Here is a 57671-nt window from a genome sequence, read left to right as displayed (position 1 = left end):
GCTTCATTACCAAGGGAGTCAAAATATTACTTTCAGTTTGCTGAATAATTATATAAAGAACTATTACAGCTAAAGCTTTCCAAGGTGCAAGAGTTAAAGCCATTGCAGCAGGAGGAATTACACTTAAAGTTGGCCCCAAATTGGGAATAAATGTTAAAAAACCTGCAAATACAGCATTTACAAAAGGTAAGGGAACTCCTAATAAAAATAATCCGATTAAACTTAAGGTTGTAATAACCGTCATATTAAATACAATGCCAATAAACCAACCTACCAAAGATTGTTCGCATTGCGAAAGAATATTATCGGCACGGGAACGATAAAATCCCGGAAATAACAATAAAAAAATCTGCCTGTAAGCAGAAGGATTTGCTAAAATCATGATGGTGACAACAACCACCAACAGCGAATTTAAGACAAAATCAAGAGAGTTGGAAAATATTTTAAAAAAGCCACCAAACCAATTAGAATCTGTACTTAGTAATTTTTGCCCAAAATTTTGTAAACTACCAATATCGGTAAGTATTTGTCCCGGTATTACGTTTTGTAACCAACTATAACTATCTCTTAATTGCTCAAATCCCCTATTAACTAAATCTGTAGATTGCGGTATTTTATTGATAATAGAAGGTACAACAATCGCAGCAATTCCTATAAAACCTGCTAATATTAAAAGAATTGAAATAGCAACGGCAAACCCCCGCTTCATATGAAGACGAGACTGGATTATTTTTACCAACCTATTAATAACCGTTGCAAAAGCTACTGCTGTAAACCCCAACAATAATACTTGTCTAATCTGCCATAAGATATACAGAAAAACTGCAAATAACAGGAAGCTAATTAATTTACCGAAGCGCACATTTAACCTCTTTCACTGTTTTCTGTTGTATGTTTCCTTCTCAATTTAGTGTTCTAACCACTCAAGCAATCCTAAAGAATTAACGCTACCTAAAAAATGAGCGCCAATAATAGTCACATCTGCAAGTATCAAAAGTAAATCGATAGAGCGTACTACTGTTTCTGGATTGTAAACCGCTACTCCTTGAGGTTGAGCAAGGGTTTTTCCTAAAGCGGCGATCGCAGCTACTTCAGATGCAAAAAATCCTAACCCAATTCCTAGTAAACTAATAATCAAACCAACACGTAAAACCTGAATAATTTCTTCTTTTTTAGGATGTAAATTACTGTCGGGTAACTGCAAACGCTTGGCTAAACGAGTGTAACGATAAGCCCAAAAGATTCGGAAACCTATAGCAACAACACCAGATAATCCTAAAAATATTCCAAATCCAACAAAAGGATTGTTAATATCGCTAAAATTACGACTGAACATTACTAATAGCAACGTAATTCCAGCAACGACACCCAAAAGTAAATGTGCCCAAAAGCTGATTCTACCAAGTAAACGAAAAGTTCCAGCAAATTCTCGTTTACTCGGTGATGAAGATGTTTTAGTTTGCATTAATATTTTCTCCTTTATGATTTTTACAAAAATAAACGTAACAGCAAAATCTGTAGAATAAAAAATCAGATATATTATTAGTTTATCTTTTACTATTTATCAAATTCTTCTTTCAAAAGGTAGATCGCTTTCTGTATTTAGGATGAAATATTTACGCAAAATAGGGGTTCCCACATTACATGAAAACCCCTACTTTTAAAAAGCTATTTAGATTAGCAATATACAAACATCAACTTATTTTTCAAGAGAATTAGGTAATGCAGAAGGATAAATAGTGTTAACTACCAAAACGGGCTTGTCTTTATAGTCTGCTTCTAATTTACTCTTAACACCAGCATCCCAAGTAAAGTTATAATCTCTTTCTAAGTCAGCTACTACAAATTGTCTTAGTGTACCTGTAGCAACAACCGTCTCACCTGCTTTAACATTCTGTCTGTATGGAACCACATCCTTATTATCTGGTACCAAAACTAACAAATCATTAGCACCAATTATTGCATCTTCATCAAGGGTGAATACATCTGTCCCAGTTGTATTTTCAATTTCACCTGGCACTGCAATCACTTTATTGTAATATTCGTTAGGATCTGTTGTAATTTGACCTGGTTTTGGCGCTAGTGCGATCGACTGAGCAACCATTGCTGCCTTACCTTCAAACTTCTCGTACTCTTTCGAGTCCAGCTTCAACTTATAATCTTTGTTAAAATTATCAGTGCCATACTTTTTCACTTCACCCGTGATTTGCAATTCTACACCTTCAGGTAGTGGTTGAGTATCTCCGGTTGCATTCACAACTAGAATAGTATCTCCACCAAAAAAGTCATCATCGGTAACGGCAAATGTAGACTCGCTAATTTTATTTATAGCGTTGCTTCTAATAGTTACGCTTTGTCCGATCAGTTTATCAGTTTTATCAGCAACTTCCTCAGCCGTGACGTTTTCTTGTTCCTGTACTGTCGTATTATCTGCCGTCTCCGCACAAGCTGGAAGTATTACAGCAGCTAAAGCTAAAGCTAAAGCTTTTGAACGAAATCTATTAAGCATGAAAATTTCTCCTTTCAATGTTCTTATTTAATAATTGCAGTTAGCAGTTGGGGCTAAAATGCATTGCCTGAAATGGGGATTAGCGCTTATTATTATTTAATAAAACTTTTCCTATCCTCCTCACACTGCTTATCGTTAGTTATTTATAGATTTGCAGCTATATAAAAATTATACTCTTGTTTTAGGTAGGCAATGTTTCGCAACATTTCAGACATTTAACTCTGTCAACAATAAAACATAAAAGGTGAATTGGCTTCTATCTTAAGAAAGAGGCAATAGGCGGAGATAATATAGATATTTTTCAAATGAAATTATTTTTTAATCTTACAATTCACACTAATGCTGAAAATCTTAATTTAACAAAAATTTAACCAATATTTAGTAATGAAGATACTAACAACGCACATTTGTCAATAACTTAAAGAAAGGTTCTCAACTATATCTTTGGGTAGCTTTGGCGAAAATATATTTTATATAATTAATTATTATTAAAGAGACGAAAGTTAGTAGGGTGCATGGCTTGATTCCAACTCGTAACTCCTAACTCCCAACTCCTAACTCTTAACTCGTTCCAAAGTATTTAATAAGTCACCAGCACTAAAAGGTTTGGTAAGAAATCCTTGAATACCAGTACCGCTAGATTGTACTAAAGCTTCATTAGAAACTAATCCACTCATCGCAATAATTTTTACTTGTGGATTCATTTGTTGTAAGGTACGGATGGCTATTGCACCGTCCATTGATGGCATCATTATATCTATTAAAACAACATTAATTTCCTTTTTGTGCTGTACGTAAACTGCAAGTGCCTCGATGCCATCTCTGGCTGTCATTACGCGGAAATTATAGGTTTCAAGGGTGGTTTTGATAATTTCACAAATTGCCACTTCATCATCTACAACTAAAATTAATTCTTTATTTCCTATAGGTAGCTGCATCTGTTCCGATATCGGCGAAACCTCTCCTTCTATACTTGGTAAATAAACTTTGAATTGAGTACCTTTATCGATTTGGCTGGATACTTCAATAAAACCACCGTGGTTTTTGACAATTCCTAATACCGTAGATAAACCCAATCCCGTTCCTTCTCCTACTTGTTTTGTCGTAAAAAATGGGTCAAAAATTCGATCTATAACTTGTGGAGAAATCCCAATTCCTGTATCGGTAATCGTAACTACAATATAGGAACCAACTTTTGCCTCAATATTCATTTTGGCATAGCTTTCATCGATAAACTTATTCTCAGCTTCAATAGTTAAAATCCCTCCTTCGGGCATTGCATCGCGGGCATTAACTACTAAATTCATAAATACCTGATGCAGTTGAGTAGCGTCTGCGGAAACTGTCCATAAGTCTCGCGGAAAATCTCTTTCAATTATGATGCTTTTAGGAAATGTACCTTTAGCAAACTGCTCGATATCTTTTAATAAATGCTTGACTTGCAGCACCGTGCGCTTACCTTCATTGCCACGAGCAAATGAAACAACTTGTTTGACTAACTTAGCGCCTCGTTTAGCAGTAGCTTCGAGCATTACCAACATTTCACTCGAAGTCTTATCAATATTATTAAGTCTGAGCGGCAACAATTGAGATATTGCTAATACTGGAGTGAGCATATTATTCAAATCATGGGCGATTCCGCTTGCTAATGTACCGAGGCTTTCCAGACGTTGAGCGCGGAGAAACTGACTTTCAAGCAGTTTTTTCTCGGTGATGTCGGTATCTACTGTCAAAATTGATTTGGGGTTTCCCGCTTCGTCGCGTACCAAAGTCCAGCGACTGGCTACAGTAATATCTCTACCTTGCTTGGTAACTTTTTCTAATTCACCCTGCCACGCACCATTCTGCGTAACTTCTTGCAATGCTTCCGCCAATTCTTGAGTAAATTCCTTAAATAAAAGCTTGTTGGCACTCTTACCTAAAAATTCCTGTGCCGTCCAACCATACATCCTTTCTGCGCTTTGATTGCAGTATAAAATTATTCCTTCTAAATCCCTTAGCAAAATTGCATCTGTAGCGACATCGAGTAAAACAGCTTGCTCGGCAATTTTCTTTTCTGCTTGTTTGCGCTCGGTAATATCTATACAAGAGCCAATATAGCCTTCAAAATCTCCATCTGAATTAAATCTTGGTGTACCCTTATTCAAAATCCAGCGATATTCCTTATTCCTATTTTCCAAACGGTATTCCATCGAAAACCCTTGACGGGCATCGAAAGCGTTAACGTAGATTTCTACGCATCTATCTCGATCGTCTGGATGAACTCCATTAGCCCAACCATTACCAATTTCTTCCTCTAAACTTCTTCCAGTAAATTCCAACCACACGGCGTTAAAATAATTGCAAAACTTATCGCATCCAGCCATCCAAATTAATACGGGGGCTGTATCTGCCATATTGCGAAATCTTGCTTCACTTTCCCGTAACGCTGACTCTGCCTGCTTATACTTGCTGATATCTTTGGAAATACCGTAAAAACGGACAATTCTATTGTTGCGATCGCGTTCTATTTTTCCACAAGAAAATGCATAACCAATCGAACCATCGGAGCGTATAAATCTAAATTCCGTCTCGTAGGGAATACCTTTTTCAATCGCATTTCGAGTCAGCCGATTTACTCGCTCCCTATCTTCCGGATGAATCGACTGGCTTATAGTTTCAATATTAAGTGTAGAATTACCTTTATCGCGATTAGCAAACCGATCGAATTGTTTTGACCACCAAGCTTGATCTGTAGTCAAATCCCAAGACCAACTACCTATTTTAGCAATTCTCTGTGCTTCTTGCAGCAAAGCTTCAGTTTGACGTAATTTCTCTTCAGCTTGCTTGCGTTGAGTAATATCTCTAATCACAGTTAACAAACCAATTTTTTCGCCGCTATGATTATTTAAATAACTAACCGATAACTCAACATAAATTACCTCACCATTCTTCTTAGTATGAATATTTTCTCCCTGCCACCAACCATTTTTAGATAAACTTTCTTTCGCAAACTGTTTATCATCTGGATTATGCCAGCGATATTCATATACTTCTGCTAAACTGCGTCCAACAAACTCCGCAGCATTAATATTATATTGCTCCTCGGCTCGTTGATTTACATAAATAATCTTGTGTTCGTTATCGATCGCAATAACCGCGTCGCTAATGTGAGCTAAAATATTTGCATCAAATTTAATTTGATCTGACGCTGCTGAAATACTATTAATGTCTTGCTTAGACCCATTTGCATTTTTGAATCTATTTTTTAGATGAATAATACCATCATCTTCATTCGCAAAGACTTGTAATAAAGTTTTTTCTGCGACAATTCCTAATAAAATATTTTTATCGTCAACAACTGGTAAATGAGAAATTCCATACTGATGCATTACCTGTAACGCTGTAAAAATATCTTGATTGGGAGATTTCTTTAAGCTGATTACATCTCGTCTCATCACGTCAGCTATTTTCACAGACGATATTTTACCAGAAGCTGCAAATCTCAGAGCATCAACTTGAGTCAGTATTCCGACTAAACGACATTCTTCAGTTACTAAAACACAACTTGCTTTCTCATCGTTTGCATAACTTATATTCAGCATTAAAGTAATTGCATCCGAAACCAAAGTATCGGGTGTTACTGTCAAACAATAAGTTTCAATAACCCGATTTAAAGTAAATAAATTATGTGAATTGGTAACAGATGACATAATTAAAATGCCTTACTAAATAATATAGGCAATAATGATAAGCTAATTTCACTTAATCTCTGTGAAAAAATAACTTATCGGGGAAAAAGTATTTTATGAAAAAAATAAGTCACATTAATAATATTGTAGCGATTTTTAATAAATCAGCAATTAACTGTAGAGACGCTTTATATATCATGTCTCTACAGTTAACAAAACTCAACAAATTATTCAAATTTTACCTAAATTTTACCAACAAGTTCTATATTTTCTGTTGGAAATACCTCCTTAGCATGATGAATTATTCCTTGTACTGTAAACACCGAACAATGGGCTTTCAGGAAGCACATAATTGCTAACACTACCCGTTAAAAGTTCGCTTATTCCCCGACGACCTCGATAGCTTTTCCCAATCATTGGCATATTTACTATTATTTCCTTGCAATTGCGGATAAAGAATAGATGGCTGTAAAAACATTCGTATCGACGTATTGCTCATCAAGAGGAGATAAAACGTGTAAAAGCATTCTTCTTAGCATCTGTTGCTTTTGCCAAACATACAGCTTCATCAAACACCTGCTGGCTCGATGACGAATTATCGATGGCTACAAGAATTCTATTTAACATATAGATTATTCCCTATTTAACTGCTAACCATTAACTAATTACTTTATAGATAAACATTATGAGGATTCTGTGAGTATTAAGTTGTATGTAGTTCAAACCCTCACAAGTTTCTCACATTTATTTTTTATAATCAAAGCATCACCCCGTCCGAAAGTTTATTTAGCAAAAAAAATTTATCTAACTTTAGATAATTGCAAATAATTTAATTAGGTTGAAAAAACAATCATGAATAACTGCCCTTGTTGTCAAGACACCCTTTTATGTCACATCAGTCATAACCATGTTTACTGGTTTTGCCCTAGTTGTTGGCAAGAAATGCCCGTATGCGAACTAGCAAATTCTCGTTCATTGACAGAAGCAATATCGGGTAAACTATCTACAATGCATCAAAAAATTGAAAAATCAAGTTTAAACTCTCGTATTTATCGCATTAATTCCCCCGAACTTGCTGTCACCCATGTTTAATAGTTAAATTGAAGTTATATCAACAAATAATTTCGTTTTTCGATAAGCCACTCCTTGATTTTTCAGAGCGTGGCTTATATTTTGTATTTGAAGAAAAATCAATAATCGTTTACATTTGTTAAGTAAAGCAAAGCATAATTTATTTAATATTCTAAAATTTAAGTTAACTTATTCTATATTAATTCTTTCCCAGTTTGACGCGAAAAAAGCTATAGGGTTAATCAACAGTATTTAAAACGCTAACAAATACTAATTTTTAGCCTATCTTTGCTGACAGCTTGCGGATAAACTCCCGCAGCACGTCGCTTTTGGTTCTTGATGTTTGCTTACAGTATGCCTCTAAAATATCAAGCTCTGTTTGCGGGATTCTTGATGAAAATATTAGTTGTAGAAGATGACCAATATGTTGCAAAAGCGCTGAATCTGATTCTCGCCGATCGAAATTATGTGGTTGAAATTGCCTCGGATGGAGAAGAGGCTTGGGGATTTATAAAACTTTTTGATTATGACTTAATTATCCTTGATATCACCTTACCTAAAATAGATGGTATTAGCCTGTGCCGACAAATGCGTTCTGACGGTTTACAAACACCAATTATGCTATTGACAGGATTAAGCTGTCCTCATGAAAAAGCTATAGGTTTGGATGCTGGAGCAGATGATTACATGGTTAAACCTTTTGACGAAGAAGAATTAACCGCTCGTATCAGGGCGCTATTGCGTAGGGGAAAGATAAAATCCTTACCTATTTTAAAATGGGGTTCTCTACAACTTGACCCCAGATGTTATGAAGTTACTTATAATAAACAACTTTTAGCCTTAACTCCCAAAGAATACGCTTTATTAGAGCTTTTCTTACGAAACACCCATCATGTATTTAGTTGCAGCACAATTTTAGATCATCTTTGGTCTTACGATGATGCTCCCACAGAAGAAGCCGTTCGCACTCATATCAAAGGATTGCGAATGAAGTTAAAAGAGAAAGGTGTCCCTAGCAATATGATTGAAACTGTTTATGGTATTGGTTATCGTCTGAATCCGCAGGTTGAAGAGGAAGCGGGGGAGATACCTGTAGAGAAATAACTATGAATACTTTTCTCTCTCCTCTCCCAAACAATAAAAGGCGACTAGTTAATAAAAGGCTTCTATACCATACTTATATTTAATTTGTCCTGTTTCATCACAATTTTTATTAAATTACGCTATAATACGTACATATACATAATATAGCTCAGTTGTCAACTAAAGTTAAGCAGCTTTGATGTTAAAGATATTTAAGTAACAGAATCATTATTAGTCGAATGTAGTTTTCTTGGCGCACTAATTGAAACTACCCTAGAATCACTTTCTAAATTTTCCATATCTTCTGAAGTAACAGTTGCTGTAAGCAAATTTTCTGAAATATGACCTCTTAATTTCACACCTGCGGGTATGTAACCGGGTTCTGCTACTTTTATGGTTACGCCAAAAACATCGTCGCTTTCTTGTTGCGACTGAGCTATTTCAGAGCCGTGTTCTTTTTTGTGACAGCCGTGCAGCATACTTTTTCTAACGCGCACTGGTTTACCTGCTATATAAAGCATAGGTAACAACTCCTTGTTCAAACCTTATTTTTGTGGTCGAATAATATTATATTCTATGACTTAATGCTATCACATCGCTCTAATGAGTGAAAGAGCAACATTAACATCTATCGGGCCATAACCATAACGCGCTTTCTCTAACGGATCTTTTGGGAAGTTCTTTTCAGCGCTTTGGAATAGAATATCGCGAATTTGGTTGATATCTAATTCAATGTTGCGATCGCGAGCTTCACTTAACATTAAGGCGATTATTCCGGTGACAACGGGTGCGGACATACTGGTGCCGGATTTTCGATAAGATTGAATTTGAGTAAGTGAAGCAGCAGCCCATATATTTTGTCCGGGAGCAATAAAATCGGGCTTTTTTCGTTCGTCGCGAGTTGGGCCAGAACTAGAAAAATATGATAAAGGTTGGCTGGGTTTTGTTGGATCGTAAGAACCAACCATAATAATATTGCGTCCGCAGCCGATGGAATTAACGGTATGAGTATTATCGTGAGGTGGGATAAAGCTGGTTTGAGAACCATCTTCACGTTCTATCCAAGCGTGAAAATTACCGTTTTCTACTTCTACTCCGTGCAATCGTAAAGTCCAAATTCCACCCGGAAGTCGGGATTCCATAAAAACACCAATCATATTATCGCCGTTGTTGGGGTCGCAAAAACGGTGAGATAAGTAAATTACGGTGTTATCGTCTTCGTCTATAATTTCTCCATTTTCACCCAATTGCAGACTTACCAAAGGTTCGCCATCCGGAGGAATAATTTCTAAACGGAATTTATCCGCGCCATCGTACCAAAGTTCCAATGCTTTGTACTGCCAATGCCCTCTAGGAATATCCCAGTGCAAATCGGTAAAACCTTTTTGCGGTACCTTTCCCGAAGCATGAATTCCTTTGTAATAAGAATTTCCTGCCGCAATAACTACTGCCCGATTGGGTTTTGCTTCCACCAAAGCATCTATACTTTGTTCAACCAAAGCAGTACCATCATGAGGGCCACCATGCATCGCTAAACTAATATTGATTGTACAAGGGCGAACGTCCGCCATCCCAAAAATAAAATCTACCGCTTCTACAAGTTCGGTAGTATCCCCCAAAGACTTATCTACAGCAGAGCCTCCATTAATTGAAACTGCTTCCACAGCACCAGTGGAAAAATGTACAAATACAATATCAGCTTGGGGAGCCATACCCGGATTTTGGGTACCGTTTCCATTTCCCGCAGCGATATCCATAACGTGGGTGCCGTGAGCATATTTTCCGGGATAGTAACCCAACGCTTTATAAGGATCTTCAGCTTGTAAAGCTTGATTTATTTCTGCGCTGCGATAAACTTTTCCATAACCGAAAGGACTATCCGGGGCGGAGGAACCATCTTGATCCCATAAAGCAAGTATTCTAGTAGAACCATCTGGGTGACGAAAATTCTGGTGAGCAAAATCGCAACCCACATCAATAATTCCTACAATTGCATTCTTTCCCTGCTGTTTAGTTACGGAACCTCTCTCCTGCGAGGAGAGAGGCTTTAAATTCTCCCCATTCCCTTGTAGGGAAGGGGGCTGGGGGGTTAGGTTCAAATTCTCCCCATTCCCTTGTAGGGAAGGGGGCTGGGGGGTTAGGTCTTCCGTAGCTAGCTGCAAACTTTGCGACGCTTGCAAACTGACAACGCAAGGGCAAGTACGTACAGACTGCAATCGCGACACGGGAACTCTGGCAGTCACAATAATATTTCCATCGGTTGTACTTCCAAGCACTGCACCTTCTCGTACTTCACTCATCGAAAGCCATGCTTTTAAATCGTTCACAAGGGCGATCGCCGCGACTTCTCCCACCTCTGTTGAAGCTGTGGGTGGAGTAGATAGTCCTCTGCGACGACGCTGTATAAGTCTTTGCAATCTAGGGTCAATATCTGCAAAAATATTTGTCCATTCAAATCGCATCAATCACCTTTCCCATTACGAACCATGTCAAGCTTAATTGTTTATCATGTATATCTATTTTAAATTACGATTTTTTATCTAATTTTTTTATTTTATCGGATAAAAAGCTCCGTAATAAAACTGATGCTTATTAATTCAATAGTAGCTCAAAATACACTATTTTTTATACCGCTAGAGAATATTTGTAATAGAAAAAAAATAGGAAAAGTTCGTAGTGCTTACATCTTGCAACATTCGAGGGCACCGCCGGGGGTTGCAAACCCTCCGCAGTCGCTACGTACTGCGGGAACCTCCGTAACGCGCTGCTCTCCGTCTGATAGCAAAAGTCCTATAAATCTTACATCTTGCACCATTCTCAACATCGCCTTGGAATAAATTCCCAGGCTCAAACACAAAGTCTGATAAATCAGACTGGGTATGGCTTTTAGTGCGTTTTAACGTACTTTGTATATTAGCCTTGAAATTAATTTCTCTGCGAGAAAGCCTCCGGCTTACAAGGCGGAAGTGTGGACTTGACGACAATTAACTTTTCATTACTAATTGCTTTGAACTAATAGCATTCTATTTTCAATTTCTGACCACGTTTTAGAAGATACTCTAACTGCTGCTTGCTTGCAGCGTACTATCAACGAATTAATATAGATAAAATTATCTAGAGCGTCTAATTCTTCATTTGATAAATTGACTAAATCGGAATTTAAATTTAAGGAACTGAACCAGATATTAGAAACCCGATTGTTAAATCCTTTATGCGCTCTGTAAGGTTCGTAACTTCTGGGAGCTTGATTTTTAATTTTATTTAAACGTGTTACTACAGTTTTAAATTCCACATACTTAAATATTCTAAAATCATCTAACCGTTTGACTACAGTACGAGAGAAAGCATCAGACAAAGCGCGACTTGTACTATTTTTATTACGAGGATAATTAACCGCACGAGCAAAATTTAAAGCGCAGGTTATTTCCATTATGCTTGAAAGTTTCGGACTCAAAAGTGTCACGAAATCTAATACACTGTCTCTTGCAACTGCTAAAAACAATGCTGTTGCACGTTTTGCGCTTAAATTATAATCTTCCGAAGTATCTGTAGTAGCTTCCTCTGCCCATCTTAATAAACCTTGTAACTTTGAAGTATTAACATATTTTTGTGCTTTTGCTTCCATCATCAATAGAAAATTATCTACCCCACCGCGCATCAAACCCGCAACTAATTGAAATACTTCGTGCCAACGTCTATCAGCAAGATGATGATTTACTAATGTTTCAATTTGAAAATTGTCTACAATATATTGCGCTGTTAAATATTCCTGGAGCGTCAAATGGGAAAACGAAAATACATCTTCAGCCCGTTCTACTAAAATTCCTTGATGAGTTGCGATCGCAGTTAAAACTTTTTCTCCATCGAGATGCTTTGGTGCATTGAGATTATCTTGCAAAAAAAATCTAATTTTATCAACAACATCTCGCTTCCCAAAAAATAATTGGTCAATTTCAAACCCAGAATGAGCAATTTGAGAAAGTAGTATTTCTTGATATTCTGTATTTAAACCTTCGTAAATAGCCTCTCGCATAATTCTTCTTTCAGCAGCCCACTCTTCTAAAAATAGTCTTAATGACTTGCTATATAAAACACTACGATTATTAGGAAAATTTTGCGAACGGTGATAAACCAAACAGAGTAAAGTTAATAATAGAGGAGTATTTGCTAATTCTTTTGCGCCGGCATTTTCTGGTTTTTGTAATAATTCCCAACATTTAGCTGCCGTATCTATTTTCTTATCGGATTCTGACTGAAACCAATTATAAATAAACTGCTTAATTTGAGCATTGCTAAACTCTGCCATTGCCACATCAGTAAAGCGAAGAAAATTATGATTATAGGCAGCAGTTCGACAAGAAATAATGAAGCGATTCCGATCGTATTTATCGCAAAAATTGTGAATGTGGTCAATTACATCATTAGTGACTTTTCCTGGAACTTCATCCAAGCCATCCAATATAATTAATAATTTTCCCGAGTTAAGCAATTTTTCTGTAGCTGCTTCTGCATCGGGAAAACCACAAATGCTAAACTCTTCAATAATCGCTTGTTTAGTATCAATTTCTTGTTTTGACTCAAACCTTTTTAAATCAATAAAAACTGGAATACACTTATGTAGATATTCTCCTTCGTTTCCCTTGAGTGCTTCGAGTCCCATCTTACGTAAAAACGTAGACTTCCCAACCCCTGGACCACCTAAAACCATTAAATACTGTTTTTCATTAGCAACTTGAAGTCCATTTGAATCTAAAGTATTTTGTGGTTGAAAACTGCGATTTTGTCGGTAAATTTTTTCTAAATTTTCAATAGATTCAAACTGACGAATATTCAATCTTTCTAGAAAACGTACACTAGTATAAACCTTTTCAAGTTCTACAGGCTCCTGCATACCCAAGACTTTCAGGCAACCGTGACGCTCTGTATAGTTTTGTATGTACTTGTGCGATGCATTAAATAATATCTGCTGAGCCTTTTTATCTAAGATATATCCTAACTTCGAGACTTTATCCCAACTTTCTCCGATAAAAATACCAACCAAACTTTTGACAACTTCTTCGGTAATTTTGCTTGCCAAAGCTTCTGAAAAGAACATAGTCAAAAATACTTATAAAATACAAGGAATATATACATATTACGCTTATTGATTCCGGATATACTAGAAAAAATACTTATAATATTTACTGTTTTTTATTTTTTACTAAGAAAATTTAAGTCTTAAAATATTTACAAAATCCAAGCATATTGCTATATCTAGCCCAGGTTTAACATCATAAAAGCCATAAACCTTCTCAGAAACAAATATATAGAGTCTCTAAAAAACCATGTTGCAAATTAACAGAAAAATTATTGGTTTAACAGCCTTGATAATAGTAGGTTTAGCTGGATGTAATACCTCACCATCCGATAAAACTACTGCGAATCCAACTAATCAAGGAAACGTCATATTTATCCATCCAGATGGTACCAGTGCATCTCATTGGGGTGCAGCGCGAATGCTTAATTATGGGCCTGATGGTAGATTAAATTGGGATAAGATGTCAAATTTGGGGGTATATTTAGGACATTTGAAAAACCAACTTACCGCGACTTCTAATGCAGGTGCGGTAATTCACGCTACGGGAGTCAAAGTAAATGATGATTCTTTTGGATTAGATGAAAACGGACAACCCATAGTTGCAGCTTCGGGTAAACCACAAACTATTATGGAAGAAGCTGTTGAAGCTAATAAAGCTACGGCAATTATCAATTCCGGTATTATACCCGAACCGGGAACGGGGGCATTTGTCGCTAAAACCAAGACTCGTCGAGAGTTTGCAGAAATCACCAAGCAAATAGTTAACTCTGGTGTCGATGTAATTTTAGGTGGTGGTGAAGTATTTTATCTGCCTAAAGGTACTGCGGGAAAGTATGCTAAAGCTGAAGAAAGTCAGCGAGAAGACGGATTGAATTTAATCGAAGAAGCCAAAAAAAAGGGCTATACCGTAGTTTATACTCGCGACGAACTTTTAGATTTACCCGCAGAGACTAAAAAAGTATTAGGAATATTCGCGGCAACAGACACTTATAACGACGAATCCGAAGAAGATTTAAAAGAGAAAAATTTACCCTTATACGTTTCAGATACTCCTACGGTGTCTCAAATGTTAGATGCAACTCTAAAAATCGTATCCCAAAATTCAAATGGCTTTTTTATTGTTTTAGAAGAAGAAGGAAGCGACAACTTTTGTAATTACAACAACGCTAAAGGCTGTATAGAAGCAGTCAAACGCGCCGATGATGCGGTTGGTGTCGCAATGGAATTTATCGATCAAAAAAATCCCAATACATTATTAGTCACTGCTGCCGATAGCGATGCAGGTGGTTTAGAAGTAATTGGAGGCACCACCGAAAAATTTCCTTTGGATAAACCCCTGCCAGAAAAAGGTGACAATGGGGCACCCTGGGATGGTAAAGATGGTACAGCTACTTTACCTTTTATGTCGGGGCCAGATAAACAAGGAAAAAATTATCCCTTCGCGATCGCGTGGGCAGGCTTCAATGATTTTACTGGTTCGATTGTCACTAAAACACACGGATTAAACGCAGATAAATTACCTACTACTGTAGATAATACAGACATCTATCGTTTGATGTACCTAACGTTATTTGGCAAAGAAATCGAGAGTTAGGAGTAGGTTAAAGGTTAAAGGTTAAAGGTGTTAGTATATCTCTTTCCTATTCCCTATTCCCCATTCCCTATTCCCTGTTCCCTATTCTCTATTCCCTAATCCCATTAATGGTGGACAGACTAATAATTGTCCACCATTAAATCGCAATCAGAAGTCACTCCTCAACGATTTCGAGCCGAGTTAATTTGAAGAGAAACACACTGTAAGAAGTAACATAAATCCAGATTAACGACCTTTGTTCATCTTGGTGTAAGTCTTATTTGTTCCTACAAGACTGCCAATCAAATATCCACCTAATCCCCATAAAACTGGCATTATCCAAGAATCATCAGAACTTTGTGTATTGGATGATGGTACATCATTTTGATTAGTCTCAGACTTAGGGGGCGTTTCTTCAATAAATGATTCATCATTGGACGACTGTGCTATCAATTGCCCCGATTGGTTGCTGTCGATCGCACTCACTGGTTTCACAGCTACAGCCGAAAATATGGTTAGACAAGCAGTTGCAAGCGCTAATTTTTTATCGATCCTCATCATAATCCTTAACCCTTTTAATTTGAGTAGATATTTAGATATACGAGGATAATCCCTCACTCTGACATTGAAATTAGTTGAGAGAGGAATAGTCTTTATATAGCTAAATTTTGGCCAGGAATAGCAGTTAGCTTCTATTAATTTACTAGTTTTTACGGTTATCAATCAATAACTTAATGCTAAAATTAAATGTTTATCTTTAGAAGTAACTTTGCTATTAGTGTTAATTATCATACAGCATTAGTGGTACTTAACCCGATCTATAAATATTATTAATTTCTCTGGGCAGAATTTAATAATGGCTTATTTATTGAGATATTAGTTGATAATTGGCTGATTTTGGCATCGACTATGCAACTATCGCAAGAAAGATGATTTTTTGAAAAGTGCTTAAATAATCGCGTAGTTTTTACATTTATAGATGGTATCTTTTGAACCCTGTAGGTGATATGGGATGTAATGCAAAATTGAATGTTGATAGCTTTAATTGTCTTCACTCTTATATTCAAAATTTCCGCAAGTATTTACGATAAATTAGGTAAACAGTGAAGTTTGTTTGAGTGGATGACAGTTACTATGTCGATTATGTTCCCTTACAAAGTAAAAAAAGCTAGTTCGTAGTAGCGCTTCAGCGCCTCCGAAATCCGAATCATGAGGCGAAGACAGCGCTACTACGAACCATTATTTAATGTGGCTCCATACTAGTTTCAAAAATTTTAGATCAGGAAGAAACCCGGTTTTTCCACAAAACCGGGTTTTTTAATTTTGAAAAAATTTATTGTAAATCGATTTAAACGACAACCGCTGCTTGCTTGAGTTCAAAAATCTTCTTGATTACATCTTCTACGACTTTATCCGGTGTAGAAGCACCAGAAGTAATCCCCACGACAATTTTCCCATCTGGGAGCCATTTTTGAGATGTTTCGATATCGCCATTTAACTGACGATGTTCGATGCTATTTTCTGATAAAATTCTTTCAACGCTATCGACATGATAGGAAGGAAGCTGTTTTTCTACTGTTATTTCCTGTAAGTGAGCGGTATTTGATGAATTAAATCCACCAATCACGATCATTAGATCGAGTTTTTCTTCCACTAACTCTAACATTGCGTCTTGTCTTTCTTGGGTAGCGTCGCAAATGGTATTGAAGCTTTGAAAATGCTGATTTAGTTCGGTAGGGCCATATTTTTTCATCATGGTACGCTCAAATAGCTTACCAATCTGTTCGGTTTCTCCTTTGAGCATTGTAGTTTGATTGGCAATCCCAACTTTCTCTAAATCGATGTCGGGATCGAATCCTTTTGAACAAGCTTTACTGAATTTACTTAGAAACTCTTCTTTATTGCCACCATTCAAAATATAGTTGGTAACATATTCAGCTTCGTGCAAATTGAGAACAATCAGATATTTACCAGCAAAGGAACTAGTTGCAATAGTTTCTTCGTGCTTATATTTGCCGTGAATGATCGAAGTACAGTCAACTTTCTTATGCTTTTCAACCGTATTCCAAACTTTAGAAACCCAAGGGCAAGTTGTATCGACAATTTTACAGCCTTTATCCGACAGCACCTGCATTTCTTCAACGCTTGCGCCGAAAGCAGGTAAAATTACCACATCTCCAGAACCAACTACAGAAAAGTCTTTTTGATCGGCTTCCACAGAAATAAATCCAACCTGCATTTCTCGCAAACGTTGATTTACAGATGGGTTGTGAATAATTTCATTAGTAATCCAAATTTGTTCGGAAGGGAAATGCTTGCGGGTTTCATAAGCCATTGCCACAGCACGCTCCACACCCCAACAAAAGCCAAAAGCTTCCGCCAAGCGAATAGTAACATCGCCCCTGTTTAAAGTATAATTATTATCTCTAATCTCTTGGATTAAACTACTTTGATATTCCGAATCTAGCTGAGTAGCCACTTCTTCTTGATGTCCAAATCCCCGACGATGGTAATTTTCAGAATGTTGTAATGAACGTTTAAAAGCTTTTGTATCCATAATAGTAGTTATTAGTTGTTAGTTATTAGTTGTTAGTTATTCACTGCTCACTGTTCACTGTTAACTGTAAAGCGGAACTCCAGACTAAATAACCATTTGGATTCAGGTGTAATCCATCAGTTGTAAAGTTGGATTTGAGATTTCCTTGTTTATCGGCAAACAAAGGATATAGGTTTAAGTATTTTACGCCTTCTTTTGCTGCTATGGTTCGCAACTGTTGATTTAAGTTGCGAATGCGACTATTAGGAATAGCTAAAAGCTTTTTTTTGCCTTCCCAAGTTGCTTGTTCGCCTTGATGCGGCAAAATTGACTGTACTACTATTTGGGCTTTGGGATGCTTTTTATGTAAATAAGTTAATATCTGTCGTTGATTATCTAAAATTGTGCGATCGCTCACACCAGCAATTAGATCGTTGATGCCTATCATCACAAAAATGCTTTCCGGTGTGGTTTTGTCAAATAAATTTAATCTTTTTAATAAACCAGCAGTTTTTTCCCCAGAGATTCCTTGATTTAACCACGTTTTATTATCCGGTAACAACTCCGAGGGAAACCACAAACTCAGAGAATCTCCAGCCATCACAGTTAAATTCCGGGGTTTCTTCTCTGCTGCAACTTCAGCTTCCTGTTCGAGAATATTCACCCACTTTTGATAGTCAAATTGATAGCGTTTACCCAATTGAGGGGCAACGGCTTGCTGTGTTTGAGTCTTAGGAGTAGGTTGCGGAGTCGGAGAAAGAACATTAGCCAAAAAAGCGGCAACAGCCTGCTGTTTGCCAATCAGCAAGATTACCGCTAGTAGAAGTATGACGTTACTTAATAAAGAGAAAAATGCCCAAGCAGGAAAAGTTTTAACAGAACTAGACACGGTTATTAGCAGACTCAATTCTTTGCATAAGATTGTAGTCTACTCATGGGGAGATGGGGAGAGGGGGAGATGGGGGGATGGGGAGACAAGGGGAAGTTAGGAGTTATCAATTATCAATGCGCGATGCCCAATTCCCTACTCCCTAACATCACTTTTTACCAAAATTAATTTTATCTGTATATTCGGAGTTGTAAGCTTCTTCGCCGTGTTCGCTGATGTCCATTCCTTGTAATTCGGCGTTTTCATGGACTCGCAATCCAACAGTACTTTCAACTACTTTGAGAATAATCCAGGTACCAAATCCGGCGATAAAGTAAGTAACTACAATTGCGGCAAGTTCTAAAAGTAGTTCGTCGGGATTGCCATATAATAAACCGTCTCTTCCGCCTGGGTTGACGGCTCTGCTAGCAAAGATACCTGTCAAAATTGCGCCGACTGTTCCGCCTACGCCATGAATAGGAAATGTATCTAAAGCATCGTCAACCTGCATTTTATGCTTGAGACTGACGGCGTAGAAGCATATAAAAGCGGTGATACTACCGATCAAGATTGCTGCTATGGGTGTAACGAATCCGGCTGCTGGTGTAATACCTACCAAGCCTGCAACGGCTCCTGTGGCTGCACCTACTGCTGTAGATTTACCGCGCAATACTCTTTCTAAAATTAACCAAGTTAAAGTGCCTGCTGCTGCACTGGTATTGGTATTCACAAAGGCTACTACTGCTAAATTGTTGGCTTCTAAAGCGCTACCTGCGTTAAAGCCAAACCAGCCAAACCATAATAAACCAGCACCGAGTAAAATAAACGGTACATTGTGTGGTGGACTTAATTTATCGGGAAAAGTTTTTCGGGGCTTGAGGTACATGGCTGCAACAAAAGCTGATACCCCAGAACTAATATGTACGACAGTACCACCAGCAAAATCTAACGCACCCCAACCGCCAGATAAACTTAATAATCCACCTACACCCCAAACCATATGCGCGATGGGAGAATAGATAAAAAATGACCACAAAACCACGAATATTGAGTATCCGGTGAAACTCATCCTTTCTGCGATCGCGCCGGAAATTAAGGCTGGGGCAATAATGGCAAACATTCCCTGATAAGCCATGAATGCCAAATGGGGAATTTGTGGTGCATATTCGCTTGGTTGCAAACCAACGTTGTTTAACCCAAACCATTCAAACCCACCAAAAAATGCGTTACCGGGTGCAAAAGCAAAGCTATAGCCCCACAAAACCCAAGTCACACCGATAATAGCCATCGTGACAAAGCTCATCATCAGCGTATTGAGGACATTGCGGCTGCGGACAAATCCACCGTAGAAAAAAGCCAGCCCCGGTGTCATCAACAACACCATCGCCGCACAGATTAATACAAATGCTGTAGAAGCATTACCATTATTGGTAGCAGGTGGAAATCCTGGTGACTGTATCTGAGCAAAAGCATTATTTATTGTTCCGCTTAAAAAAAGCAGAGTTATAGCTACTATCAATGTAATTTTTTTCAACACTTGTTATTGTCCTTGTGTGCCGACTATTTTTACGTTTGTAAACTGATTTAAGAACGAAAAATAGGAAGCAGAGAATAGTAATTAGAAAAAATTTTTACCTCAAAGCTTTGAGATAATTCCGAACTGTATGGAAGAAGATTGAAAGTATCTAAATGTAATCCCAATCTTAATTGTGAAGAAAAAAACAAGATGTGGATTTTAAGCTTTTGATGAAACAGTATTTGTTTTAAACGTACAGAATTCAGATTATTTAAGTTATGAATAAAAAATATATTTATCAAACGTCAAGAATCGCGGAGGTCAACACAGAAATATTACTTAATGAACTAGTTCTAAATTTGATATTATTAAACAATCAGACGAGCGGAATCAATTATGACACCAGAAGAAATTCAAAACACTATCGAACAGATGTTAGGCGTTCAAAGACAGATACAAGAAAGTCAAATTAGAAATACAGCCAACATCGCAGCGAATGCAGAGTATATTCAGGAAAATGCAGAATTAATTAGAAGCAATAGAGAAGATATCAGAAGCTTGAAAGATGATGTCAGCAGTTTGAAAGAAGATATCAGGAATTTGGTTGTAGAAATAGCCAAATCGACTGTAGATCAAAGAGAAAAATTCAATCAGTTTTATGGTTATCATCAATCTGCCGATACACAACGTTTAGATATAGTAGAAAGATTAATCAAGGTCGAACAAGAAGTAGCTCAACTCAAACGTCAATTAAGCGAAGGTTCTTAGCAGATGTTTCAAAAGTCTGATTTAATACTTTACTGAAATATCTTTTTTCATATATCTGGCTCCCTGTGATATTCACTAGTACACCACGGCGGAAATAAAGCTACCATCTAAAATGGCTAAAACTCTTACTTCTTACTTCTTACTTCTTACTTACGCCAAGCGGTACTAGTTAAAGCGAATCAATCACCATCTTACTCGTTGAAAAACGATTTTTTATCAAATAATAAGCAGCAGGAACGAAATAAAGAGCCAGCAAAGTTGCACCAATTACACCACCACCAATAGCAACTGCCAAAGGTGGCCAAAATTCCCCACCAGAAAGCAATAGAGGGACAAATCCAATGGCTGTTGTCAACGTAGTGGTGACTACGTGACGAGTCGAGTGTAATACCACTTCTTGAATAGCTTTAGAATTTCCAGTTTTTGCTATTGGATGATTAGAAATTGCGCTGAGAACAACGATTGAGTCATTGACTGCGACACCAATTAAACCTATCGAACCGATGATTGGGTTGAAGCCGAAGGGATAGTCAAATAACCAGATGGAAAATAAACCCAAACCAAAAGATGCTACAGCAACTATTCCGATAACACCTGCTAATTGGAATGAACCGAGGGAAAGTACCAATGTGGCTATCATAAGAATAATTAAAACTCCCACGGTAGAAACCAAACCCCCTACAGCATCGTTTCTTTCTTCTTGCTCTCCACCAAATTCAAATTTGTAACCAGGAGGTAAAGTAAATTTGTTATTTTCTAATTTGGCTTCAAATTTACTTAAAATCTCTGCTGGTAAAACTCCAGCATTTAGAAAACCTTGAACTGTGTTAACTCTTTGTCCGTTGTAGTGAGTAATTTGAGCTAATTCTGGTTTAAGTTGAACTTTACCCAAGGAAGAAAGAGGAATAGCAGCAAGGGGATTATTCCCTTCCCGATTAATACTTGAAGAATTTGCTAATAAATTTAAAGAAGATATTTGTGATAAGTTACCTCTTTCTTGATTTCCTAAACGAACTCTGACGGGTAATTCTTCGTTTCCTTCTAATATCGAACCACCAATTACACCTTCTAAGGAATTATCCAACTGTTGAGCAATTGTTGTCCGGTTTAATCCTGCTAAACGTGCTTGTTCTTCGTCTACTTGAAATTCTATTTGTGGTTGAATTTCATTTAAGCTTGCACGGGTATGAGTTACATCTTTAATTTGTACTAATGATTGTCTAGCTTTTTCACCCAATGATTGTAAAGTTTCCACATTAGAACCATAAATCCGCATTTCAATCGGTGCAGCAAAAGGAGGTCCTTGTTCTAATTGTCTGACAATAATTCGTGCTGAAGGAAAAGCTTTATCTAGTTCGCTTTGGATTTTTTTAGTTATAGAACTAGAGGTTAGAGAATTTAACTGTACTAATGCTTGAGCGTAATTAGCTTGCTGTTCTTTTCCACCAGTCAAGTTGTAGTAAAAGGAAGGAATACTGCTACCTAATAACCAGTGAACATCTGTAACTTCTGGATTAGCTAGAATTTTTTGGCGAATTTGTTTAATTAAAGTTTGAGTTTTTGCTAAAGAAACTGAAGCAGGTAATTCTAGTTCAATTTGAAGTTGATCTCTATCAGCAGCCGGAAAAAATTGTTGTTCGAGACTACCAGCTTGAATAAAACCCATAACTGGGATTAATAAAGCGAGCAAAATTGATAAGACAGGTTTTGCAATTGTGAATTTTACAGTACGTCGATACAAACGATTCAAAAGAGGAATAAAAATACCACTTTGCAGCCAAGATAAATTTTGTTTTTTATCTTCACTATCCTTATCCCGATGCAATTTAGCGCTGAAAGTAGGAATAATCGTTAACGAAATAAATAGGGAACAGCAAACAGCTACGATAACGGTAATAGCAATTGTCCCGACAAATTCTCCTACACTCCCAGGTAATAATGCTATTGGTAAAAAAGCTAAAACAGTAGTTAGAGTTGAACTTAATAGAGGAATTGCTAAATTTTGAATGCTATGGTTTATCGCTGCTTTAGGTTTAATTCCCTTTCCTAATTCCTTTTGTACTTCATCTACCATCACGATTGCATTATCAATTAAAATTCCCAGTGCAACAATCAATCCGGTAATCGACATTTGATGGAGGGGAATGTTTAACCAATTCATGCAACCAAACACCATAAATACTGATAGAGGTAAAGCCGAGCTTACTATTAAAGCACTCTTCAAACCCATCATAATTACAGTTACGCCAAATACTAAACCCGCGCCCATTAATAGATTCAAAATTAAACTGTTTAATCTTTCCTCAACATAACTACTTTGAGCAAAAATAATCGGTAAACCAATATTACTAGGCAATTCTAACTTAAATTCAGCTATTTTTTCATTAGCTACTTCCGACCATAAATCTAGTCTTGTTCCCGACTGAACGTGAACCGCAACAGCAACACCAGGATGACCATTTAATAATGCAAGTTCGGTAGCTGGTTCCTTAATTCCCTTGCTAATTGTGGCGATATTTTGTAAAGTCACAAATTGACCTTGACTGCCAAAATTAATCGGAATTTGTCTTATTCTTGCTAAAGTATCTAGTTCTCCCGCAACTTGAATTAATAAATTATTATCTCGATCGCGTAACTGTCCCGCAGAAATTTTGGAATCACTTTGAGCAATTTGTTGTGATAGTTCTCTTGCTGTTAAATTGTAACTAGCCAATGCTTCGGGATTAATTTCGACGATTATTTCCTCTTGAGGCTCGCCAAAAATTTCTACTTCCTCAGTTCCCGATATAGCTTCTAAACGTTCTTTAAAAACTTCTGCTTGCCGACGTAAAATTCCATAATTAGGTTTATCATCTTGTTCCCAAGTCAAACCAGCAATTAAAGCATAAGCTTTGACTTTAGCTGCTTCTAATTCTGGCTCAATAATATTATCAGGTAGTTCGACTTCGGCTTCATCTATTTTATTCCTAATTCGCGTCCAGACCGAATTTACTTCTTGTTTACTGACAGTATCTTGTAAGTCAATCGTAATAATAGAACTACCAGTACGGGAAGTAGATTCAAAATTATCAATTTCCTCTATCTCTGTTAATTTATCTTCTATTTTTTCTGTTACTAAAGCTTCTACCCTTTCCGCATCAGCACCAGGAAAGAAAGTACTCACTATAGCAGTACGAGAAACTAATTCGGGGTCTTCTAGTCTTGGTAAAGTGAAATAGGAAGAAATTCCCCAAACGGTAATTAAGATAATAGTAAGAATTAGTAAGCGGGAATTACGATAAAAGAGAGTAAACATAATGTTTTGGGCATTGACGATTGGTATTTATTTGTCAAAAAGTTGTAATTTTAAAAAAGATATTTATTAAACGCAAAGGCTCGCGGAGGTTAACGCAGAGGAACACAGAGGTATTAGTTAATTAAGCAGTTTGAATATTATTAATATTATTTATTCTCATTATTTCCTATTACCTATTCCTCACTTTCTTTACTAACCAATTGACCGGGAACAAGTCTTTGCGTACCGTCAGTAACGATTGTGTCTCCTGCTTGAATTGTCCCTCTAACTAAAACCCTTTTTCCGTTGGTTTCTAATACTTCTATTAATCTACGTTCGACTTTTGAATTACCATCTTTTTCATCAACAACCGCATAACATGACCACAAACCGCGATCGCCTTTTACTAATGCTGTAATCGGTAGCCAAAAACCCTCTGTAGCAATGGTTTGAGAAATTTTGAACCGAGCAATTTCTCTTGGGGAAACTTTAGCTGTTGATGGTAGCTGTAAAATAACCGTTCGAGTACGAGTAGCTGAATCTACTTCTGGTAAAATTGACTTTACCCTAGCTGAATAAGGTTTTCCCCCAATCTCTAATTCTTGCTGACTCTGAGATACTAATTTCCCAGCTACATTAATCGGAACCCCAATTTTTACTTCTGGTTGACTATCTTGGACTAAACGTACTACCGATTTACCAGCTTCAACTACCGTCCCCTCATCAGCAGAACGAAGTCCAATAATCCCGGTAAAAGGAGCTTTCAGAGTGCTTTTGGCAATAGTTATATCTAAATTGGTAATTTCAGCCGATAATTGGTCAACTGCTGCTTGTTGGGCTGCTTTTTGTTCGTAACGAGTCCCGTTGAGCAATTCTTCAAGGTTGCTTTGAGCATTATTCAGACGCTCCGATAAAGCTTGGGAATTAAAAGCAACTTCATCAAATTGCTCCTTAGAAATCGCTCCCTGCTCGTAAAGATATTTTCGGCGACGGGTTTTTAATTCTTCTAATTTTAATTGTCTTTCTAAGTCTCTAACACTGGCTTTCGCTGCTGCAATCTGTTCTCTTCTCGCACCATTTTTGAGTTCCACCAGTCTCGCTTCTGCTTGTGCTTTTTGAGCAACTAAAGAGCGACGTTGGGCTTGCAAATTAGCTGTATCTAATTTGGCTAAAATTGCCCCTTTCCTAACCCTATCTCCCTCATCTACCAATATTTCTACTAATTTACCGCTACGTTCAAAACCAATTTCGCTAGTACGCATCGCTACAACTTCACCCGTATAGCTTTGCACTGTTTGGTAATTTTTGGCTAATTGAATTTTAGTTGTTTCAACCGGAAGTGGTTGAGCTTGAGTTTGCGCTTGAACGCTGGTGTCATTCGGCTCAAACTTCCCATTAAATTTACCAATTCCCACGCCAGCCAGTAAGATAATTGAACCAGCTAAAAATAACTGCCATTTTCTAACTGGAAATGATTTTTCCCGTTCCAAAACTTCTGGGATAGACTGCTGATTCATGATTTCATCGCAGAGAAAGATGATTAATAAAATGCAAAAAAATGCAAATTGGGCATATACAACAAGTTGTGTATATAGTTAAATTATATAAAACAAGTTGAGTATGTCAAGCTAAATTTGATAGCTGTTTATTTAAAAAATGTCACTAGCGCACACAATTTTGGCAACATTGGGTTCCGAATCCTACAGTGGTTACGATTTATGGAAGAAGTTTTCTCTAACCAGTAAATATTATTGGCAAGCAAGCCAGCAGCAGATATATCGAGAACTAGGTAAATTAGAAAAAGATGGTGCGATTTCCTCAGAATTGATTCCTCAAGAAGGTCGTCCTAATAAAAAGCTCTACCGAGTTACCGAAGTTGGGGTAGAAACACTAAAAACCTGGCTAGTAGAACCAGTAGAACCTATGGCGATTCGTGAAGAGTTACTAGTCAAAGTGATTGCAGCCAAATTAGTGCCTAAATCGGTTATTCTGCAAGAGATTGAACGACATCATCAAATTCACTCGCAAAAATTGTCAGTTTACAAAGAAATAGAACAGCAAGAATTTCCCGATATTTCTCAGTTATCTTATGAACAAAAATGTCTTTACATAACTTTGCGCTGCGGTATTCGTTACGAAACTTATCGCATTGCTTGGTGTGAAGAGGCGATCGCGCTATTAAATGATGAAAGCGATCGGTTGCACTGATGTTAAAAAGTTTTATCTTAATTCTACTTATGGGCTTTTTCGTCGGACAAATTGCCCAAAGACTCAAAGTTCCAGCATTGGTAGGCATGATTTTAGTAGGAATTATTCTTGGTCCCCAAGCTGCTAACTTAATAGATCCTGGCGTACTTGCAGCGTCTGCTCCTTTGCGAACGATCGCGGTAATGGTAATTTTGATGAAGGCTGGGTTGGGTTTGGATCGAGAAAAACTGGTACAGCAGGGAACGGTAGCGTTGCGGTTGGGGTTTCTACCTGCGAGTTGCGAAGCTTTAATTATTGCTTTGGCTGCAATGTGGATTTTTAAGTTCGATTTCCCTACAGGATTATTATTAGGCTGTATTATTGGAGCCGAATCTCCTGCGGTAATTGTACCGGGAATGCTGCGGCTAAAAAGTTTGGGTTGGGGTGTTAATAAAGGAATCCCTGATGCCATACTTACCGGAAGTGCTTTATCAGATGTTTTACTTCTATTAGTATTTAGTTTATTACTGAATTTTTTGGGACAGGGAACAACCTCTAGTTTAATAATATTACCTTTTGGTTTAACTTTAAATCCTTTTCTATTACTTCCCATTCAAATTATTTGTCAAATTGTTTTAGGAGTAATCATCGGTTTAGCAACTGCAAAAATCTTAGTTTTATTCTTAGCTAAGCAAAACTGGACTCAAAGTACGGTACAAGATACTTTAGTCGCGGCAACTTTAGCATTATTGCTGGTAGTTTTAGCAGAGATTTTACCTTTGTTTTCCGGTTATTTAGCAGTGATGGTAACGGGCTTTTTCCTAATTGAATTTGATGCTCCCTTAGCAAGAAAATTGCGCTCTGGTTTTGATAGTTTATGGGTAGTAGCGCAAATCATTTTATTTGTATTATTAGGGGCAAGTATTCAAATACAGGTGTTAGAAAAGACTTTAGTACCGGGATTAATAATTCTAGCAATTGGAACCTTGATAGGAAGGGCTATCGGATGGTATTTATCTACAGTCGGAAGTAACTGGAACTGGCGAGAACGGTTCTTTTTACTACCTGGAAACTCAGCAAAAGCCACAGTTCAAGCCGCAATTGGAGCGATTCCCCTGGCACAAGGAATTGAAGGAGGAGAAACAATATTAGCGATCGCCGCTTTATCTATCTTAGTAACTGCACCTCTAGGAGCCTGGGCAATCCCCACTTTTGCACCAACATTGTTAGAAAAGGGTGAAGTAGATCCCACCAAGGTAGGAGTTACCCGTTCAATTCTGCTGCTAGCTGCCGTTGATACCTCTTCTGTAGCAACTCAAGTGTTAACTAAAGCTGCCGATATTGCCCGTCGTAGTGATGGTGAGGTGATTGTATTACACGTTATTCAAACAAATAATCCTCAAGAAGTAGAGTTTCAAAAATCAACATCTCAACGGCTTTTAGCAGATATTCGCCATCAGTTTATTACCGTTACGGGTTCAATTCCAGAAGAAATTATTCGCGTCGCTAAGGATTATCAAGTTACTGATATTGTTATCGGTAAGCGGGGGCATCAGTCTTGGGATAAAGTTTTGGTGGGTTCCGTTTCACAAACTGTATTAGCATCAAGTTCGATTCCTGTGACTTTAATTGACTAGAGGTTCGTAGTAAGGGCTTTAGCCCTAAATAAAAAGCGATAAATCGCTTACTACGAACTTATTGGATCATTTTTAGTTAGCTTTCACAATCGCCTTGGAATAAATTCCAAGGCTCACAAACAAAGTCTGATAAATCAGACTAGAAGTGGCTTTTAGTGCGTTTTAACGTACTTTGTATATGAGCGTTGAAATTGATATCCGTGAAATTCGGGCTTAGAGGATGTAAGAATGCGTATTATGTTTAACATCAAAATCCTAGAAACCTAACCCCTAACCCCTTCCCTATTAGGGAAGGGAAACGGAATAATAAGGGTTTCAAAGTCTCTCTCCTAGTAGGAGAGAGATTTAGAGAGAGGTTTTAAGTAACCTTTTTGACTTTTCAAACATCCTCTTAACAATAGTGGTGCAAGATGTAAGTTACTACAAACTTTCAACTCGATCAAACCGGCAATTCAATTAAAAATTCAGTTCCTTCCCCAACTGTGGAATTACAGCTTAATTTACCAGCGTGAGTTTCTTCAACAATTGCGCGGGCGATCGCAAGTCCCAATCCCGTACCTTTACCGACTCCTTTGGTAGTAAAAAGATTATCAAATATACGTTCTCGAACTGCCAAAGGCATTCCATAACCATTATCTTTGATACGAATTAATATTGCGTTATTCTCGGTAACAAGTTCAGTCTTGATAGTTATTTTATGAGGATTTGCTTGTATTTCAGAAAATGTTTTTCCTTCACTGACTGTATCTAAAGCATCTATGGCATTGGCAATAATGTTCATAAAAACTTGGTTTAATTGCCCTAAAAAACACTTGATTGGTGGTAATTGTCCGTACTCTTGAATAATTTCAATTGCCGGACGTTTATCGTTAGCTTTGAGACGATATTTTAAAATTAAAATCGTGCTATCAATACCTTCATGAATATTGCAAGCAACTTTTTCAGATGTATCTGCCCTGGAAAAAGTTCGTAAACTTGTACTAATATCTTTAATCCGTTCTGTTGCTAACCTCATCGAATTTAACAATTTTGGTAAATCTTCGCTGAGGAATTCTAAATCAATATCTTCGGCATTTTCGATAACTTGTGATTCTGGAGTCGGGTAATTTTCTTGATAGCATTCTATGTGAGCAAATAAATCTTTAATATACTCTTCGGCATTGCTAATACTACCTTTGAGAAATCCAATAGGGTTGTTAACTTCGTGTGCTACTCCGGCAACTAAATTACCCAAAGTCGCCATTTTTTCATTTTGCACCATTTGTAACTGGGCTTGGTTTAATTCTTGTAGAGCTTTTTCTAACTCTTTTGATTTTTTAATTACTGCGTCTTCTGCTCGTTTTCTGTCGGTGATATTTCTAGTAATACCAATCATCCCTACAGTACTTCCTTGAAAATCTTTTAAAGGTGTTTTAACGGTTAGATAAGTGCAGTTTTCTCCCTTAATTGGTACAAGTTCTTCAAAAGTTTCGGTAATTTCTTTAGTCATGATTTCTCTGTCTTTAGCCATTGCGACTGCGGCTATTTCTGGAGGAAACAATTCCGCATCGGTTTTACCAATAATCTCTGTAATAGGTTTACCAAAGAATTTAGCTAAATTAGAATTGACTGCAATATGTCTTCCTTGCAAGTCTTTAGCAAAAAACAAATCTGGTATTGTTTGCAAGAGTGAATTCAGCAATGTATTAGTTTCTTGCTGTGATTTATAAAGACGAGCATTTTCTAAAGAAATAGCAGCTTGGGTACATAAAAGTTTAATTACTTCCAATCTTTGGCGTGTAAATGCACCTTTTGTTAATTTATTCTCTAGATACAGCATCCCGGTTAATTTACCTCGTTTTAAAATCGGCGTACATAATAAACTCTTGGGTTGTTGCTGTATTAAATATTCATCTGTGGCAAAATCGTTTTCAACGCTGAGATTATCAAGCACAATAGTTTTTAAGCTGCGTTTGACGTAATTTATTAATTTTAAAGGAATGTCTTTGCTGGTTTCGTATGGTATTGATAAGTGAGTTACACCATTATCTTTAGTCGCGATAGCTTCTAAATGATGGTTATCTTCCTTTAAGAAAATTAAAGCTGCTTTTTCTGCTCCCGCGTTTTCGATTACTATTTGCAGTAAAGTTGAAATTAAGTTTTCTAATTGAATTTCACTTGATAAAGCCTGTGTCGCTTTCAGAATGCTGACGAAATCTAAAGTATCAGAAATACTACTACTAGAGCGACTTGTTTGGATAGTTTGTAAGGATTGAATCTGAGTTTCGCTGATTTGAAAACTATTTTTTTGTGCTTGCAAGATTGGTGCAAGTAATTGAGGATAGCGTTTTTCTAAATCATCGGTTTTGGCTTTGGCTCCCCAACGAGCGTAACAGTAATAAGCTTCTTGCATATAGCCAGCAGCAACTTTTTCTTTATCCCAATCTAAGTAAAACTTGGCTGCTAGTTCGTTGGCAAGGGCTTCTTCATGGATGTATTTGTTGGCTTTGGCTCCAGAAATAGCTCGATCGTAAAGTTCAATGGCTTCTATTTTCTGTCCTAAAATTCGAGATTTTTCTGCTGATACTAAATCATACTTATGCTGGTGATTCATCGGAGCATGATTTGCCCAAATTTCCATTTTTTGTTGATGAGCTTGGATTCTTTCTAGAATTGCTTGTTGTTCGGATGCTGAAACTTCAGAATAAAGTGCTAATCGTACTAAAGAATCATAAAAATAAAACAAAGGAACAACAACTAGCCCTGTTACTCCTCCTTGAGAATTTTCTACTATTTCGGCATGATTTAATGCCATGTCATAGCGCTCAAATAAATAACAGAGAAAGAGTTTATTAATAAATAGATGATTAATTGTATATAAATCGTTAGCTTGTTGATGTAGCGGCAGCATTCTTTTTTCGTCGTAAGCTGTGCCGATTAAACTAAACAAATCTTCGGATTTATCCTGTAAGTTTAAAACAGTTTGTTGATAGATACAATTCCAATTTAAAGCAACAATTTGCTTGATTTGGTTTAAAGAATCAATATAAAGCGTGAACTCTTTTTCCAGTATTTGTAGTTCTTTTCCTAACCAAAACGAATGAACTGGATAAATGTAAGCACAATAACCAGCATATTCTAAGTCACCTGTTTCTAACCCTGTTTTATAACCTTCAATCGCAGGTGATAAAGTTTCTCTAATATGTTGTTGCCAATGAACTACATGGGCATTGACAACAGTTAATATCTTTGCTTTTAATTCTGAAGTATTAAGTTGTGATGATATACCCAAAGCCAATTTTCCAAATTCACAACCAGCCTTAATATCACCGAAAGCTCCACACAAAAGTAATCCATACAAACTGTAACCGTAGGCAGAAACGGCTGTATTTCCGTATTTTATCGATAACTTAACCATTTCAAAGGTTATTAAGGGAACCATCACCGGATCGCTTTGAAAAGCAGCAGGAATAACTCGCATCAAAATTTTCATTGCTGCAATATTTTCGGGATTTTTCATTATCGGTAAATCAATTAAATCCGCAATCGATTTCCCCTGCAAATTATCAATAACTTGCTCAAAACCTTGCTGAATATCATCAGATGTTGGCTGTTCTGGAAAATTAATACCTAATTGTTGTAAAATTGACCGAGCAGTTTTAATTGATTCTAATTGTTTGCTTTGAACAACGCCAGCAGTTATGTTAATTTCGTAAACGGGTACTTTGTCTAATAATGTTTGGGCATATTGCAAAATAATTTCTGTAAACCGTTGCATCTGCTCAAAATTTCCAGTCAAATAACCAGCTTCAGCAACTAATTCGTGCAATTCCAAAGTTAATTTATATTGATTTTCCCAGCTATCTTCGCTGAGAAATTCTAGTCCAATTAGAGCATATTCAACAGCCGCAGTATAAGCTGTTGAGACTTTGGCTTTTTTGCCAGCAATGAGATTTACTTTAGCTAATTGACTTCTTTCTCCGATATCATCAATTAATCTTCTGCCAATATTTAACTGGTTGATAATATCAAAAATATGCTCTGCTTGCTCGTTTACGGGAATACAATCTAACAGCGATCGCCCAATTTGCAAATGTGTCTTTTGTTTCTGTGTTTGTGGAATCAATGAGTAAGCTGCTTGCTGTACTCTGTCATGCAAAAATTTAAAATGAACAACTTGGGACTTTTCTGGATCGACTTGTTGCTCTTGAATATAAAACTTATAAACCTCGCTTTGGGGTAATATAAGAGTTTCCTGCAAAGCTTTCCACAAAACTGTAGCAGTCTCGGTTTTTGATTTTTGAGAGATTATTGCCAGTGTCTCTAAATCAAATTGATTACCAATACAAGCTGCTAATTTTAAAATATTCTGAGTCTTTTCTGGCAATTTCTGCAATCGCAATGCCATAAATTCAACGACATCATCTGTTAAAGCTGCTTCTCGAACTTTGCTGATATTACATTGCCAATAACCTGCATTTACATCAAATGTAATAAACTCCTCTTCATGTAAATTTTTCAGGAATTGACTGCTGAAAAATGGATTACCTTTAGTTTTTTGAAGAATTAGCTGTGTTAATGGCTGTGCTAAATTTCCAGGACAATTAAGAGTATCCGCTACCAACTGATTCAAGCTATCTTGACTTAATGGTTGCAAAGTAATCGTATTAACTACTGCACCTGCTTTGCTCACTTCATCTAAAGTCAACATCAAAGGATGAGCCGGAAAAACTTCATTATCTCGGTAAGCACCAATTAATAGTAAATAGCCACGAACTGACTCACTCATGAGTAATTGCATCAGCTTTAATGAAGCCGAATCAGCCCATTGTAAATCGTCCAAGAATATTACTAATGGATGTTCTTTATTTGTAAATACTTGAATGAATTTTTGAAACAATAAATTAAATCTATTTTGAGCTGCCGTACCCGATAATTCTGGCACGCTAGGCTGTTTTCCAATAATAATTTCTAATTCCGGAATTACTTGAATAATTACCTGGGCATTATCACCTAATGCTAAAAGTAACTTCTCTTGCCATTGTTGGATTTTCTCTTCATTTTCTGTTAGTAATTGTCCCATCAAATCGCGAAATGCTTGCACAAATGCGGAATACGGAATATTACGATTAAACTGGTCAAATTTACCTTGAATAAAATAGCCGCGCTGTTTAAGTATTGGTTTATGAATTTCGTTGACTACAGCAGTTTTCCCAATACCAGAAAAACCAGCAACGAGCATTAATTCCGCTTTTTCCTCATTCCTTTCGTTACAAAGCTCTGCCTGGGAAGGAGTACCAGCAACTCGGTTAAACGCAGCTAATAATTGCTCAACTTCATTTTCTCTCCCATATAACTTTTCAGGAATAATAAATCTGTCACAAATATCCCATTGTGCTATTTTAAAATTTGCAATTTTTGCTGTTTCTTGAAGTTGCGTTAAACAAACCTGTAAATCATACTTTAAACCCAATGCACTTTGATATCTATCTTCGGCGTTTTTTGCCATTAATTTCATGACGATATCCGAAAGTACTTGGGGAATTTCTTTTTCCCTCTCCTTGTTAAGGAGAGGGCTAGGGCGAGGTTTAGGTTTTTTAATTTCGGGAGGATTCTTCGCAATATGACAATGAACTAACTCGATTGGATCTTCAGAGTTAAATGGTAATTCTCCGGTGAGTAATTTGTAAAATGTCACACCAAGAGAATAGAAATCGCTGCGGTAGTCAATTCCGCGATTCATCCTTCCGGTTTGTTCGGGAGAAATATAAGTTAAAGTCCCTTCTAAGACATTAGGATTTTTAATTTCTTGGGTTTCTCTGGGAAGTAGAGAAGCAATGCTAAAGTCAATCAGTTTAACTTGTTTAGTTTCAGGATTAATCAGAATATTAGCGGGTTTAATATCTTTGTGAATAATCCGGTTTTGGTATAATTCGTGGAGAATATCAACTAGCTGGAGGGCGATAGACAAAAATTCTTGTAAAAAGACATTTTGAGAATCAACTACATTTTGATAATCTATATTTATAGCATATTCATTTAGAGAAACTCCACCAAAATCCTCCATTACTAAAATGTAACTATTGCCATAGGATTCCAGTGATAAAGGATGAACAATACCCGGTATATGAAGATTTTTTGTAATAGTGTACTGATTGCGAAATTGTAGTAGCTCGCTAAAACTAGGATATTTTGAAGTAAGAATTTTGATGACAACTGGCAAAGAATCGTTTTCTCTAATAGCTCGATAAACTAATGTTCTAGAACCATAATATACCTGTTCAAATATTGAATATCCCGATATTGCAGGAGTAGGAATATTGGTTGTCATTATTAATTTCCTCATTTTCTTAGTTAGGTTTTATTTCTCAATCCTGCGGAATGCAAATTTAAGCAGCAAAGAGAAACCATATTATGTCGGCTTGCATACACATGCATTAGTATTCCCTCTTCGGAGATAAAAAATAACATTTCTCAAGAAAATTGGGCTTAATTTTTGCTTGTTGGTTTTGCTACCTGTAGAGATATTTCACTGTAATATCTGTTAAAAATTTATTTTACTTATCTTAAATGTATAAGTATTTTGACTTAACTATAGAGTCTTAGGTTATACTTTATTTGTTTGATGTGTAAGTTTAATAACGTAGCTGGAGAGACAAGGCTTAGATGGAAAAAACGAAGAGAAATAGGTTAATTGCCTCAAAATTCATGTGGCGCTTTAAAGGTTTCAAAACCTTGATTGTTATTATTGCTACTTTGCTGGTAATGGTTGGTGGGACATTTGAATTGGCTTCTGCATCGCAACCCAACGCCAAGTCAGATATTGAAGAATTAACAGTTTGTTATGCCCTGGGAACCGACGCGATTGGAGCGGGAGATATTCAAAAAGGAAAGAATATTTATCAGGATTGTTTTACAGAGGATGCAGAGATTACTGCAATTTTCCCCGATGGAGCTAGCGCTAGCCGTACAGGCACAGACGAATGGGCGGATTTCGTTGCTTCAGTATTTCAAGGAAACGGTTATGTCGCTACACAACATCTGATTGGTACAGTCAACATTGACGTTAACGGTAATACTGCGACGATGACTTCTTACTTACAGGCAACTCACAAAATTTCTGACACTAGTATTGATGTAGCCAATGGTACTTATGAAGATGAATTAATTAAACAAAATGGGCGTTGGAAAATTCGCCGTCGCACGCTCAAGCTGATTACATTCCTAAATCTTTCCTCTCCCACCAATGGTTCTGCATTAACGATGCCTAACTCTTAATTTTAACAACTGTATTTGGTAAAAATTATTCCCACAAAAAAGCCCCACTTCCCTAAAAGAAGCAGGGCTAATTTCGCTTAATTATCGATCATCAAGTTTTATAAAACAACTTACAAAGCTCTTGGTGGCATATCTCCTTGTGTAGAGATTCCAGGTCTATCTAATTCACCATATCCAATAGTGTCAGCTTCTTTAGCGAAACCTGTATAAGCTTCCATTCCATGTTCGCTAATATCCAAACCTTCCAATTCTTCTTCTTTGCTTACACGAATACCTAATGTAACCTTCAAAGCTACCCAGAATATGGTGCTAAGTAATACGGTCATACCGCCTACAGCCAAAGCACCTGCTAATTGAGTGAATAGGGGAGTTATTCCACCACCAAACAATAAACCAGCATTTGGTCCTTCAGCATAAATACCGTCGGGACTTCCTCCAACAGCAAATATACCTACTGCCAAAGTACCCCAGATACCGCAAACCAAGTGAACGGAAATCGCTCCAACTGGGTCATCGATTCTAATTTTATCGAAGAATGTTACCGCAAATACTACCAAAGCTCCGGCGATCGCACCAATAATTACGGCGCTGGGCAAGTTTACCCAAGCACAAGGTGCAGTAATACCGACTAAACCAGCTAAGGTACCGTTGATAATCATTGACAAATCTGGTTTGCCCAAATAACCCCAAGCTACGAAACAAGCAGTTACCGCACCAGCAGCAGCAGCTAAGTTTGTGGTTAAGGCAATGTGACCGATCGCAGTTGCATCGGCAGCCATTGTAGAACCGGGGTTGAAACCAAACCAGCCCAACCATAAAATCAAACAGCCTAAAGTCGCAATGCTTAAGTTGTGAGGAGGAATCGCATTGGTTCTACCGTCGCTGTACTTACCAATACGCGGCCCCAGAATTGCCGCACCCATCAAAGCTGCCCAACCACCAACGGAGTGTACAACTGTGGAACCAGCAAAATCCCAAAAACCAGCACCTGCTAACCAGCCACTACCCCAAATCCAATGTCCGGTAATTGGGTAAGCAATACCAACTAGTAAGAGACTGAAAATCAAGAAGTCAATAAACTTAATTCTTTCTGCAACTGCTCCAGATACAATTGTCGCAGCAGTTCCAGCAAAAGCTAATTGGAACAAGAATTTAGCAGACAAAGGTACTCCAGCCCAGTTAAGAGAGCTGAAAACACCTTGATAAGCTTCTGCTCTTGCAGGGCTATTATCTGCACCTGAGAGTAAGAAACCATTTAAACCAAAGAATGGGGTTCCATCTCCGAACATGATGCCAAAGCCAATGACGTAAAAAGCGAGGGTAGCCAAAGCAAATACAATCAAGTTCTTAGAAAGAATGTTGACGGCATTTTTCTGACGACACATTCCGGTTTCTAACATCCCGAAACCAGCGTTCATGAAGATTACCAAAAACGCTGCAACTGCAACCCAAAGCGTATCTAATGCAACTTTGAGTTCCGCTGTTGTAGGTCCTTCGACTACAACTACAGGAGTTTGAGCAACTGCCGCATAACCCGAAGCCAATACAATAAAACCTGCGATCGGCAAACAGGCACGCAAACTAGGATTTAAGCCTTTAATTCCTTGCCCTATTTGTTTGACAAATGAGCTATTACGTGTAGCGCTAGTAGGTTGTTGCGAACCGCTCCGCCTACCGTTTCTAATATTCTTTTTTCGCGTCACTTTTTGCATTTTCACTCCTTTACTTCCTTAACTGGAAAAAACACCGCTAATCACTTTTCAACGCCGGATTAGATATCAAATGCAGAATCTTTCCAAACGCAATCAATTACTGTTTGGGAATTCATCTTTGATTCTTATATCTATGAGAGATGTTCAAAAAGCCTATTAAACAATTAAGAAACCAAACAATCTAGATGTCAGTCAACAAAGCAATGATACATATGTTGCTGTAACTAGTTTTTCTTAAAATATTATTATTATGTATTTTTGGAAACCTCTCAAGTTACCTCATCAATTCTTTAATATTTCGATTTCTGTCTAAAAGCCTTTCTATTACATCATTTGTCGCATTTAAAAAAGCTACAACGGTTAAGACATAATAATTACAGCACCCTGTTTGTTAGTTCTGTAACTGTTGCTACTATTTTTTAGTCTTTTTAATTGTTTTCGGTGGCATTTTAAGCTGCAAATAGCTGTTATAAAAAGCTTTTTGTCAAAATATCATAACTTGATCGCGGCAAAAAAATGGTATTCTATTAACTTTTCATACAAGTAAACTGGTTTTTTACTTAGGTATAAAGATATAAATATTTTATAAAAATTGTAAACAAGTATTTACACTTAAATTATTTAGTTAAATAGTTTTAAATCTTATTTTTTATTTATTTTGATTTTTTAAATCAGTAAAACTACTTTGAAGCCTAGTTAGTCTAAATACATTCAAATTAAGTCGTATAACCAGTAGCAATTATCAAGATTTACATTTGAGTTAAATAATCTTGGTAGCCTAATTTTTGCAGCTTTTCTTGCTTAGCTATCACAGAATCGCGAAGATTTTGACGATATAAAACAACTTTTTCCAGTAAATCTGGTTGATGGATGGCGAGTATTTGTACTGCTAAAAGTCCAGCATTCTTCGCATTACCGATAGCTACAGTTGCTACAGGTATACCACCTGGCATTTGCACAATTGAATGTAAAGAATCCACACCTTTTAAATAACGGGTGGCAACAGGAACACCAATTACCGGAAGTGGAGTTAAAGCAGCCACCATACCGGGAAGATGAGCCGCACCACCTGCTCCAGCGATAATAACTTTAATACCGCGAGAAACTGCCCCGGTAGAGTATTCCACCATTCGTTGCGGGGTACGATGGGCACTGACAATCGCGACTTCGGTAGAAACTCCGAATTCTTCACAAACTTTAATTGCATCTTGCATGGTGGGTAAATCTGAGTCGCTACCCATAATAATTCCGACAGTCATAAGTAAATTTGGTAATTGGTAATTGGTAATTGGGCATTGGGCATTGGTAATTAATCATCTCACTTTTAGAGCATTTCACAAAAACGCAAATAAAAAATATCTTCCCCTGTTGCCTGTTGCCTGTTGCCTACTCCCTTATTCATTTCTATTCTTGATTAATAGTGCCAGTTTCGATCAAAATCGAGTCAGTTTTAGTTAAAATCTCGTAAATCCCATGATTCAAAAAAAACTAAGCAATTTTACTACTCCTTTAAACATTATTAATGCTGTTGTTCCCGGTTACGAAGATAAACAAATGCTGTTTATCAACCATCAGGGCATTGTTGAACAAATTGTGCCAATGGATAATATTATCAAACGAGTTCCCCTTAAAGATTTGCAAATATTGGATGCAGAGGGCGATCGCATTTCTTTGGGTGGTGTCGATTTACAAATTAACGGTGGCTTGGGAACTGCTTTTCCAGAATTAAATACGGAAAATGCCGATAGTTTGCAAAAAATCTGCGATTATCTCTGGGATAGCGGTGTTGATGCGTTTTTACCCACCGTGGTGACAACTTCTGTGGAAAATATCCACCGCTCCCTTGGAGTAGTTGCCAATTTTATCCAAAATCAAACTTCGGGTGCAAAAGTTTTGGGAGTGCATTTAGAAGGGCCATTTTTAAATCCTGAAAAACGCGGCGCACATCCCCAAGAGTATCTTTTACCTTTATCGCTTGAGGAAGTAAAACGGGTATTGGGATTTACAGAAATTGTTAAAGTTATAACCCTAGCGCCAGAGTTAGATTCGCTTGGGGAAGTAATTCCTTATTTACGTCAACAAGGTATTATCGTTAGCTTAGGGCATTCCCAAGCAACGGCAGAGCAAGCCCAAACAGCTTTTGACATGGGTGCGACTATGGTGACTCACGCTTTTAATGCCATGCCACCGTTACACCACCGGGAGCCTGGTTTATTAGCTGCGGCGATTACCCATGAAAAGGTAATGTGTGGTTTTATCGCTGACGGAAAACACGTCTCGCCGATGATGATAGATTTACTATTGCGAGCCAGCGATTACACTAAAGGACTTTTCTTAGTCAGCGATGCCCTGGCTCCTTTAGGATTACCAGATGGCACTTATCCTTGGGATAGTCGAGAAATTACAGTTACTGATGGTACCGCACGTTTACCAGATGGAACTTTGTCGGGAACGACTTTACCATTGCTTGCAGGAATACAAAATTTGGTTAAATGGGGAATATGCAACCTAGATACGGCAATTGAACTAGCAACTACAGCACCTAGAGAAGCAATTGATTTACCAGGAATCGAAGGCGCTGATGCTAGTAACTTATTGCGCTGGAATTATGATGAATTAAGTAAAAAATTAACCTGGCAGCGCTTGTTGTCTTAAAAAGAATTTGTATTGAACTAAATATATTTCTCAACAAACCACCTGCATTAGCATCGCGCATTTGTGGTTTTCTGCTTTTTTTCGCCGGTTTTGCCGCCCTTAATTGATGTATTCTACCAGATAATAAGCACTTTTCTCGACTTGGAACCGTTAATTATTAAGTTTTATGAACGCAACAGACGATAAGACCATTGTTAAGGATTATTTCAATTCCACGGGCTTTGACCGTTGGAGACGCATTTATGGTGATGGTGAAGTAAATACGGTACAGCTTGATATCCGCAAGGGACATCAAAAAACCGTCGATACAGTACTTAGCTGGTTAAAAGCTGACGAAAACTTGTCAGAAATATCAATATGCGATGCTGGATGTGGTGTAGGCAGTCTTAGCATACCTCTAGCCGAAGCAGGAGCAAAGGTTTACGCCAGCGACATTTCTGAAAAAATGGTTCAAGAAGGTAGAGAAAGAGCCGAGCAAATTTTAGGAAACGCTGATAATCCAACTTTCGCAGTGCAAGACTTGGAAGCCTTAAGTGGTAACTATCATACCCTTGTTTGTCTTGATGTTCTGATCCACTATCCCCAAGAAAAAGCTGCCGAGATGATATCTCATTTATGCAGTACCGCAGAATCGCGGATAATACTTAGCTTTGCCCCTAAAACCTTTGCCCTGAGTATATTAAAGAAAATCGGAAGTTTCTTTCCAGGCCCCAGTAAAACTACCCGTGCATATCTACATCGTGAAGCCGATATCGTTGATTTTCTGCAAAAAAACGGCTTTAGCATCCAACGTCAAGCAATGACGCGCACGCGCTTTTACTTTTCCCGCATACTGGAAGCTACACGTAAGTAAGGTTAAGATCGCGGCAAGATATCATATCTTGTCGTGTTTCTATGAAGTTACTTACAAAAGTTTCCGCTGGTTTGCTACTCTCATTTAGTTCTATTCTTCTCATGCACGTAACAGTGGAGGCATTATCAACTAAAAATCATCAAGCTACTCAAGAGCAAAAACAAGAAATGGCAGATAGAGCCTTCGCTGGTTTAGCTTTAGGCTTATCCGGTGTAGGTTTGGGTTCGTCGCTGATGTTAAGCTTGAAAAAGCAGCATCAAAGACAGCTAACGAGTCATCTTCAATCTACTTTTTATCGCCTTGTCGAAGAACAAAAAGGAGAAATTTCCTTATTACGCTTTGCCAAAGAAGCCGAAATAACAGGAGAAGAAGCCAAATTATTCTTAGATTCAAAGGCTCAAGAATTCAATGCGACTTTTGACCACAGTCAGAATGGTGGTGTTTATTATCACTTTCATCTGTAGCCAAAGGTATTTATTTTAATACTGTTTTGCTTTAATTAAATTTGTAGAAACGTTGCGTTCGGCGCGTTTCTACATAAAATAATTGATTTTTAGATTATTTTTATATGTAATTAATATTTTTTATTTCTCTGTGAAATAACTTATGAGAATCTAGAATTTTGATATTGAGAAACAACCTCACCCCTTCCCCTCTCCTTACTAAGGAGAGGGATAAATTTAAGAAATGTGAAGTTTTAATATAGACGTAGGATTACGTAAAATTAAGTAGATAAAACGAGATTGTAGATAAAAATTGCTAGTCGATCTACTTCCGCGCCTTGCAGATAGCCATCATTTGATAATTATTTACTGGAATCTTCTATATAAGTGAGGTTAGAATCAATCTTAAAGTTGAAACTTTAAAAATATTATGAAAACTGCTGAAAAGCTAGCTGCTGGTTGGTTAATTACATTAGGGTTTATGCTGACAACAATATCAGCCCAGGCAATGATAAATAAACATCTTCTGTATAAGCAGATACCGCCTGGTACTTATGATAAAAATAATTTTGTCAATCCTTATGCAGTAGCAGAGCTAGATACCACAGCAGTAAACGGGATTATTTTTGGTATACCCAGTTTAGCCCTTGGTGGGTGGTTAGCCTTGGGAATGCGTCGTCGAGGAACAAAAGAAAAAAACGCGATCGCGCAACAAATAGATTTACATTTGCAATCAATGTTTTATCGCATGATAGCTGAAAACCAAGGACGCATCACAGTTTTAGGCTTCGCCATGCAATCCCAGCTACCAGCAGCCACCGCAAGAGAATTCTTAGACGACCAAGCCAAACAATTTAATGCTAACTTCAAAGTAAGTGAAGACGGTGCAGTCTCCTATCACTTCGATATTTAAAAAGGGAATTGGTAATTGGGGATTGGTAATTGGGCATTGGTAATTGGTAACTCCCCCCATCTCCCCCTCTTCCCCCTCTTCCCCTTCTACCCCCTCTCCTCAACATCGATTCAGTAACATGACAAAAATATTCATCAGCCTAGCAGGCTTATTCGGTGGTTTATCCGTAGCTGCTGGGGCTTTCGCTTCTCATGCTTTGAAAGAAAGACTTAGCGATCGCGCACTGCAAATTTTTGAAGTCGGCGCTCGCTATCAGATGTATCATGCTTTAGCGCTGTTACTAGTTGCAATCTTGTTAATTCAAAGCAAATCACCGTCAACAGCCTTAGTTGCAAGTGGATGGTTATTCATTATCGGTACATTTATTTTTTCCGGAAGCTTATACGCCCTAAGCTTAAGCGACATTAAAATCTTAGGAGCCATAACACCCATAGGTGGTGCAGCATTTATCGCTGGTTGGGGTGCATTGGCGATCGCCGCATTCAGTTATCAATGAGCAGTGAACAGTTATCAATGAGCAGTGAGCAGTGTAAATTTATGAACTCCTAACTCCTAACTCCTAATTCCTAACTCCTAACTCCCCATTCCCCATCTCTACATTTCTTCTGCTCTACAATAAATCTTCAACGGTACATTACCGATAATTTAGTTAGACATTTTGTACTATTTCCGCTACAAGTAACTAATTGTGGTAGAGAAGGAAGAAACGATAGTTAGAAGTTAGAAGTTATAAATTAATAATTAGTCACTGTTCACTGTTCACTGTTCACTGATAACTGATTTTATGTGCCGATTACTTGCTTATCTTGGTTCGCCTGTTTGTTTAGAAAGTTTACTGTACAACCACGAACATTCACTGATAACCCAAAGCTATCAGCCCCAGGAAATGATGTCGGGTACTGTAAATGCTGATGGATTTGGTGTGGGTTGGTATCATGCTCAAAAAGATACCGAACCATTTACTTACAGAAGTACGCTACCTATTTGGAATGATGTTAATCTACCTAGTCTCAGCCGTTATGTAGAGTCTGGGTGCGTACTTTCTTATGTTCGTAGCGCGACGCTGGGTCAAGCACTTGATTTAAGTAATTGCCAACCATTCCAAAGGGGGAGTTTATTATTTATCCACAATGGTAAAATCGATAGGTTTCGTCAGACGCTATACAGACCTATACGCAGTCAATTAAGCGATGAAATTTATCAGTGGGTAAATGGAACTACAGATTCGGAACACATTTTTGCTCTCTTGCTTAACGAGTTGCAAAGTAACCCCGGTAAAAGTTTAGAGCAAGCCATGCATATAACTTTGCTGAAGCTCAAAGAGTTAGTGGAACATCATGATACTCATACTTTAGCGAACTTAGTAGTAAGTGATGGTAATCGTCTTGTAGCTTCTCGCTTTAGCACAAAACCTCCATCTGCTTCTCTTTATTGGCTGCAAAACGATCCAACTTTTCCCAACTCCGTAATCATTGCTTCCGAGCCGCTGTTTAAAGGTAATTGGAATTCGTTTCCAGAAAATAGCATTCTCAGTGTGGGAGAAGATTGTGATATTAGAATTGAGCAAATCTAATTTAAAAGAATCTAGAACAAAAGAGAGTATTATTCGTGCTTTCGTTGAATGTCGCGCTAAAACTCTCCTTTTATTTCAAGATATGGATGAAGTGACTTTTCGTTGTCAAGCTCATCCCGATTTTAGTCCTGTAGGCTGGCATTTAGGACATATCGCCTACACTGAATCTTTATGGATATTAGAGCGCACTGCCTCTTTACCTTGTTTGTTTCCGCAATACCGTAAACTGTATGCAGCAGACGGTTTACCTAAAAATCAGCGCGTTAAATTACCTTCTTTAGAAGAAACTCGCTATTACCTTGATATAGTTCGAGACAAAGTTCTGTATTACATGGAAAAAACTAATTCAGAACAGCAAGAACGTTTATGGCGCTTTTTACTGCAACACGAAAGCCAGCACAGCGAAACGATTAGTTTTGTATTGGAGTTGATGAGAAATCAGAAGTCGGATACACAGAAGGAAAATTTTTGGCATCTTTCATACTCTTCTTCTCCCCTACTTAGCAATCCTCTCAACGAAATGATTCAAATTCGGGCCGGAGAATTTGAAATGGGTAGTAATTCATTGGATGCACTTGATAACGAACGTAGTGCCCATAAAGTTTATTTAGATACATATTCAATTGACCGATATCCCATAACCTGCAAGCAATATCGAACATTTATGGAAGCTGGAGGTTACAAAAATCCTCAGTGGTGGTCGAAAGGAGGCTGGCAATGGTTGCAATCAGAACAAGCTACAAAGCCGCTTTATTGGGAAGATAACCCAGCTTGGTACAATAATCCGGTTTGGGGTGTAAGTTGGTACGAAGCAGAAGCTTACGCAAAGTTTGTTGGTAAGCGTTTACCTACAGAAGCAGAATGGGAAAAAGCCGCCAGTTGGGATGAAAAATCAAACTGTCGTCGTATTTATCCTTGGGGAGACAAACAGGCTACATCCGAACATTGCAACCACAATAATATTCACAGTCAAACAACGGCAGTAAACGCTTACCCACTGGGACAAAGCGCTTACGGTTTGTACGATACTTTAGGAAACGTATGGGAATGGACTGCCAGCTGGTTTGATGGCTATCAAGGCTTTCAACATTATCCTTATAAAGGCTTCTCCCAAGTTTATTTCGACAACCAGCATAAGGTTCTCAAAGGTGGAAGTTGGGCAACTCGTCCCTGGGCATTACGCAGTAGCTTTCGTAACTGGTATCATCCCAACGTGCGTCAGATATTCGCCGGATTCCGCTGCGCCGCTTGAGGGGGAGATGGGGAGACAAGGAGAGAGGGGGAAGAGTGGGTAGAGGGGGTAGTGGGGGAAGAATAACTAATTACCAATTACCAATTACCAATTACCAATGCCCTTCGGCCCTTCGGCCCCATTCCCAATTCCTAACTGGTAACTGGTAACTGATTACTGTTCACTGGTAACAATTTGCTGATAATCTAGGTTGGGTTTGAGGTTTGCCGTCAAAAGTTACCTTTCAACCTAAGCCATCGGAGATTCAATGACATTTTCTAAAACCATTAGCGACAGTATTAGTTACTCTAAAAGCGTCGAAAGTAGGTTAAAAGTACAGCATTTGCCTCAATACAAGCCGAAAGCTGCCTCTTCTGCTGGAAGCGATGTGGTTAAAGGGTTGACTCACATACCTAAATATCTTTCCCCACACTACTTGTATGACGATCGTGGTTCTGAGTTGTTTGAAGAAATTTGTGAACTACCAGAATATTACGTTACCAGAACCGAAACTTCGATTTTAAAAGATTGTGCTGAAGAAATTGCCCATATAACCGGCGCTTGCGAATTAATAGAATTAGGTAGTGGTAGTTCAACAAAGACTCGGATCTTATTAGATGCTTACCAAAAGCTCGGTCTTCCCTTACATTATTTACCAATTGATGTCAGTGCCGGTATTTTGGAAGCAACTGCCAGACAACTTTTGGTTGATTATCCTGCGTTAAAAGTTCATGCATTAGCGGGAACTTACGAACAAGCATTGGGAGAATTGGAACGAAGCGAATTACCCACCCGCATGATAGGGTTTATCGGCAGCAGTTTGGGTAATTTAACTCCTGAGCAATGCGAAGATTTTCTTTCTCATATCACTGCTGGTTTACAGTTAGGAGAGTATTTTTTACTAGGGGTAGATTTACAAAAGCCAAAGCATATTTTAGAAGCTGCTTACAATGATTCTGCTGGAGTAACTGCCGATTTTAATCTTAATGTTTTAGACCATTTAAATCGCCGCTTTGAGGGTAACTTTGACCGAACAAAGTTTGAACATTGGACATTTTACAACGAAACAAAACATCAAATAGAAAGTTATTTACGTTCTTTAGAAACTCAAACAGCAGAATTAAGCGCCCTCAACCTCAAACTTAACTTTGAAAAAGGCGAAACTATTCATACCGAAATTTCCCGGAAATTTGATATTAATGGTGTTCAGGAATTACTTAAAACTAAAGGTTTAGTTACACAAAAAGTGTGGACTGATGAGAATGAATGGTTTGCTTTAATACTTTCTAAGCTTACTTAAATAATATGGTGGGCATTTATTTTATGTCCACCTTCTTTCAATTTTAGGAAAGGCAAATTGCGGTATAGATTTTCTTTCCGCAATATTGCTGTTGTGTTACGGCACGTAGAATTTTTATAGCCTAAAATGGGATATTAAAAATGTCATTAATACCCTACAAACTTAAAACTTCTACCTCATGAGCAATAGTTTTAGGTTCAGGAATTAACAATCCATCTTCAAGATTCCTTCTAAATGAAATTCAATAGCTTCTGCAATTAACGTTTTAACTTCTTCTACACTTTTAGCCACTGCAACACATCCAGGTAAATCAGGAACGTAAGCACCATAGCTAGTTTCTGCTTTTTCAATAACCACGACATAACGCATTACTTTTCCTCCAATTCCCTATTACCAATTTCCTCTTACAATTGCCATTGGAAGAAATCAACCACATTACCTAATATTCTATGTTTGATTAAAGAACGCTTTTTCCAATCTGCATAGCTAATCCGCTTGCTTTGTGCAAAACCTTTTTCAAAAGTCTCTTTAATCCCTTTAACTAATTCTGGTTGGGCGCTACAAATATCTAATTCTTCGTTGTGGCAAAAGCTGCGGGGATCGAAATTAGCGCTTCCTGTAGTTGCCCACATATCGTCAATTAACAGCAATTTTGCATGAGTCATGCTGGGCTGAAATTCATAGATTTCTACACCACCTTCAAGTAATTTCCCATAATGCTCGAAGGAAGCATAATAAACGGGCTTTTTATCGCTACGTTTGCTAGTAGTAAGAATGCGAACGTCTACCCCTTTTTGTTTTGCTTCTACTAATAAATTTATTGAGTGTTCGTCTGGTAAAAAATAAGGGCTAGCCAACCAAATTCGCTTTCTCGCACAAATAAAACTGTTGTATTTAAAATTCTGGATTGGTGAAAAACGGATTGTAGGGTTTGCTCCCGGTATTACTATCATTAAATGCTTATTGTCTTTATCGTCAGCAGCCTGAAATTTTTCCCTTGCGAAATTGGCTGTACAATCTTCAAAAGTCCAATGTTGCGAAAATACCCCTGTTAAAATCCGAATAATTTCCCCTTCTAAACGCATCTCCACGTCTAACCAGGGTTGGGTATCATCCTTTTTTTCCTTACCATCCCAAAGATCGGAAATTCCCGCACCACCGACTAAACCAAAGTTGCCATCAATCAACAATAGCTTGCGGTGAGTACGTCCGGCATAATCTAAAGGAGCTTTCCAATTAAAGGAATTGAAAAAAGATACTTTTACCCCTGTTGCTCGCAAACGCTGCCAATACTGCTTAGATATATCTTTTGTACCGTAAGTATCTACGATTAACCGTACTTCTACACCAGATCCGGCTTTTTCGGCAAGCGCGATCGCAAAATCATCTGCTCTCTTGCCAGGAGTCATAAAAAACGTTTCAAAGTCAATTGTATGCTTTGCTTGACCAATCGCATCTAAACGAGCTTGTTGAATGTCACCAGCTTCATTCCAGAAATCAGTAATTACACCGTTGCTAATAAAAGAATTGGTGGTGCTAGCTAAAACAAATGGAAACTCTGGATCGTCTGGTTGCAGCGGATTCTTGACTTTATATTTGATGCGATCGCGAAAGGCTCCACGAAAATAGAAACCGATCAGAATAATCAAGCTGAGTATCAATAATGCAATAAACAGCTTCCACAAAATTGATACAAACATTATTTATATAAAAACTATAAAATCAAGTATTTAAAATATATTTATAATAAATAAGTTCTATAAATACCGTGTTACTATTAAATGCTAGGTAAAATGGTAAATACATCTAGCTATAGAAATAAAAATTTTTAACCAAAAAGCATAAGTTTTTAACTAAAGTTTGTAGTAATGACTTTAGTCCTCAAATGAGAGGGCTAAAGCCCTTACTACGAACCTTTTATCAATACATATATACTAATAAACTACTACCTATGCTATAACGTTAGTAATCAAAATTACCAATCCCTTGTTAAAATCTAAAATTGAAATCATCCAATCGGTTGTTTACCGGGATTAACAGCGTGAATAAACTCACTACCAGATGCAGGAAACCCTCGCTTATAACAAGCTTCTTCCGGTTTTCCCCATCCCAACTGCAAAATGATTTCTAAAAAGTTAGTATTTTCCCATTTACATAAACTAGACCATTGCATTCTTTGGTCTATTCTCTTAATATCTTCTATATTAATTTGTTGATACTGCTTACCGTTACTAACGCTTAAATAAAAGTCCATTCCGACAGTTACTTTGTACCAAAATTCTAAAATTGAATTTTTGGTAGACTCTAATATTTTCAAGTCATTTTGTAGCGCAATCAACTGTCCATCGACTTCCGGATAACGTAAACTTTCGCCTTTTACGTCGATCTCTCGCCACACAATACCAGAAATTTGATGCTCTCTTTGATATTCGTGAATGGCAGATTTAAAATCTTGATAAGCAGTAAACTTTTGTAAGCCTTCGGTTTTGATAAACTGGTCGATTACAGGATTACCAGATACTTTCACCTCTAATTTCAAACGTTTTCCCGTCAGACAAGCTTGGCGCTCGTCAGTTAAAATTTGAATCAATTCCTCGGTAGTGTAAACTTCTGACATCAGAATACACTCTAATAATTATGTTTATTCGTTAGCAGTAATTTATAAATGCTTTACCGCTATCCTTTAGATATTATCGCTTCATTTCAAAGATTGCAGTATTAGATATCACTAAAAACTAAGTGCCGAACAAACTTTTCGGCACTTTTAGTTATTCAGATAACTCACTACTGAATTCATTAAAGGAACGGCGCTTTAATTCTACCGACTCAGAACGCGGTAACAAATCAAACACTTCCCGGAATTTGTCATCTATTTCCTCAAAAGGAACTTGTCCTTTTTTGTTTAAAATCACATCTCCGGCTTGATTAAATACTACTACTTGAGGAACACCACCGGAATAGTAATAATTTGGTTCTGTAGGAGAATCCTTTGCTTCGAGTGAAATTCTATCTACATCTACGGCGATAATTTCTGCTACGCTACCGTAAGATGACTGGATGCGGGAAATAACTACAGCATACTGCTTGCAATCGCGACTGTCATCCACATAGAAGGCTAGCATTGTGGGTTTATGTTCTGCCAGAGCTTGGGCTAAAGTCGCGTGTGCGGGAACCATCGAGCCGTTGCCAGCATAAACCATAAAAATATTGCCTTCATAACTATCGTCATTGATAGCCGCTGATGCCGGTTGCATACTCGTAAGTAATATGCAACTAACTAGCATTAATAAAGACAAACAACGCTGCCAACCATAAGAGAAAATATGTAAAATATGCAATTTTAATTTATTCATCCCGAGCAACCTTTTAACCTAGATATTGTTTTAAGTTTATGCTGAATTCAGCTTCGACATATGGATATATAAATATTCTGAACGCAGAACGTGCAAAAGAGCAAAGGGTAATTGAGAATTGGTAATTGGTAATTGGGCATTGAAAATAGTTAGGAGTTAAGAGTTAAGAATTTTAAGATTAGGAATAAAGAAGTTACAAAATTTCTACCCCCTCTTCCCCCTCTTCCCCCTCTCCGCCCAATTCCCAATTTGTTACCTCAAAGCTGGCTTTTTCTCCGGGGATTCGCTAAACTCACGCTATTAAATTTAAAACTTATATCTTTTAGTGGTACATTTGTGGGAATTCAATTTATAGATAAACTACGGCTTGGTTTGGCTGTCTCGGTTGCAAAAAGCGTGACTTTTGGAGTCCGTACTTTAGGTTTGGGTGCTGCTTCTGTTTTACCTGGTTCGATCGCACGACGTATTGAACCCAAGCTTTTACAATCTTTGAGTCAGCAAGTTAAAAAAGGTATTATTTTAATTGCTGGTACTAATGGTAAAACTACCACATCTTTGCTGTTACGCACGATGTTGGAGGAACAAGGTTATCGTGTAGCTCTTAATTCTACTGGCGCTAATTTGGAAAATGGGCTGGTAACGGCTTTGATGGAAAGTGCCAATTTGGTTGGTAATCTAAATGTAGATTACGCCATTTTGGAAGTTGATGAAAATATTGTTGCGAAGGTACTGCAACCGATTCAACCAACAATTATTCTTTGTTTAAATCTATTTCGCGATCAACTCGATCGATACGGTGAAGTAGATTCTATTAGCAAGCGGTGGACAAAAGCAATTTCTACTCTCGCACCAGATACGGTAGTTATTCCTAATGCTGACGATCCGACTTTATCTTATCTCGGTCAAGAATTATCTCAAAAAGTCGTATTCTTTGGTTTAACCGAGCCAGAAAAGTATTTAGAAGCAATTCCCCATGCAGTTGATTCGATTTATTGTCCTAGATGCGGGCATTCTTTGGACTACAAAGGAGTTTATCTATCGCATTTAGGAGATTACACTTGTCCTCAGTGCGGTTTTGCCAAAAGCGAACCCGATTTAAACAGTCGCGAATGGGAACAAGTTCTGGTAGGACTTTACAATAAATATAATACCTTAGCTGCTGCCACCGCTGCCAAAGAATTAGGAATTGATGAAACCAACATCCGTAAAGCAATTCCGAAATTTAAACCAGCTTTTGGACGTGCGGAAGAATTAATTATAGATGGTAAAAAAGTACGTATTTTGCTATCGAAAAACCCCGTTGGTACCAATGAAACGATTCGCGTAGTCACCGAAAGCAATAACAAAACAACTTTGTTAGTTTTAAACGATCGCGTACAGGATGGCGAAGATGTATCCTGGATTTGGGATGTTGACACCGAACAATTGGTACAGCGCGGAGGTACTTTGATTGTAAGTGGCGATCGCGTTTACGATATGGCTTTACGTCTGCGCTACAGCCAAGAGTCCACTAATAACAATTTGAATTTGATTGTCGAAGAAAATTTGCAACAAGCAATTACAATCGCCTTAGAAAATACCCCCGAACACGAAACCTTACATATCTTACCTACATACACAGCCATGTTAGACGTGCGAGAAGCATTAACTGGTAAGAAGATTCGGTAATTAATAGGTCAAAGGTCAAAGGTTAAAGGTTAAAGGTGAGGAATTAAGAGTTAGGAGTTAGGAGTTAGGAATTTTATTTCTACCCCCTCTTCCCCCTCTTCCCCCTCTTCCCTCTCTTCCCTAATTATTTAAGTATTACAAACTAAAAATTATTATGAGTAACAGTAACCAAAAATTTGAATTAACTATAGGTTGGCTTTACCCAACGTTGATGAGTACTTATGGAGACAGAGGTAATGTTATCGTTATCGAACGTCGCACTCAGTGGCGGGGATATGACGTTAAAGTTGTGCCTTTAGACCAAAATTCTACCGCAGATGATATTAGATCTGTAGATGTCATTGTTGGTGGTGGGGCACAAGATAGACAGCAGGAAATCGTCATGCGCGATTTGCAAGGTGCGAAGGCTGACGCAATGCGCGAAAAGCTTGATAATGGTACTCCTGGAGTATTTACCTGCGGTTCCCCACAACTGTTGGGACATTATTACGAACCTGGTTTGGGACAAAGAATTGAAGGTTTGGGAATCTTAGATTTAGTCTCCGTGCATCCCGGTGAAAATACCCGCCGCTGTATTGGTAATTTAGTCATAGAAGTTACCGCTTCTAAATTGGCGAAAGATTTAAAAGAAATGTTGGGTGGAGCTACACCTTATTTAATTGGCTTTGAAAATCACGGCGGACGTACTAAGTTAGGAAAAGTCGAAGCTTTAGGTAAAGTGGTTTACGGCTTAGGAAATAACGGCGAAGATGGAACCGAGGGAGCGTTTTACCAGAATGCGATCGCAACTTATTCCCACGGGCCATTATTACCGAAAAATCCGGTTGTTGCCGACTGGTTGATTCAAACTGCATTACGAAACAAATATCAAGAACCCGTTTCTTTAACACCCTTGGATGATACTTTGGCGATACAAGGGCGTGAAGCTATGTTGAAGCGGTTAAATGTGGATATTGCTGCGGGTGAAGTTGCGAAGGTTTAACTCCAAAGCGAAAATAATCCTGCGAAACACTAACACCCATCCTACGTCTGTTAAAACAGAATAGTCCTCACAACACACACAATATAAATGCTACCTAAATGGTTCTTGCAGCACTGGCGGTTATTATTTGGAGTGCTGCTTTTGAGTGCGGCTGTAACGACTTTAGCACTCAATTTATATGTAAAAAATCTTACTAGCAGTCGCCGTTACAATAACCCAAATCAAATTCCTCCCCAGCGTGTTGCGATTGTCTTAGGTGCGGGAATTTATAATGATCGCCCCTCCCCGATGTTGGCAGATCGAATATCAGCAGGTGTAGAACTTTACAAACTCGGAAAAGTTAAAAAGCTGTTAATGAGTGGTGATAACAGCAGTGAAGATTACGATGAAGTAACTGTAATGCAGCGTTATGCGATAAAAATGGGGGTTCCAAAAAAAGATATTACTTTAGATCATGCCGGTTTCAAAACCTATGAAAGCTGTTATCGCGCTAAAGAAATTTTTGGAGTCAAACAAGCAGTTATAGTTACCCAAAATTTTCATTTACCCCGTGCGGTTTATCTTTGTAATCAATTAGGTGTAGATGCTGTAGGATTAGGTTCTCCAGATTGGGGAAGCTATCGAAAAGATACTGTAATGCGTTATACCTTCAGAGAATATCTTTCTACTATTAAAGCACTGTGGCAAGTTCATATAACTCGCCCCCAACCAACTTATTTAGGTCCTTTTGAAGGGATTAAATAATTTTAAGAAAAGGGAACAGGGAACAGGGAGCAGTATGAAAATAATAATACTTTTAAAATAATTTAATAGATAAATCATTTAATTAGATTGAATGACTCTTGTTGGGGAATGTTTCTAACCATGCTCAAGTATAAAGCGGAGAAATTTGGACACACTTATCAACAAATAGGTAGGTTCTTCCCCTCTTCTCAACTTTGTAGCGAGACTCTACTACCAATCCCAATGCTGCAACATGGTTATGATTCATTGGCTGTAAGGTTTGTAGATTGTCCTCATTGCCAGAAACAGCATGATAGAGATATTAATGCTGCAATCAATATTAAAAATGAAGGTTTGCGACTTTTGGAGTTAGGAACTAGCTCTTCTGCCCTTGGAGGGGATGTAAGACCAAAATCTTCGGGACGTAAAAAATCTACTTATGTTGAGGCAATCCCCATTGAATTGGGAAGCCTACACGCTCTCCGTCAGGTCAGTGTAGGTAGTTCACCCCGTCGTCTTTAGATGATTTAAAACTATCGATTTTAACTCAAAGATTACTTTGAATCCTCCCTTCCCTCAACACTATATTGAAGAACCTTAAATGATAAGGGTATTGCGGCTTGTCGGATTTAGATTAAACAGGAAATAGGGTACGAAAAACAGTGGGAAGAGATCGAATTAATAATTTATTCAACCTGCAACACAATAAGGCGAAATAAAATATAAATCCCATAAATAACATCCACCTTTTCTTCCACTGAATTCTACTTGCCAAACACCCATATCAGTTCTAAAATCTATCAAAGCGTCACCGGCTTTTTTCTGTTTGCGTAAATAATCGCCAATAGCATGTTTTGTCTGGGATTGATCTAGAAAGGGAGTTAGTCTTTCCGCAATTTCTCTTGTTAAGCATCCCGAATCTATTTGCACGCGACAACGGAAAACAAAGGGTTTACTTTGCTTTTGGGACGTGTTCTTTTTTCTAGGCATACGTTTAACAGTGAACAATTTTTATCCGTAGAGTGTCTATCGGCAAGCATTATTTTCTTAAAGGATGCTACCGATGGGTTAAGTAGGTTGGCGTTGAAAATTGTAATGCCGGACAAGGCAGTAGGCAATGGGCAGCTTTGCTGTAGGGGTAAGGGTTTAAAGCTAATTTACATTCTGTTACATAGTTTTGTTTATTTCTGCCGACTTACTTATCAGTTTTGAATATGAAAGATAACTCTTAATTAGCTATTGGTAGATACGTTTGAAACCTGTAAACGGACGTTAATACCGCTTTAATAACCATTCACTCTATTATCAGTGTTATTGATTCAAAATATCCAGTACAAAATAAGACATTTACAATCGAGTTGATAGTTTTATAATTAATTGCTAAATTTTTAAATTTATTATTTGTTATTTAGCTTTCTTTTAATGTCAATAAATGTAGGAAATAGGGAATAGGGAACGGGGAACAGGGAACGGTGAAAATCATATTTAGCCTATTGAAAATAGTGCAATTTAGTTCAAAACAAATTTTTATCTGATTTATATGCCTGATAATTTATAAAAAACCCGGCTTATCGGATAAGCCGGGTTTCTCAAAAATGTAAATTTTGATAACTCTAAACGTAATTGTTTAGTTGAAGTAGATTCTCATCCGAATTGATTTTAATAAATTAATTATTGTACGCAATAAATTATATATATTCGGATAAGAATTGACAGGTTAAAAACAAAGTTTAAAAAATTTTATTTCCAAATTTGTACGGCTGACTACCTTTGTCTTTAACTTCCCGAATCGAGTTTAAGTAAAGATTGCCAATCTCCAATCGCTTTTTCCGTCCACAACCAATTTTGAGCTAAGCTATTTCTTTGAAAACTTTTTGCATCATCTTTCATCACCTTGCGATGAAATTTAACTGCTTCACTTATATATTTAACTTTTTTATCAGAAGATAGATTCTGAGAAGATTGGTATAAACCTAAAGCAAGTCCAGCATAAGCAGTTAAAGCTTCTTTATCAACTACTTGAGAAACTGACATTAAATTGTTGGAATTAGATACGTTTTGCGCGGCATTCTTTTTGGAAGATAAGTCTAAAGCTTGTAACCAAGAATCATTAGCGCGATCTATTTCACCTTCTGCATAATAAGCGAAGCCTAAAGCATTTTTGTACAAAAATGAATCTGGGTCATTTTGAGTAGCAACTTCCCAGTAACGACGAGCATCATCAATACTGTATTTAGTATCACCTTTTTGAATAAATTGCCAAGCCAAACGCCCTTTAACAAAGTTTACATATGGATTATTAATTTGTTCTTTATCAACATTTTCTAATGCGGTTTCAGCATTACTTAATGCACCACGGTTAAGCAATTCTTCTACAGCTTTAAGTCCTTGCTTAATTTTACCTTGTGTTAATTGCCCGCTAGCTTGTGCAGTCAAAGCTTCAGTTGGGACAGATTCAATAGACGAGGATTGTTTCTGAACAATTTGTTGAGGAGTTGAAGGATTCTGCTGAGTGCGCCAATAATCTATACCTCCAACAAATGCGATCGCGCTTATTCCCAACACACCAAGAAGTGCTAAACGCTGGTTTTGTTTTTGCTTTTTAGCTGCGGCTTTTGCGGATTTAGTGGTAACTTGACTCGATTGCCGCGAATAGGATGTAAAGCTTTCTTGAGAAGGGCTTTCGTTCGTGACTACGCTTTCTTGGGAATTAATTGGTAATGGGTATTCGCTTTCGTCCCATATCAAAGTATCCTCAGACTGATAATTTATATCTGGGGATAATTGTTTTTGTTCGTAATCATCTTCAAGCTGCCCGACTAGCTCAGCATGCATCGGAGCCTCTGTTAAAGACTTTTCGTCATCTATCTGACGGAATATATCGGAAACAATTGCAGAATCTTCTGGATAGCTTGCGTCATCGTATTCGATTTCATCAACAAGATCCCCCCACATATCTTCACCTAGCAAATCTGAGTCTGAAGAATGTTCTGTTTCATAAGCACTGACTGCTCCTCCCATTGGAAGCATATCGGAATTTGACGGGGATGTACTTGTGTAAAGTGGTGATATTGCGTTGCTGCTGGGGTCGTAATCGTTAAATAATTCTCCGCTTTGAGGTAAGTAAATTTCTGGGTCTAAATAACCATCAAATTCTGGCTGAAGATATAAAATTGGTAGCGCCCAATACAGTTGATGGGAACCATAAGTAGAAATTAATCCCTGGCGCATCCGACTCACGGACAAATCTACAGCATATCCCTGAGATAAATTGCGGTAAAATAACTGCGTTAATGTCAGCGCTACTTCGTCAGGAATGCGTTCTGACATCGCCAAAACGCTTTTAATGCCTCGCTTAACTAAAGTTTCAGTTAAATTGCGCTGTCCCGTATCTAAATTACTATCTGAAGTCGCGGCGTAGGTTCCCAAACAAGAGTTAAACACTGCCATTTGGATATTATTATTGACCAGCAACCCAGCCAAATCATCACCGTAAAGAGTTTCCGTTAAACCCGTTCTAGCGCTGACTAAATAAATCTCGCCGCCGTTTGCACCGAAGTTACTATGACCGGAGTAGTGCAGTACGTGGTAGTTTCCTTGTTCTAAAGCTTGGGTTAACTCTTCTCTTCCAGGTTGTTCGAGTACCGATAGTTCAATCTCTGGAAGGTGATCCCCGCCTTGGATTTTACGTTCGAGTTCGGCTTGCAGCCTGATTGCTTCTTGTTTTAATAGGTTCAAACGCACTTGATCTGCGGGTGAAGCAATTACCATTAAGACTTTGATACCACTTTCGTTTGATAATTGTGGTATGTTTCTTACGGGCATACGAGATGTTCCGCTCATTCCGCTTTGATAGCGAGAAAAAGCGATATAAGGACCAGTCGCGATGGGGCGATCGCCTTGGTGCATTACTTCCCAAGGAAGACGAGCTAGCTTGGTGTCTTTTAAGCCCAAACGTAGACGCAACACCTGTTGATGATTTTGGGCAATACCTTGTGCCGTAATCCAACTGTCCCTTAAAGTACCTTGAAACAGGGCATTATAAAGTTGTTGACCCAGTGCCACCAAGTTGACTGAGTTTCTTGCACTTGTCTCTTCAAGACAGGCAGAGAGCGCCATCGCATCACCCTGCAATACTGACTGCAATGGGTCGTTCATTAAACTCCCAGCAGCCGCTAACCAATCAGCCACCGGCCACCTTACCAGTTCTTCTGCTAAGGGTACCCCAGGGGCGACTTGTTCCGTCCGCACCAAGTAGTCGTTTTGCCCTACTGGGGTTACGGAAATGTGAAATTCCTGGGTCACAACTTCTCCTGTTTACCTAACTTATCTGGTTGGAAAGGCTTTTGTTTCAAGTTTATGTTTCGCTCTTCCTGATACATTAGATGCATCTACCTGCTTTCATGTTTCTGAAAATAAAGTGGTTTTTTGGTTTCTCTACTTTTACGATTTTATCCGGATTCAATTAAATATGCCTAGAACTAACGCCCGTTATATATGCGCTTCGTACTTTAATTCTTCAGTAAAACTAATATTTCCCTTTTATTTTTGGTTGTTAACCCTTCGCTATTAGTTAAACACCAAGAAATAACAAGAAAAATGTTCGGGCATATACAAAACGCCTCGATACAAGTTGCTCGGTATACAACTTTGATCGGCATTTTGATGATTTTATCCGGAAGATACTGGTTAACTTTAGAACATTTAGCTGGTAGATGCACCCTGATAACTCACTCCCTTAGTTGACTGCCTTCCACTAGGGGTTTTTATGGTTTTCAAGATCGCAAGTACTAATGTTTCTATTTTACTTGCTAGATATTAGTTAATTTTAAAACATATAATTGGTATATGCACTCAGATCGCTTACCCGTTTCACCTATGTGCGATCTGGTTTTTTATATTTAATATCGGTACTCAAAAATTTTTATACATTTTATCCGGAAATCCTCTGTTATCTAAAGTACATAGAATTGGTAGATGCACCCTGATAACTAACTCCCCCGGCAAGCCTACAAGCTAGCTGGGGGTTTTTATATTCAATTATAATTTAGTTCGGCGGTTGATTGTCACGTGTAATACATAGATTTTGTAAGTATACACTAACTATTGTCTACCCCGCTAAGCTTACAAACACGGTATTTGTCGTATTTAACTATAGTTTTATCCGGAAAGTCCCCTTTCTATAAAGTACATAGAATTGGTAGATGCACCCTGATAACTGTCTCCCCCGGTAAGCCT

General features: G+C 37.7%; 40 protein-coding genes and 2 pseudogenes (1 of these 42 running past the window's edge). 19 read left to right on the top strand and 23 right to left on the bottom strand.

Going from position 1 to position 57671, the window contains the following annotated elements:
* The 5 genes from ACM03V_RS25300 to ACM03V_RS25280 form a co-directional block, all read right to left on the bottom strand.
* Window positions 1-862: the 5' portion of an AI-2E family transporter gene (locus tag ACM03V_RS25300; protein WP_414623563.1), read on the bottom strand. 194 nt of this gene lie to the left of the window's left edge; only the first 862 of its 1056 coding nucleotides appear in the window; its start codon is at window positions 860-862; its stop codon lies beyond the left edge, outside the window.
* Window positions 863-907: 45 nt separating this feature from the next.
* A complete protein-coding gene (locus tag ACM03V_RS25295) occupies window positions 908-1465 on the bottom strand; it encodes a DUF3611 family protein (RefSeq protein WP_414623562.1) in 558 nt (185 codons plus the stop codon).
* 234 nt (window positions 1466-1699) lie between these two features.
* On the bottom strand, window positions 1700-2509 hold the full coding sequence (locus ACM03V_RS25290; protein ID WP_414623561.1) for a hypothetical protein: 810 nt from the start codon (window positions 2507-2509) through the stop codon (window positions 1700-1702).
* Window positions 2510-3063: 554 nt separating this feature from the next.
* Window positions 3064-6201, bottom strand: a complete 3138-nt coding sequence (locus ACM03V_RS25285) for a PAS domain S-box protein (RefSeq protein WP_414623560.1) — start codon at window positions 6199-6201, stop codon at window positions 3064-3066.
* A 477-nt stretch (window positions 6202-6678) separates the two neighbouring features.
* Window positions 6679-6807: a universal stress protein gene (locus tag ACM03V_RS25280; protein ID WP_414623559.1), complete on the bottom strand. Its 129-nt coding sequence runs from the start codon at window positions 6805-6807 to the stop codon at window positions 6679-6681.
* Between the two features lie 225 nt (window positions 6808-7032).
* Here ACM03V_RS25280 and ACM03V_RS25275 point away from each other — a divergent pair, with 225 nt between their 5' ends.
* Both ACM03V_RS25275 and ACM03V_RS25270 read left to right on the top strand, forming a co-directional pair.
* Complete coding sequence (locus tag ACM03V_RS25275; protein WP_414623558.1) at window positions 7033-7272, top strand: hypothetical protein; 240 nt, start codon at window positions 7033-7035, stop codon at window positions 7270-7272.
* 372 nt (window positions 7273-7644) lie between these two features.
* A pseudogene (locus tag ACM03V_RS25270) lies at window positions 7645-8337 on the top strand (response regulator transcription factor); the annotation flags it as partial.
* A 209-nt stretch (window positions 8338-8546) separates the two neighbouring features.
* Here the strand turns inward: ACM03V_RS25270 and ACM03V_RS25265 are convergent.
* From ACM03V_RS25265 to ACM03V_RS25255, 3 genes are all read right to left on the bottom strand, one after another.
* Window positions 8547-8855, bottom strand: a complete 309-nt coding sequence (locus ACM03V_RS25265; RefSeq protein ID WP_414623557.1) for a hypothetical protein — start codon at window positions 8853-8855, stop codon at window positions 8547-8549.
* Between the two features lie 69 nt (window positions 8856-8924).
* Complete coding sequence (locus tag ACM03V_RS25260) at window positions 8925-10796, bottom strand: S8 family peptidase (protein WP_414623556.1); 1872 nt, start codon at window positions 10794-10796, stop codon at window positions 8925-8927.
* Window positions 10797-11332: 536 nt separating this feature from the next.
* Window positions 11333-13429 (bottom strand): NACHT domain-containing protein, encoded by a 2097-nt coding sequence (locus ACM03V_RS25255; protein WP_414623555.1) that lies wholly within the window; start codon window positions 13427-13429, stop codon window positions 11333-11335.
* 229 nt (window positions 13430-13658) lie between these two features.
* Between ACM03V_RS25255 and ACM03V_RS25250 the strand changes: the two genes are divergently transcribed.
* On the top strand, window positions 13659-15005 hold the full coding sequence (locus ACM03V_RS25250) for an alkaline phosphatase (protein ID WP_414623554.1): 1347 nt from the start codon (window positions 13659-13661) through the stop codon (window positions 15003-15005).
* A 225-nt stretch (window positions 15006-15230) separates the two neighbouring features.
* Here the strand turns inward: ACM03V_RS25250 and ACM03V_RS25245 are convergent, their stop codons facing one another.
* From ACM03V_RS25245 to ACM03V_RS25230, 4 genes are all read right to left on the bottom strand, one after another.
* Window positions 15231-15545: a hypothetical protein gene (locus ACM03V_RS25245; protein ID WP_414623553.1), complete on the bottom strand. Its 315-nt coding sequence runs from the start codon at window positions 15543-15545 to the stop codon at window positions 15231-15233.
* A 787-nt stretch (window positions 15546-16332) separates the two neighbouring features.
* Window positions 16333-17541 carry a 4-hydroxy-3-methylbut-2-enyl diphosphate reductase gene (locus tag ACM03V_RS25240; protein WP_414623552.1) on the bottom strand — a complete coding sequence of 403 codons (1209 nt, stop codon included), beginning with the start codon at window positions 17539-17541 and terminating at the stop codon, window positions 16333-16335.
* 40 nt (window positions 17542-17581) lie between these two features.
* Window positions 17582-18409, bottom strand: a complete 828-nt coding sequence (locus ACM03V_RS25235) for an SGNH/GDSL hydrolase family protein (protein ID WP_414623551.1) — start codon at window positions 18407-18409, stop codon at window positions 17582-17584.
* A gap of 148 nt (window positions 18410-18557) precedes the next feature.
* Window positions 18558-19925 carry an ammonium transporter gene (locus ACM03V_RS25230; protein WP_414623550.1) on the bottom strand — a complete coding sequence of 456 codons (1368 nt, stop codon included), beginning with the start codon at window positions 19923-19925 and terminating at the stop codon, window positions 18558-18560.
* A 375-nt stretch (window positions 19926-20300) separates the two neighbouring features.
* Here ACM03V_RS25230 and ACM03V_RS25225 point away from each other — a divergent pair, with 375 nt between their 5' ends.
* Window positions 20301-20672 (top strand): hypothetical protein, encoded by a 372-nt coding sequence (locus ACM03V_RS25225; protein WP_414623549.1) that lies wholly within the window; start codon window positions 20301-20303, stop codon window positions 20670-20672.
* A 169-nt stretch (window positions 20673-20841) separates the two neighbouring features.
* Here the strand turns inward: ACM03V_RS25225 and ACM03V_RS25220 are convergent, their stop codons facing one another.
* Complete coding sequence (locus tag ACM03V_RS25220; protein WP_414623548.1) at window positions 20842-23967, bottom strand: efflux RND transporter permease subunit; 3126 nt, start codon at window positions 23965-23967, stop codon at window positions 20842-20844.
* Between the two features lie 173 nt (window positions 23968-24140).
* Window positions 24141-25463 (bottom strand): efflux RND transporter periplasmic adaptor subunit, encoded by a 1323-nt coding sequence (locus ACM03V_RS25215; RefSeq protein ID WP_414623547.1) that lies wholly within the window; start codon window positions 25461-25463, stop codon window positions 24141-24143.
* Between the two features lie 139 nt (window positions 25464-25602).
* Here ACM03V_RS25215 and ACM03V_RS25210 point away from each other — a divergent pair, with 139 nt between their 5' ends.
* Window positions 25603-26154, top strand: a complete 552-nt coding sequence (locus tag ACM03V_RS25210) for a PadR family transcriptional regulator (protein WP_414623546.1) — start codon at window positions 25603-25605, stop codon at window positions 26152-26154.
* Window positions 26154-27770: a cation:proton antiporter gene (locus ACM03V_RS25205; protein ID WP_414623545.1), complete on the top strand. Its 1617-nt coding sequence runs from the start codon at window positions 26154-26156 to the stop codon at window positions 27768-27770. Before ACM03V_RS25210 ends, ACM03V_RS25205 begins: the two co-directional genes overlap by 1 nt.
* A gap of 439 nt (window positions 27771-28209) precedes the next feature.
* Here the strand turns inward: ACM03V_RS25205 and ACM03V_RS25200 are convergent, their stop codons facing one another.
* Window positions 28210-34080, bottom strand: a complete 5871-nt coding sequence (locus ACM03V_RS25200; RefSeq protein WP_414623544.1) for an AAA family ATPase — start codon at window positions 34078-34080, stop codon at window positions 28210-28212.
* Between the two features lie 377 nt (window positions 34081-34457).
* On the opposite strand from ACM03V_RS25200, the gene ACM03V_RS25195 reads away from it, so the two are divergent.
* Window positions 34458-35027 (top strand): nuclear transport factor 2 family protein, encoded by a 570-nt coding sequence (locus ACM03V_RS25195; protein WP_414623543.1) that lies wholly within the window; start codon window positions 34458-34460, stop codon window positions 35025-35027.
* 110 nt (window positions 35028-35137) lie between these two features.
* Here ACM03V_RS25195 and ACM03V_RS25190 read toward each other — a convergent pair whose 3' ends face one another.
* The gene (locus tag ACM03V_RS25190; protein WP_414623578.1) at window positions 35138-36739 is read right to left on the bottom strand and encodes an ammonium transporter; all 1602 of its coding nucleotides are present in this window, start codon (window positions 36737-36739) and stop codon (window positions 35138-35140) included.
* 749 nt (window positions 36740-37488) lie between these two features.
* On the bottom strand, window positions 37489-37998 hold the full coding sequence (gene purE, locus ACM03V_RS25185) for a 5-(carboxyamino)imidazole ribonucleotide mutase (RefSeq protein ID WP_414623542.1): 510 nt from the start codon (window positions 37996-37998) through the stop codon (window positions 37489-37491).
* Between the two features lie 214 nt (window positions 37999-38212).
* On the opposite strand from purE, the gene nagA reads away from it, so the two are divergent.
* The 8 genes from nagA (at window position 38213) to egtD (ending at window position 45707) form a co-directional block, all read left to right on the top strand.
* Window positions 38213-39394: an N-acetylglucosamine-6-phosphate deacetylase gene (gene nagA / locus ACM03V_RS25180; RefSeq protein WP_414623541.1), complete on the top strand. Its 1182-nt coding sequence runs from the start codon at window positions 38213-38215 to the stop codon at window positions 39392-39394.
* A 166-nt stretch (window positions 39395-39560) separates the two neighbouring features.
* Window positions 39561-40247 (top strand): magnesium protoporphyrin IX methyltransferase, encoded by a 687-nt coding sequence (gene bchM / locus ACM03V_RS25175; protein WP_414623540.1) that lies wholly within the window; start codon window positions 39561-39563, stop codon window positions 40245-40247.
* Window positions 40248-40288: 41 nt separating this feature from the next.
* Window positions 40289-40711: a hypothetical protein gene (locus tag ACM03V_RS25170; RefSeq protein ID WP_414623539.1), complete on the top strand. Its 423-nt coding sequence runs from the start codon at window positions 40289-40291 to the stop codon at window positions 40709-40711.
* Between the two features lie 409 nt (window positions 40712-41120).
* Window positions 41121-41603, top strand: coding sequence for a hypothetical protein (locus tag ACM03V_RS25165; protein WP_414623538.1), 483 nt, complete (start codon window positions 41121-41123; stop codon window positions 41601-41603).
* A gap of 118 nt (window positions 41604-41721) precedes the next feature.
* Window positions 41722-42099 carry a DUF423 domain-containing protein gene (locus ACM03V_RS25160; protein WP_414623537.1) on the top strand — a complete coding sequence of 126 codons (378 nt, stop codon included), beginning with the start codon at window positions 41722-41724 and terminating at the stop codon, window positions 42097-42099.
* Window positions 42100-42387: 288 nt separating this feature from the next.
* Window positions 42388-43176: an ergothioneine biosynthesis protein EgtC gene (egtC, locus tag ACM03V_RS25155; RefSeq protein ID WP_414623536.1), complete on the top strand. Its 789-nt coding sequence runs from the start codon at window positions 42388-42390 to the stop codon at window positions 43174-43176.
* On the top strand, window positions 43151-44428 hold the full coding sequence (locus tag ACM03V_RS25150) for an ergothioneine biosynthesis protein EgtB (protein WP_414623535.1): 1278 nt from the start codon (window positions 43151-43153) through the stop codon (window positions 44426-44428). Before egtC ends, ACM03V_RS25150 begins: the two co-directional genes overlap by 26 nt.
* Before the next feature lie 247 nt (window positions 44429-44675).
* Window positions 44676-45707: an L-histidine N(alpha)-methyltransferase gene (gene egtD, locus ACM03V_RS25145; RefSeq protein WP_414623534.1), complete on the top strand. Its 1032-nt coding sequence runs from the start codon at window positions 44676-44678 to the stop codon at window positions 45705-45707.
* A 204-nt stretch (window positions 45708-45911) separates the two neighbouring features.
* On the opposite strand, the gene ACM03V_RS25140 is transcribed toward egtD, so the two are convergent.
* The 4 genes from ACM03V_RS25140 to ACM03V_RS25125 all read right to left on the bottom strand — a co-directional run bounded on the left by ACM03V_RS25140 (window position 45912) and on the right by ACM03V_RS25125 (window position 49060).
* Entirely contained in the window at window positions 45912-46076 is a 165-nt protein-coding gene (locus ACM03V_RS25140; RefSeq protein WP_414623533.1) for a type II toxin-antitoxin system HicB family antitoxin, read from the bottom strand.
* A gap of 35 nt (window positions 46077-46111) precedes the next feature.
* A complete protein-coding gene (locus ACM03V_RS25135) occupies window positions 46112-47407 on the bottom strand; it encodes a phospholipase D-like domain-containing protein (RefSeq protein ID WP_414623532.1) in 1296 nt (431 codons plus the stop codon).
* A 308-nt stretch (window positions 47408-47715) separates the two neighbouring features.
* Window positions 47716-48324, bottom strand: coding sequence for a hypothetical protein (locus tag ACM03V_RS25130; RefSeq protein WP_414623531.1), 609 nt, complete (start codon window positions 48322-48324; stop codon window positions 47716-47718).
* Between the two features lie 151 nt (window positions 48325-48475).
* Entirely contained in the window at window positions 48476-49060 is a 585-nt protein-coding gene (locus tag ACM03V_RS25125; RefSeq protein WP_414623530.1) for a thylakoid membrane photosystem I accumulation factor, read from the bottom strand.
* Between the two features lie 336 nt (window positions 49061-49396).
* Here ACM03V_RS25125 and ACM03V_RS25120 point away from each other — a divergent pair, with 336 nt between their 5' ends.
* The 4 genes and pseudogenes from ACM03V_RS25120 to ACM03V_RS25105 all read left to right on the top strand — a co-directional run.
* Window positions 49397-50728, top strand: coding sequence for a MurT ligase domain-containing protein (locus tag ACM03V_RS25120; protein ID WP_414623529.1), 1332 nt, complete (start codon window positions 49397-49399; stop codon window positions 50726-50728).
* Between the two features lie 154 nt (window positions 50729-50882).
* Window positions 50883-51710, top strand: coding sequence for a type 1 glutamine amidotransferase (locus ACM03V_RS25115; RefSeq protein WP_414623528.1), 828 nt, complete (start codon window positions 50883-50885; stop codon window positions 51708-51710).
* An 87-nt stretch (window positions 51711-51797) separates the two neighbouring features.
* The gene (locus ACM03V_RS25110; protein ID WP_414623527.1) at window positions 51798-52454 is read left to right on the top strand and encodes a vancomycin high temperature exclusion protein; all 657 of its coding nucleotides are present in this window, start codon (window positions 51798-51800) and stop codon (window positions 52452-52454) included.
* Between the two features lie 87 nt (window positions 52455-52541).
* Window positions 52542-52955 (top strand): annotated as a pseudogene (locus ACM03V_RS25105) (zinc ribbon domain-containing protein); the annotation flags it as partial.
* A 168-nt stretch (window positions 52956-53123) separates the two neighbouring features.
* On the opposite strand, the gene ACM03V_RS25100 reads toward ACM03V_RS25105, so the two are convergent.
* Window positions 53124-53423, bottom strand: a complete 300-nt coding sequence (locus ACM03V_RS25100) for a hypothetical protein (RefSeq protein WP_414623526.1) — start codon at window positions 53421-53423, stop codon at window positions 53124-53126.
* 786 nt (window positions 53424-54209) lie between these two features.
* Window positions 54210-56738: a cell division protein HetF gene (hetF, locus tag ACM03V_RS25095; protein ID WP_414623525.1), complete on the bottom strand. Its 2529-nt coding sequence runs from the start codon at window positions 56736-56738 to the stop codon at window positions 54210-54212.
* Between the last annotated feature and the right edge of the window lie 933 nt (window positions 56739-57671).

This window comes from Calothrix sp. CCY 0018 (assembly GCF_963920925.1).
Taxonomy (GTDB): Bacteria; Cyanobacteriota; Cyanobacteriia; order Cyanobacteriales; family Nostocaceae; genus Rivularia.
This window is presented reverse-complemented; position numbering and strand designations above follow the sequence as displayed.

Coding starts and splice junctions, on each gene's coding strand:
- ACM03V_RS25140 (WP_414623533.1), bottom strand. CDS start 46,076: ATGCGTTATGTCGTGGTTATTGAAAAAGCAGAAACTAGCTATGGTGCT.
- ACM03V_RS25255 (WP_414623555.1), bottom strand. CDS start 13,429: ATGTTCTTTTCAGAAGCTTTGGCAAGCAAAATTACCGAAGAAGTTGTC.
- ACM03V_RS25290 (WP_414623561.1), bottom strand. CDS start 2,509: ATGCTTAATAGATTTCGTTCAAAAGCTTTAGCTTTAGCTTTAGCTGCT.
- ACM03V_RS25170 (WP_414623539.1), top strand. CDS start 40,289: ATGAAGTTACTTACAAAAGTTTCCGCTGGTTTGCTACTCTCATTTAGT.
- ACM03V_RS25285 (WP_414623560.1), bottom strand. CDS start 6,201: ATGTCATCTGTTACCAATTCACATAATTTATTTACTTTAAATCGGGTT.
- ACM03V_RS25110 (WP_414623527.1), top strand. CDS start 51,798: ATGCTACCTAAATGGTTCTTGCAGCACTGGCGGTTATTATTTGGAGTG.
- ACM03V_RS25125 (WP_414623530.1), bottom strand. CDS start 49,060: ATGAATAAATTAAAATTGCATATTTTACATATTTTCTCTTATGGTTGG.
- egtD (WP_414623534.1), top strand. CDS start 44,676: ATGACATTTTCTAAAACCATTAGCGACAGTATTAGTTACTCTAAAAGC.
- ACM03V_RS25200 (WP_414623544.1), bottom strand. CDS start 34,080: ATGACAACCAATATTCCTACTCCTGCAATATCGGGATATTCAATATTT.
- purE (WP_414623542.1), bottom strand. CDS start 37,998: ATGACTGTCGGAATTATTATGGGTAGCGACTCAGATTTACCCACCATG.
- ACM03V_RS25220 (WP_414623548.1), bottom strand. CDS start 23,967: ATGTTTACTCTCTTTTATCGTAATTCCCGCTTACTAATTCTTACTATT.
- egtC (WP_414623536.1), top strand. CDS start 42,388: ATGTGCCGATTACTTGCTTATCTTGGTTCGCCTGTTTGTTTAGAAAGT.
- nagA (WP_414623541.1), top strand. CDS start 38,213: ATGATTCAAAAAAAACTAAGCAATTTTACTACTCCTTTAAACATTATT.
- ACM03V_RS25215 (WP_414623547.1), bottom strand. CDS start 25,463: ATGAATCAGCAGTCTATCCCAGAAGTTTTGGAACGGGAAAAATCATTT.
- ACM03V_RS25165 (WP_414623538.1), top strand. CDS start 41,121: ATGAAAACTGCTGAAAAGCTAGCTGCTGGTTGGTTAATTACATTAGGG.
- ACM03V_RS25190 (WP_414623578.1), bottom strand. CDS start 36,739: ATGCAAAAAGTGACGCGAAAAAAGAATATTAGAAACGGTAGGCGGAGC.
- ACM03V_RS25195 (WP_414623543.1), top strand. CDS start 34,458: ATGTGGCGCTTTAAAGGTTTCAAAACCTTGATTGTTATTATTGCTACT.
- ACM03V_RS25205 (WP_414623545.1), top strand. CDS start 26,154: ATGTTAAAAAGTTTTATCTTAATTCTACTTATGGGCTTTTTCGTCGGA.
- ACM03V_RS25135 (WP_414623532.1), bottom strand. CDS start 47,407: ATGTTTGTATCAATTTTGTGGAAGCTGTTTATTGCATTATTGATACTC.
- ACM03V_RS25265 (WP_414623557.1), bottom strand. CDS start 8,855: ATGCTTTATATAGCAGGTAAACCAGTGCGCGTTAGAAAAAGTATGCTG.
- ACM03V_RS25115 (WP_414623528.1), top strand. CDS start 50,883: ATGAGTAACAGTAACCAAAAATTTGAATTAACTATAGGTTGGCTTTAC.
- ACM03V_RS25260 (WP_414623556.1), bottom strand. CDS start 10,796: ATGCGATTTGAATGGACAAATATTTTTGCAGATATTGACCCTAGATTG.
- ACM03V_RS25245 (WP_414623553.1), bottom strand. CDS start 15,545: ATGATGAGGATCGATAAAAAATTAGCGCTTGCAACTGCTTGTCTAACC.
- ACM03V_RS25250 (WP_414623554.1), top strand. CDS start 13,659: ATGTTGCAAATTAACAGAAAAATTATTGGTTTAACAGCCTTGATAATA.
- ACM03V_RS25295 (WP_414623562.1), bottom strand. CDS start 1,465: ATGCAAACTAAAACATCTTCATCACCGAGTAAACGAGAATTTGCTGGA.
- ACM03V_RS25160 (WP_414623537.1), top strand. CDS start 41,722: ATGACAAAAATATTCATCAGCCTAGCAGGCTTATTCGGTGGTTTATCC.
- ACM03V_RS25240 (WP_414623552.1), bottom strand. CDS start 17,541: ATGGATACAAAAGCTTTTAAACGTTCATTACAACATTCTGAAAATTAC.
- ACM03V_RS25225 (WP_414623549.1), top strand. CDS start 20,301: ATGACACCAGAAGAAATTCAAAACACTATCGAACAGATGTTAGGCGTT.
- ACM03V_RS25275 (WP_414623558.1), top strand. CDS start 7,033: ATGAATAACTGCCCTTGTTGTCAAGACACCCTTTTATGTCACATCAGT.
- ACM03V_RS25210 (WP_414623546.1), top strand. CDS start 25,603: ATGTCACTAGCGCACACAATTTTGGCAACATTGGGTTCCGAATCCTAC.
- bchM (WP_414623540.1), top strand. CDS start 39,561: ATGAACGCAACAGACGATAAGACCATTGTTAAGGATTATTTCAATTCC.
- ACM03V_RS25100 (WP_414623526.1), bottom strand. CDS start 53,423: ATGCCTAGAAAAAAGAACACGTCCCAAAAGCAAAGTAAACCCTTTGTT.
- ACM03V_RS25280 (WP_414623559.1), bottom strand. CDS start 6,807: ATGTTAAATAGAATTCTTGTAGCCATCGATAATTCGTCATCGAGCCAG.
- ACM03V_RS25130 (WP_414623531.1), bottom strand. CDS start 48,324: ATGTCAGAAGTTTACACTACCGAGGAATTGATTCAAATTTTAACTGAC.